The following is a 55493-nucleotide window of genomic DNA, read 5'->3' on the forward strand; positions in this document are numbered from 1 at the left end:
ATGGCTAAGGCAAAGTTTGAACGTAATAAACCGCACGTTAACATCGGCACAATCGGCCACGTTGACCACGGCAAGACGACATTGACAGCGGCGATCACGAAGTATTTCGGTGATTTCCAGGCGTATGACCAGATTGACGGCGCGCCCGAAGAGAAGGCCCGCGGGATCACCATTTCGACAGCGCACGTTGAGTATGAGACTGAAACACGTCACTACGCGCACGTTGATTGCCCCGGCCACGCCGACTACGTCAAGAACATGATCACCGGTGCTGCCCAAATGGACGGCGCGATTCTGGTTGTGAACGCGGCTGACGGCCCGATGCCACAAACTCGCGAGCACATCCTGCTGGGTCGCCAGGTTGGCATCCCTTACATGGTTGTCTACATGAACAAAGTTGATCAGGTTGACGACGATGAGCTGCTCGAGCTGGTTGAAATGGAAATCCGCGAACTGCTGTCTTCTTACGAATACCCTGGCGACGACATTCCTGTGATCCCTGGTTCAGCGCTTGCTGCGATGGAAGGGCGTGACGTGGAAATCGGCGAGAACTCGATCAAGGCGCTGATGGCGGCTGTTGACGAATATATCCCGACACCTGCACGTGCGGTTGACCTGCCGTTCCTGCTGCCGGTCGAGGATGTGTTCTCGATCTCTGGGCGTGGTACAGTTGTGACCGGCCGTATTGAGCGTGGCGTTGTGAACGTTGGCGACGAACTGTCGATCGTTGGTATCCGTGCGACACAAAAAACCACCTGTACCGGTGTTGAAATGTTCCGCAAGCTGCTTGACCGCGGTGAGGCAGGCGACAACGTTGGTGTTCTGCTGCGCGGTATCGACCGTGACGGCGTTGAGCGTGGTCAGGTTCTGTGTAAGCCCGGTTCAGTGAACCCGCACACAAAGTTCGAAGCAGAAGCCTATATTCTGACCAAAGAAGAAGGCGGTCGTCACACACCATTCTTCGCGAACTACCGTCCACAGTTCTACTTCCGGACCACTGACGTGACCGGCACAGTTGTTCTGCCCGAAGGCACCGAAATGGTAATGCCGGGCGACAACCTGAAGTTCAACGTCGAGCTGATCGCACCGATCGCGATGGAAGACGGCCTGCGCTTTGCGATCCGCGAAGGCGGCCGCACAGTCGGCGCCGGCGTGGTTTCTAAAATCGTAGAATAAGCCGTAGGATGGGTGCTCGCACCCATCGCACGACAAATAAAGGCCGCTCCATTCGGGGCGGCCTTTTGCACAGTAATCACTCCATGCGCCCAATTTGATTGCGAAATCTTATGTGTCATTTATCTTGCTTTAGCAGAGAGAGTTTTAGCTGCTGTGTCAGCCTCAACTTTGAACGGTACTTGTCGTGAATATTGATGTCGTTATTCCATGGGTGGACGGGGCTGATGAACGGCATAGACGGGCGCGTCTAAAGCATATTGATGTGGGGGCTAACGGTGGTGGTAATGACTTTTATGTTCAGGAACGATCCGCCGAGATACGCTGGAAACAACATGGAGAAATTCAGTTTTGTTTGCGCACAATTGAGGCATTTGCACCTTGGGTGAACAAGATATTTCTCGTGACCGACAACCAAAGACCGGAACTCACCGGGTTTTCACGTCAATTCCTGAGTAAAATTAACATCATCGACCACACCGAAATTTTTAGCGAGAATTTGGAGGTTCTTCCAACCTTCAACTCGGCGACTATCGGCTCCGCCTTTTGGAAAATTCAGGGCCTTTCGGACTATTTTCTTATTTTCAATGACGATCTCTTTTTTACGCAGCCTGTCTTGCCAACAGATTTTTATGACGACGGCAAACCAATGGTACGTGGAAGGTATTTGCGACTGATTACGAACGTAGATTCTGACGTCGCGTGGAATCATCATCAAATTAACAGCGTAAGGATGGCTGGGGTTACTGGCAGGAAGTACTTTGCATTGGCTCATGTCTGCCAGCCTATGAGACGGGATTTGCTTTCGGACTTTTTTTCAAAAAATCCAGAATTGTATCTCGACAATATCGCGCACCGTTTCCGCCATAAGTCTCAGTTCAACTTGTCATCATTGGGCTCTCAGCTTGCGATTGCGCTTGGCGAAGCCAAATTGGTGCATGCTGGCCCGGAGCAAGACTGGCACACGCTTTCGGCGGTGCATGCGCAAACGAAGCGACCGCTCTTTGTTAAGCGAAGCCTAAAGAAATTCCATTCACCGGAAGTCAAAATGGGCTGTGTGAACGATATTGCTTCCTGCAGCCAGAAGGTACCGGATGCGTGGCGCATACTTGAAGACATACTGGACGATTCGCATTCAAGTTGAAGCGCGTGTTCTGAAGCGGGTGAGAAACGCTTAGTTTGCGATAATATGTGAAGTTTCTGACTACCTCTTTACACATCCTCCGCGACCCCCTATAGAACCCAAGTCCAATCAAGGGTGCGCTTTGCCGCGCCCTTTTTAACTTGGATATAAGACGCGAAGAAGGGTTGCGGTGGTCGCCGCTCTTCCTCTCCGATCTAGGCCCTAAATCTAGGGGTGATGAAAATGGCAGCAAGCCAGAACATCCGTATTCGCCTAAAGGCGTTTGATTTCCGGGTGCTTGATGCAAGCACAGCAGAAATCGTTAGCACAGCAAAGCGCACTGGCGCCTCTGTGCGTGGTCCGATCCCACTTCCAAACAAGATCGAAAAATTCACCGTTCTGCGTGGTCCACACGTTGACAAGAAATCCCGCGATCAGTTCGAGATCCGTACGCACAAGCGTCTTCTCGACATCGTTGACCCAACACCACAGACAGTGGACGCGCTGATGAAGCTCGACCTGGCTGCGGGCGTTGACGTCCAGATTTCCGTGTAAGGAGTAGACAATATGCTCCGTTCCGGAATTATCGCAAAAAAAGTCGGCATGACCCGTCTTTTCATGGAAGACGGCAAGCAGATCCCTGTTACCGTTCTTTCGCTCGAAAACCTGCAAGTTGTTGCGCAGCGCACTGTTGACAGCAACGGTTACACAGCTGTTCAGCTGGGTGCGGGTGCCGCGAAAGCAAAACGCACATCCCAAGCGATGCGCGGCCACTTTGCAGCGGCAAAAGTAGAACCAAAGCGCAAAGTCGCTGAGTTCCGCGTGTCCGAAGACAACCTGATCGCTGTTGGTGAAGAAATCACTGCAGACCACTACCTTGAAGGCCAGTACGTTGACGTATGCGGGACTTCGATCGGTAAGGGTTTTGCCGGTGCGATGAAGCGCCACAACTTTGGCGGTTTGCGCGCGACACACGGTGTTTCCGTGTCTCACCGTTCGCACGGTTCAACCGGTCAGTGTCAAGATCCGGGCAAGGTTTTCAAAGGCAAGAAAATGGCCGGTCACATGGGTTCTGCCCGCGTGACGACACAAAACCTGCAGGTCATCAAGACAGACGCCGACCGTGGTATCATTATGGTCAAAGGCGCTGTTCCCGGCTCCAAAGGTGGTTGGGTGACTGTTAAGGATGCGGTTAAGAAAGCTGCGCCCGAAGGTCTTGCTTACCCTGCGGCCCTGCGGTCTGCTGCGAAAGCTGCTGATCAAACCGATGCTCCAGTTGAGGGAGGCGAAAACAATGAAGGCTGATGCAATCAAATTGGACGGCAAAGCTGCTGGTTCCGTCGAACTGAACGACGAAATCTTTGGTCTCGAGCCGCGCAAGGACATCTTGCACCGCGTTGTGCGCTGGCAGCGCAACAAGGCGATGGCAGGTACGCACGACACGCTTGGTCGTTCGGAAGTGTCCTATTCGACCAAAAAGATCTATCGCCAAAAAGGCACCGGTGGCGCACGTCACGGTTCCCGTGGCGCGCCGATCTTCCGGTCGGGTGGTATCTACAAGGGTCCAACCCCGCGTAGCCACGCACACGAGCTGACAAAGAAGTTCCGCAAGCTGGGTCTGAAGCACGCGCTGTCCGCGAAAGTGGCCGCAGGCGAGCTGGTCATCATCGAAGACATCAACATCAAGGACGCGAAAACCTCTGCATTGGCCAAACAGGTTGGTGCGCTGGGTTGGAAACGTGCGTTGATCATTGATGGTGCCGAAGTCAGCGCCGACTTCGCACGCGCAGCGGCAAACATTTCAACCCTGAACGTTCTCCCTTCACAGGGTGCCAACGTTTACGACATCCTGAAGTCAGACACGCTTGTCCTGACCAAAGCAGGTGTCGCAGCACTGGAGGCACGTTTGTCATGAACGCCAAAGCAGAACACTACGATGTGATCCGCAAGCCGATCATCACTGAAAAAGCGACAATGGCGTCAGAAGCCAATGCCGTGGTTTTCGAAGTGGCGATCGACAGCAACAAACCCCAGATCAAACAGGCCGTTGAAGCCCTGTTCGGTGTAAAGGTCAAAGCGGTCAACACGACGATCACCAAGGGTAAAGTGAAACGCTTCCGCGGTTCACTCGGCACCCGTAAGGACGTCAAAAAAGCATATGTTACCCTCGAAGAAGGTAACACAATTGACGTATCAACCGGCCTGTAAGCTGTTTGAAGTGAATTGAGAGAGGCCCTCGCGATAGCGGGGGCCTTTTTTGTTGTCTTGTCACTTTGGCGCGGGCTTTCTAGGCTGGTGAGATGATCACCGATGCAAATGATTTCTTTGTCAAAGGCTGCGGGCGCTGCGCCCGCTTTGACACGCCCGATTGCGCGGCCATGATCTGGGCAGAGGGGTTGGCGCAGCTGCGCGCGATCTGCCTTGATGCAGGGCTGTCAGAGGTCGTGAAATGGGGCCACCCTTGCTATATGCATGCGGGCCGCAACATCGCGCTGATCGGTGCGTTTCGGGGTGATTTCCGGTTTACCCTTATGAATGCGGGCCTGCTTAAAGATCCCGAAAGGGTGCTGGAAAAGAACGGCCCCAACACCGCCACGGCCAGCGTGATCTACCTGCGGTCGCTGGCTGATGTGACGCGCCTGCGCCCCGTGATCGCCGCCTATATCAGCGAACTGAAATCCTATGCCGAAGCCGGGGTCAAACCACCCAAAGTGACCCGCGAATACGAAATGCCTGAAGAACTGATTGCCGCGCTAGACGATGACCCCGAACTGTCCGAGGCCTTCCACGCGCTCACCCCCGGTCGCCAGAAAAGCTATGTGATCAACCTCAACAGCGCCAAACAATCCGCCACAAGGATAAACAGGATTGCGAAGTTTCGGGATAAGATACTGGAAGGAAAAGGCGCGCTGGAGCGGTGAGGGGCATCTGAAAAATGCAATGAGGCTGCTGATGCCCATGGAGAGGGGAATACAGTCGACATCTCGACTGGCCTGTAAACCCGTCAGATAGAATTGAAGAAGACCTCCGCAGAAATGCGGGGGCCTTGTTGCACGTAAGGATTGCATCAAGGGTGATGCCGTGCCACTTTGGAAGAAGGTTACTTTCGCATTTTTTGGGGGCAAGGTATTGAGTGAACTTACAATTCGTTCTCTTATTGAGCGCGTAGCATCTGGAGATATCCGCATCCCGGCGTTTCAGCGCGATTTTGTGTGGGACGCTGATCAGATTGCCTTCTTGATAGACAGCATTTACAAGAACTTCCCAATAGGGACAATCGTATTTTGGCAAACTGACCAGCGCCTAAACACGGAAAAAAAGCTGGGTGCATTTGAACTGCCAGAGCCCAAAAGGGACTATCCTGTTAACTATGTGCTCGATGGACAGCAGCGCCTAACTAGTATTTTTAGCGTATTTCAAACTGAATTGACACCTTCTGACACCGAATGGGTTGATATATACTTCGACCTCGAGGCAATAAATAATCCGCAAGACACCTCCTTTTTTGCGCTTGAAAGCAGTGAGGTTGATCACGCCCGCCATTTCCCTATTAAGTCATTTTTCGATACTGTTGCTTACAGAAGGGCTACGGCGAGTCTAACAGAAGACAAAGCCGAACTGATTGACGGTGTGCAAGCGAAGTTCAAAGAGTACCGCGTGCAAAATCAAACATTTGAAACGCAGGACCGCAACGAGGTCGCGATCGTCTTTGAGCGCATTAACCGGGCAGGTACAGAGCTTGATTTATTCGAGCTATTGGCTGCGTGGAGTTGGTCGGACGACTTCGACTTAATAGATAAATTCAGAGAATTGCAGGATAAGATAGCTGATCACGGGTTCGAAGATCTGACTGAGGAGCGAGATCTCCAATTAAGGACATGTGCTGCTGTGATCACAGGCGAAACGTCGCCCAATAAGATTCTTGACCTACAAGGTGAGGACATTCGATCCCGCTTTGTTGAAATTGAGGCTGGAATTCTTGGAGCCATAGATTTTTTGAAACGTGAGTTGGGTGTCGTCCACTTCAAGATGTTACCCTTTCCGGGGATTCTTGTGCCGCTTAGCACATTTTTCGCGACTAAACGAAAGGATGGAATTAATTATTCTGATTTGCAGCGACAGATGCTGGTTAAATGGTTCTGGCGATCAGTATTTACGCGGAGGTTTTCCGCTGATGTTAGCGAACGGCAGGCAAGCGATATCCGTGAAATGAAGCGCCTCCTGGACAACGAAAACCACAAGTTTAGATTTCCAAGTTTTGAAGTTAAGTTTGACTTTAGAAAAACCCGTTTCTCCATAGGTACCGCGAACTCAAAGGCACTGGTCTTGATGCTTGCAAACAACAATCCGCATTCATTCTTGAGTGGCGCGAAAGTTGATGCCGCTAAAGTGCTCAAGAAAGGTAGCCGGCATGAATTCCATCACATCTTCCCGCGTAAATATCTAGAAACGCTGGGTATTGAACCAAAGGACATTAATTCGTTGGCGAATATCTGTTTTCTTACTAGAAGTGACAACAATGCTATTAAGGCCAAGTCCCCCGAAGTATACTTTGAAGATATGGCCGAAAGCACTCGGAATGAGTATTTGAAGCAAGCGCTTTGTGATTACGGTGACCGCAATGCTTCGTATGAGGACTTTGCGAACTATCGGTCTGAGCGGTTGCATAGCTTGGCGATACGCTTGGCCGACGCAGAGTAAACATATTTAACTGAGACTAAGAGTAAGCCGGGGCTGAGGGAAAACCATCTGCCCCACTTGCCCTTCCTCCCATCCCCCGCTATATGCCACCCATCGCTCAGCCTCGGATTCGTCCGGGGCTGCGCTTTTATTACTCGGGCACCTACGGGGGCCTATAACATCGGGGTCTGGCAACAGGCCCTCCTAAGCAAACGGAAGAAGCTAACATGGCACTTAAGTCGTATAAGCCGACGACGCCAGGCCAACGTGGGTTGGTGCTGATCGACCGTTCGGAGCTTTGGAAAGGACGCCCAGTTAAGGCCCTCACAGAAGGTCTTACGAAATCGGGTGGCCGGAACAACACCGGACGAATCACAATGCGTCGCATTGGTGGGGGCGCAAAGCGTCTTTACCGTATCGTTGATTTCAAACGTAACAAGCTGGACATGTCCGCTGTTGTTGCACGTATTGAATATGACCCGAACCGGACCGCGTTTATCGCGTTGATCCAGTACGAAGACGGTACACAAAACTACATCCTTGCCCCACAGCGTCTGGCTATTGGTGACAAGGTGATCGCATCTGCCAAGGCCGATATTAAGCCAGGTAACGCGATGCCATTCTCTGGCATGCCGATCGGTACGATCGTCCACAACATCGAAATGAAAGCTGGCAAGGGCGGTCAAATCGCACGTGCTGCTGGTACATACGCACAGTTCGTCGGTCGTGACGGTGGCTATGCGCAGATCCGCCTGTCTTCTGGCGAATTGCGTCTGGTCCGTCAGGAATGCATGGCAACTGTTGGCGCTGTATCCAACGCTGACCATTCGAACCAGAACTTCGGTAAAGCCGGCCGTATGCGCCACAAAGGCATCCGTCCTTCGGTTCGTGGTGTTGCGATGAACCCGATCGACCACCCGCACGGTGGTGGTGAAGGCCGGACATCCGGTGGTCGTACGCCAGTGACACCTTGGGGTAAAGACACCAAGGGCAAGCGTACCCGTAACAAAAACAAAGCGTCGCAGCGGCTTATCGTCCGTTCGCGTCACGCCAAGAAGAAGGGTCGGTAATTATGGCTCGTTCCGTCTGGAAAGGCCCGTTTGTCGACGCCTATGTCTTGAAAAAGGCAGAAGCATCGCGCGAAAGCGGCCGCAACGAAGTGATCAAAATCTGGTCACGCCGTTCAACTATCCTGCCTCAGTTTGTTGGCCTCACTTTTGGTGTGTACAACGGCAAGAAGCACATCCCTGTTAACGTCTCTGAAGACATGATTGGTCAAAAGTTCGGTGAATATTCACCAACACGCACCTATTACGGTCACGCAGCTGACAAAAAAGCGAAGCGGAAATAAGCCATGAGCAAGGATAACAATCCCCGCCGCGTGGCCGACAACGAAGCACGTGCAAAACTGCGCATGCTCCGCACTTCGCCACAAAAACTGAACCTTGTTGCTGCACTGATCCGTGGCAAGAAAGTCGAGCAGGCGCTGACTGACCTGACTTTCTCGAAAAAGCGGATTTCGGATGACGTGAAGAAATGTCTTCAGTCTGCCATCGCGAATGCTGAAAACAACCACAACCTTGATGTTGATGAACTGGTTGTTGCAGAAGCATATTGCGGCAAGAACCTGATCATGAAGCGCGGTCGCCCGCGGGCCCGTGGTCGTTTTGGCAAGATCATCAAGCCATTCTCGGAAATCACAATTGTGGTTCGCCAAGTTGAGGAGCAATCATAATGGGTAACAAAGTAAACCCTATCGGTATGCGTCTTCAGGTCAACCGCACCTGGGATAGCCGCTGGTATGCTGACACCAAAGACTATGGTGATCTGCTGCTGGAAGACCTGAAGATCAAAGCATTCGTCAAGAAAGAATGCGTGCAGTCCGGCATCAGCCGCGTGATCATTGAACGTCCGCACAAAAAGTGCCGCGTCACAATCCACGCAGCCCGCCCGGGTGTGATCATCGGCAAAAAAGGTGCAGACATTGAAGGTCTGCGTCAGAAGCTTGCCAAACTGACCGCGTCCGAACTGCACCTGAACATCGTCGAAGTCCGCAAGCCGGAACTGGACGCTGCGCTTGTGGGTGAATCCATCGGTCAACAGCTGGAACGTCGTGTATCTTTCCGCCGTGCAATGAAACGTTCTGTTCAGAACGCGATGCGCATGGGTGCTTTGGGTATCCGCGTGAACCTTGCTGGCCGTCTTGGCGGTGCTGAAATTGCCCGTACAGAATGGTACCGTGAAGGTCGCGTGCCGCTGCATACGCTGCGCGCCGACATTGACTATGCGCATTACGAGGCGATGACACCCTATGGGATCATCGGCATCAAGGTGTTCATCTATAAAGGTGACATCATGGAGCACGACCCGTCAGCGCACGATCGTAAACACGCCGAGCTGCAAGAGGGCGCTGTCCCTCGCGGCCCACGTCGCTAAGGAGCTAGATAGATGCTACAACCAAAGCGTACAAAACACCGGAAACTGCACAAAGGCCGTATCCGTGGTGAAGCAAAAGGCGGGTCAGACCTGAACTTTGGTACATATGGCCTGAAAGCCATCGAACCAGAGCGGATCACTGCCCGTCAGATCGAAGCCGCACGTCGTGCCATGACGCGTCACATGAAGCGTCAAGGCCGTGTCTGGATCCGTATCTTCCCGGATCTGCCCGTAACATCGAAACCAATCGAAGTTCGGATGGGTAAAGGTAAGGGTTCTATCGATTTTTGGGCATGCAAGGTTAAACCTGGCCGCGTGATGTTCGAAATTGATGGCGTCGACGAAGTTATCGCCCGCGAGGCCCTGCGCCTTGCAGCGATGAAGCTTCCTATCAAAACACGCACAGTCGTGCGCGAAGACTGGTAATTTTCGCTTAGCGAAATTCACTGTCTAGAAATATGAAAGCCCCCGCTGAGTAATCTGCGGGGGCTTTTTGTATTTCGGGATATGAAATTCCCGCTGCTAGAACCGCACAACGCTGGTCGGCGTGATCCGGTAGACTTCGGCGGCCAGATCGTTGTTTTCCATAAACCGCGCGATTGATCCGAATGTCGCGGTGGCGACGTTCGGGCCGTGGTCGGCGGTGGTCAGGGCTTGGGATGCGACAGTCGCAAAGGCGCGTTGCAACCCGTTGACCGCGATCGGTTGCGGCACGAAATATGCGGCAGTGTTGGCTTTGATCTGGTTCAGATCATCGGTGTCATAAAGCGCAGCCATCAGCACATTCAGCGTATGTTCGGTGCAGTTTTGGAACCGGTTGGTATTGGGGTTCGAAAGCGCGGAATAGACCGGATTGTGCAGCGCTGAATAGGTCGGGCTGCCGATCACATCCAGCAGTTTGGTCTGCAGGCGCGGGTCAGGGATAATGATGCCAGCGTCGAACACATGTGCGCCGGCAAAGAAATCTGCGGGGCTGTCTTGGACCAGATCGCTGCGCACGGGGTTATCGGCCTGTTGGTACAGGTTATAGACGCGGTAGCCCTGTCCGGTGCTGCCGTCTGCAAGGGTAATCCGCGAATAGACCCAAATGCCGACATGGGTATAGGTCACATCATCGGGTAGCTGTGCAGGGTCGCGCCCGACACGGGCAACAATAGCGACACGCGCACCACGCGCGGCAAGGTCCTGTTGCACGCGGTTTGCAAAGCTGGCGACTTGATCCGCGGGCAGAATAGCAACGCCATTGGCGCTGCTTCCGGCCTGTGCTTGCATTGGCGCGGTGAGCGTGGTGGCAAGCAGGCATGCTGAAATGAAACGTTTCATGATGATCATCCGCCTATTTCAACACAGGCGGGCCATCGGGCGCCGGTAGTGGGATGATATAGGTGCCATCGGGGCCATAGGCGGCATCAGCCAGCCCTGCGCCGGAAACTGTAAGCACGGTGCCCGCAGCCGTAAGCGGGGCCGCGCTGACCAGTGCCGCGCCGGTTCCAACGGCGGCGACGCTGTGCCCCAGTGCGTTGCCGCTATGATCAACGGCTTGCGCGGAATGCTGTGCGCTGGGTGTGGCGCATGCGGCGGATAGTGCAAAGACGCCAAGGATAATTGACTTGGGTAGAAAGCGTTTCACGAGAGTCTCCAATTCATGATCAATGTTCATGAATTGGATAGAGCGCAAAAACCATCTCGTCAACAAAAAAATGAACGGCGTTCACGAATTTTGGCGATTAGCCCCAGCTATAATTAAAGCTGACAGAAATACGTTCGTCTTCTTCGGCCATGTTCATCGGCACCTCGTGGCGCAGCCAGCTTTCCCACAGCAGCACATCACCCACGGCGGGTTTGATATAGATGAACGGGCGCAATTCTTCGCGCGCGCCTTTGGTGCGGGTGGGGGCGGCCATCATCATAGGCAGGCGCGGGTCCTCGAGCTTGAGCGCGCTGGCACCTTCGGGCATGGCGACATAGGTTGTCCCCGAAATCACCGAATGCGGGTGGATGTGGCTGGTGTGAATGCCACCCGGCGGCAGGATGTTGATCCAGATATCTTCAAGTTTGAGTTCCTTATCCCCAAGATCGAATTCCAGATCCTTGGCAAAGGCGGCAACATGCGCATCCAGCACTTTGACCAGATCGGCAAAAATCGGAAACCGCCATGGCAGATCCGTCAGCGATGCATAGGACGTATAGCCAGGATAGCCGTGTTCGTCGCACCAGCTCTGGCCGGCCTCGTCATCATCGGCGATCACAAGACAGGAATTTTCCAGCTCGACGGGGTCAATAGCCCCATGTGCGGACAGGCTGGCGTGATAAAGGCGGGTCGCAAACAGCGATTTGATATTGGACATGCGCGCAGCATACTTCAGCCGCAAATCAAGCGCGAGCAAAATTGCACCGCCATTCTGACGCGGCGTTAACAAAGATGGATCACAGGAAAACCATATTTAGCGGCTAAACGCGGGGCAGAAGTGGAGATTCTTATGAACAGATTACTACCAGTATTGGTGACAGCGGCGGCCGGTTTGGCTGGCAGCTCTGCCTATGCGCAAAGCATTGCGTGCGGCGAAACATATACCATCCAACGCGGCGACTACCTGTCGACCATCGCGCAGCGCGCCTATGGCGATCTGGGTAGCTTTAACCTGATCTACAGTGCCAACGTTGATGTGATCGGGCCAAATCCGGGCGCAATCAAGGTCGGTGACGAACTGGTGATCCCTTGTCTTGATGGTGATCTGGGTGAATCGCAATCGAATGCGTCCATTATCCGCGATGTTGAAACCACCGAACAGCTGCCTGGTCCGTCGGGTGATCGCCCGATCCGCGTGTTGACCGCGACAGGCTGGGCGCCGTTTATGGACGAAGATCAGGAACAAGGCGGCCTGCTGACCGAGATTATCAACCTTGCGCTGGAAAATGCGGATGGCAAGCCGGCCTATCAGATCGACTTTATCAATGATGATGGGGCGCATTTGCAGCCGCTGATCACCGACCACGCCTATGACATCAGCATCGGCTGGAGCCAGCCAAACTGTGAAATCATGGACAAGCTGGAAGATGAATCCAAATTCCGCTGCAACAACCTGCTGTTCTCTGATGCGATGTACGAAGAAGTGCTTGGTTACTATAGCCCTGCTTCCGACGCGCCGATGACCGACCATCAGGAACTGGTCGGCAAACGCATTTGCCGCGCAGAAGCCTATACACTGGCCCCATTGGAAGAGGTCGAACTGGTCGAGCCGACAATCACCATTGTACGCGCGCCAACTTCGGCGGACTGCATGAACTTCCTGCTGGAAGGTAAAGCCGATGTCGCGCTTGTGGCCATCGACGTAGCAACCGGCCGGATCAGCGAACTGGGCGCGGGCGACCAGATCCAGATCCATGATCCGCTGACCTATGTTGACGTGCTGCACGCTGTTATCGCGCAGACACACCCGCGTGCCGAAGAAATTCTGGCCGAGGTCAACAGTGGTCTGGCCAATATCAAAGCGTCAGGCCTGTGGTTTGAAACCGTGCGCCGTCACATGACAGCCTTCCGCGCGCTTAGCCAATAATCCGCGCGACACCATGCAAGAAGCCCCCGCTTTGACTGGCGGGGGCTTTTTTTGAGACTTACTTCTTCTCGGGATGCAATGACGCGCCCAGAATATGGTCGGAATGCTGGACCGCATGTGACGCGTGCAGAACGATCTTGGGGTCAGGCGCGGTGGCGACAGCGGGGTCTTTGTCCGGATAATCCAGTTGCGCCAAGAAATGCCGCATGCAGTTCAGCCGCGCGCGTTTTTTGTCGTTTGAGCGGATCACAGTCCACGGCGCGTCAGCAGTGTCAGTGTAAAAGAACATCGCTTCTTTGGCTTCGGTGTAATCATCCCAGCGGTCGATGCTGGCGCGGTCAATCGGCGATAGTTTCCACCGTTTAAGCGGATCGGTTTCGCGCGATGCAAACCTGTTGCGCTGTTCTTCTTGGGTGACCGAGAACCAGTATTTGAACAGTGTCACGCCGCTGCGCACCAGCATGCGTTCAAATTCGGGGGTCTGGCGCATGAATTCGAGATATTCGTTTGGCTCGCAAAAACCCATCACCCGTTCGACACCAGCGCGGTTATACCAAGACCGGTCATACAGCACCATTTCACCCGCCGTCGGCAAATGTTTGATGTAGCGTTGGAAAAACCACTGGCCGCGTTCGTTGTCGGTCGGTTTGTTCAACGCAACAACCCGCGCGTCACGCGGGTTCAGATGTTCGGTAAACCGCTTGATCGTACCGCCCTTACCAGCCGCATCGCGCCCTTCGAACAGCATCACCACTTTTTGTCCGGTTTCTTGAATCCAGTGCTGTGCCTTCAGCAGTTCAACCTGCAGTGCGGCTTTTTCGTCTTCATAGCGCTTGCGGGGCAGGCGGCGCGCATAGGGGTAAATCCCGTCCTCGAACCCGATGATCTCGGCGGTGCGGGCTTTTGGTGCGGGGGCGGTTTTTTGCGTCGTGGTTGCTGGCATAGTGTCTCCTTTTGCGTTTACACAAAGTGAAACACGACGTACCAATCCTGTCGTTGATATGGGTCAAGGGGGGGGCAGCGGTTTTGATGTCAGGACCAAATGAAACTCGACACTATATCATGCACGCCAATCATTGACACGCATGCGAGCACGAGGCAGTCGGGGCTATGTTTAACCGAAATCAACTTTTACGTTTGCTTTTTGCTATGCCTTTGGCTGGCTGTTCAATAGGGGGCGCAACAATCGGAGACGCGCCAGTTAGAGCAACTCAACTGCGAAGTTCTAGCATTACAGTTTTGTCTGCCGAGTGGCAGGATGAATTTGATCTTCGATACAATTACGAAATTATTAACAATGGCAATCAGCCTATGTGCTTCATTGCCGTTCACGAGGGTACGGGGGAAATACGACTACCAAACATACTTGAAGTAATTCGCAACGAGATAGGGCAGCCAATCGAATTGGGGCGTGGAGATCCGCTTCCCGAAATGGTGAGCGAGGGATTCGTGCCCGCTCAGAGCGTGCTGGTTGTCGAGCCTGGAGAACGCATTAGGGCCGAAGGCTTACTTCTTGGAGATGTACTACCGGCGGGTAATGAAGGACAGCCAATCTCTTTATCGTTGACAGCGCAGCCAGTACATTGTGTTTCCAGCACATCTGAACAAGCCTCGTTGGAGGCGCTTTCGTCAGGCCCTGCTATAGTGCATCTTACGCAAGCCCATAAACAATATGTGCCGACCGCAGCGGCAAAATAGTCGTACCTGCAAAAAAAAGGCCAGCCCCCTTGCCACTCAGCATTCAACGCGGGACGCTTTGCACCCAATAGGCTGATGGTATTGTTATTTGCATTAAAGTCTTGTTGCCGACTGATGCTGCAAGATCTCTTTTTGCGTCAAGCTCATTATCATATATGCCGCCAACAATGCTCCAACACCAATACTCATCGTCGTGATCGCAAGCCTCGGGATTCGTTCCGGTATAGTAGCCACTCCAAATCTCGATCCAACCGGCCGGGCGCTGAACTATTGCCGCGTGACGAGGAAGGTCGTCACTAGACACATGAAACAATTGTAAAATTGGATGATCGGGATGTCTGGGTAATGTCGGTCCGCGTTCTTCGATGTCTAGCGGCTTTATATCGCTATCAGGTTCATAAGCGCTGGGCCTTTTCCACAAAAGATTTCTTAATAGCTTCATGACGGAACCCAGAGAGAATGAAAGACCGATAGAATGGGTATATTGTGCCACGATGACAACCGGCGGTCATAGAGTTAGGCGCCACTTGTGGGCTCTGCCGGAAAAGTAGCCATTGTGTCTGCTAAACCCCTTGTCACACGGTCGCATCCCCCCTATACGGCCCACTTCTACCCCACTCCATCGGGAATCGGGTCACGCACGTGTGCGGCCTGCCGGTGATGTTGAAAAAGGAAAATGGCATGAACGCCAATGAACTGCGGGATAAAACGCCCGATCAGCTCCGTGAAGAGCTGGTGAACCTGAAAAAAGAATCCTTTAACCTGCGTTTCCAGCAGGCCACAGGCCAACTTGAAAACACCTCTGGTATCCGCGCTGCACGTCGCAACGCTGCCAAAGTCAAAACAATTCTGAACGAAAAAGCAGCTGCCGCTGCTTCGGAGGCTTAATCTATGCCTAAGCGTATCCTAGCTGGGGTTGTCACAAGCAACCAAAACGAACAAACGGTCACAGTATCTGTTGAACGTCGTTACAAGCACCCGCTGCTTCAGAAAACTATTCGTAAGTCCAAAAAATATCGGGCCCACGATGAGAACAACACATTCAACGTCGGCGACCAAGTTCGCATTCAGGAATGTGCTCCCAAGTCGAAAACCAAACGCTGGGAAGTGATCGCGTCGTAAGGCGTCCACCATCAGTTTAATCGAAACCCTGGGGCCCCGGACGGAAATCGGGACTACCCCATAGGTCGGAAGGAAACCAAATGATCCAGATGCAGACCAATCTGGATGTTGCTGACAACAGCGGCGCTCGCCGTGTTCAGTGCATCAAGGTTCTGGGTGGCTCACATCGTCGTTACGCGAGTGTCGGTGACATTATCGTCGTATCGGTGAAAGAAGCCATTCCACGTGGCCGCGTAAAGAAAGGTGACGTCCGTAAGGCCGTTGTCGTGCGCACCGCAAAAGAAGTTCGTCGTGAAGACGGCACATCCATTCGTTTTGACAGCAACGCTGCTGTTATTCTGAACAACAACAACGAGCCAGTGGGTACACGTATCTTTGGGCCGGTTGTTCGCGAATTGCGTGCGAAAAACTTTATGAAAATCATCTCGCTTGCTCCGGAGGTGCTGTAACTATGGCTGCTAAGCTCCGTAAAGGTGACGACGTGATCGTTCTTGCCGGTAAAGACAAAGGTCAAAAGGGCACAATTTCGTCCATCGACCCGAAATCAGGTAAAGCGATCGTCGATGGCGTCAATATGGCCGTCCGTCACGTGAAGCAATCTCAGGCAACACAGGGTGGCCGCACGCCAAAGGCGATGCCGATCCAACTGTCAAACCTGGCAATCGTTGACAAAAATGGCAAAGCAACACGCGTTGGCTTCCGTATGGATGGCGACAACAAAGTGCGCTTCGCCAAGACAACAGGGGATGCGATCTAATGCTTGATACCGCAAACTATACCCCACGTTTGAAGGTTGAATATACTTCCAAGATTCGCGCAGCGTTGAAGGAAGAGTTCGGCTATAAGAACGACATGCAGATCCCGCGTCTGGACAAAATTGTTCTGAACATCGGCTGCGGTGCAGAAGCTGTCCGTGACAGCAAGAAAGCAAAATCCGCACAGGAAGATCTGTCCACAATCGCCGGTCAAAAGGCCATGACAACACGTGCCAAGAAATCAATCGCTGGTTTCCGTGTACGTGAAGACATGCCGCTTGGCGCAAAGGTAACTTTGCGTGGCGAGAAAATGTACGAATTCCTGGATCGTCTGATCACAGTTGCTATGCCTCGTATCCGCGACTTCCGCGGCGTATCCGGCAAATCTTTCGACGGTCGCGGCAACTATGCCACCGGCCTCAAAGAGCATCTGGTGTTCCCCGAGATCAACTTCGATAAAATCGATGAGAACTGGGGCATGGACATCGTCATCTGCACCACAGCGAACACTGACGCTGAAGCAAAAGCATTGTTGAAAGCTTTCAACATGCCTTTCAACAGCTAAGCGTTAGGGAGAGATTAGAAATGGCTAAGAAATCCATGATCGCACGCGAAGTTAAGCGTGAAAAGCTGGTGGCCCAGTATGCTGAAAAGCGTGCAGCGCTGAAGGCGATCATCAACGATAAAGAGAAGCCCGTCGAAGAGCGTTTCAAGGCAACCCTTGAACTGGCAAAACTGCCACGCAACTCTTCTGCGACGCGTCTGCACAACCGTTGTCAGCTCACCGGGCGTCCACACGCCTACTACCGTAAACTCAAGATCAGCCGGATCGCGCTGCGGGACCTTGGTTCCAATGGCGAAATTCCTGGCATGGTCAAGTCAAGCTGGTAAGGAGAGCATAAGATGAACGATCCTATCGGTGATATGCTGACACGCATCCGTAACGGCCAAATGCGCGGCAAGGCAGCGGTGGAAACACCTGCGTCTAAACTGCGTGGTTGGGTTCTGGACGTGCTTTCAGACGAAGGTTACATCCGCGGTTACGCTAAAAAAGATGGCAAAGACGGTCACCCCGCTTTTGCAATCGAACTGAAGTACTACGAGGGTGCTCCTGTTATTCGTGAAGTGAAGCGGGTTTCCAAGCCTGGCCGTCGCGTTTACATGGGCCCGAATGACCTCCCATCCGTCCGTCAGGGCTTGGGTGTGTCGATTGTCTCCACCTCAAAAGGTGTGATGTCGGATGCAAACGCACGGGCGGCCAACATTGGCGGCGAAGTGCTCTGCACTGTATTCTAAGGGGATAACATGTCTCGTATTGGTAAAAAACCGGTTGAGCTACCATCAGGCGTTACCGCCACGGTGTCTGGCCAGACCGTAGAAGTAAAAGGCCCTAAAGGGACCCTTTCTTTTAAAGCTACCGACGATGTTACCATCACTGTTGATGGCAATGTTGTAACTGTAGAACCACGCGGCAAATCCAAGCGCGCGCGCCAGCAGTGGGGCATGAGCCGCACAATGGTTGCGAACCTTGCGACTGGCGTCTCTGAGGGCTTCAAGAAAGAACTTGAGCTGTCAGGTGTTGGTTACCGTGCACAGATGCAGGGCAAAATCCTGAAGCTGTCATTGGGCTACAGCCATGATGTGAATTTCGAAGTGCCCGAAGGTGTGACCGTCACATCCGCAAAGCCCACCGAAATCACTGTGGAAGGTATCGACTCTCAACTTGTTGGTCAGGTCGCGGCAAACATCCGCGAATGGCGCAAACCAGAGCCCTATAAAGGCAAAGGTATCAAGTACAAAGGCGAATACATCTTCCGCAAAGAAGGCAAGAAGAAGTAAGGAACGCACAGATGGCAAACAGCAAAAGAACTCTGTTTCTAAAGCGCCGCATGCGCGTTCGGAACAAAATCAAGGGCGTTACAGCCAACCAAGGGCGTGCGCGCCTGTCGGTTCACCGCTCAAACAAAAACATCAGCGTCCAGCTGATCGACGATGTCAAAGGCGTGACAATCGCTTCTGCTTCATCGCTCGAGGCAGCACTGGGCGTGGTTGGCAAGAACAACATCGAAGCCGCGACAAAAGTGGGTGCTGCAATCGCAGAACGCGCGAAAAAAGCCGGCGTAGAAGTTGCATATTTCGACCGTGGTGGTTTTCTCTTTCACGGCAAAATCAAAGCTTTGGCTGATGCTGCACGTGAAGGCGGCTTGAAAATCTAAATGAACAAGATGGGTGCAAGCACCCATCTTACCCCCACCGTAAGATGGGTGCTCGCACCCATCTTCGATGATCCGGCGCTGATGCGACCGCGATTGGAGAATTGGGTGCAAGCCCAGAATGATATAAAGGACGCCACATATGGCAGAACGTGATAACAACCGGGGCGGCAACCGTCGCAACCGTGAAGAGCAAGCCCCCGAGTTTGCAGACCGTCTGGTCGCAATCAACCGCGTATCAAAAACCGTAAAAGGTGGTAAGCGCTTTGGTTTCGCAGCACTTGTCGTTGTTGGCGACCAAAAAGGCCGCGTCGGTTTCGGTAAAGGCAAAGCAAAAGAAGTGCCCGAAGCGATCCGCAAAGCAACCGAGCAAGCCAAACGCCAGATGATCCGTGTTGCCCTGCGCGACGGCCGGACATTGCACCACGACATGGAAGGCCGTCACGGCGCCGGTAAAGTGGTTATGCGCACAGCCCCAGTTGGTACCGGGATCATCGCCGGTGGTCCAATGCGTGCGGTGTTTGAAATGTTGGGTGTACAGGACGTTGTGTCCAAATCCATCGGGTCACAAAACCCGTACAACATGATCCGCGCCACTATGAATGGCCTCTCAAAAGAGCAATCCCCACGCAACGTCGCACAGCGTCGTGGCAAAAAGGTTGCTGACATCCTGCCAAAGCGTGACGAAGCACCTGCTGCCGCCGCTGAAGCAGCAGACGCGTAAGGAACCTGAACAATGGCAAAAACGATTGTTGTAAAACAGGTGGGTTCGCCCATCCGTCGCCCCGCAAAACAGCGTGCAACGCTGATCGGTCTGGGTCTGAACAAAATGAACCGCACCAAAGAACTTGAAGATACACCTTCGGTTCGCGGCATGGTCAATTCGATCAGCCATATGGTCGAAATCATCGAAGAAAAAGGCTAAGCCTTTCCGGCACGCCGGATCACGATGAGATTGTTAGAGCGCCCTCGGGAAACCGGGGGCGTTTTGCGTTGGGGTGTGGCCAATGCACGCGCATGCCGCGCTGCGGCATGCGCGTGCTGCATGGCGGCAATTCCATTCCAGCGTTTGTTGTTAGCGCTCTCACCGCCTATCTATGGGTCATGGAATTCACCGCCCCGCGACTGACCGCAGCGCAAACGGGGCTTCGTTCGAGAAGGAAGAGACACATGGCATATATGAATGCAAACATCCAAACAGTAGCTGGCAATTCGGTCCTGCGCATGATCGCAAACGCTTTTGCAGCTTTCAAAGCAGCCGCCGCCCAACGCGCTGTATATCGTCAAGTTTTTACAGAGCTTGAAAACATGACCGACCGCGATCTGGCCGACATTGGCATCGCACGCGGCGATATCACCGCTGTTGCAACCAAGGCTGCATTTGGCGACCACTAAGCGACAATTAGAACCTATCCAGGGCGCCGCTGAGCAATCAGCTGGCGCCTTTCGTTTGCCGCGGTGATTATTTCACGTTCGACGATTTTGATCAGCTTGCGGTTATCGTAGCAATCAACGGCCTTTTGGCGGTTTGTTGTTGCCATCGCCCGAACCAGTTGACGATCAACCGCAAGCCGCAAGATTGCCCGTTGATAGCCATCGACATCACCTTCGGGGACAAGATAGCCGTTCACGGCTTCTGTAACTGCCTCTGGAATGCCTGCGTGACGCGTTGACACGATGGCCATTCCGCATGACATCGCCTCTTGGATGGCAGTTGGCAGACCTTCGGTGCTGCCGTTCTTTGCGCGGACCGAGTGCTGCACAAATACTTCGGATTGCGCCAGCATGCTTTTGACGTAGCCGTGCGGTTTGGCGCCGTGGAAAGTGATGCGGTCGCACATATCATATGCGCGCGCGATTTCTTCACAGGTTTCCCGCATGGGTCCATCGCCAACAACATCAAGTGTGATGTCAGGCACCTGCTTTGCGGTCTCACAAAAAGCACGCAGTGTGATGTCCGGTCGCTTTTTTTCGATCAGCCTACCAACTGCCAGAATACTGCCCGGCTTTTTTGTGCCCGGCATGAACAGATCGGTGTTTACACCGCTTGGAACCACATGGCTGTTGGGATGGCTTGCGCCATTGTCGGCAAGTTCATCAAGCAGGAATTGCGAGACCGAAAACACCCCGTCCAGCCGCGGCATCATACGGCGGTAAGCGGCCGCGCGTAACGGCATGCGAAGTTGCGAAGAGGCATCGGCCCCGCGAAAGTAGCAAAAGATCGGCAGGCCAAGTTGGTTTGCCACAGGCGCAATGCGCATTGCAACATTGCCAAACTCGGCAAGGATCACATCGGGGCGGGTCTTGTTCAAAAATGCTATGATGTCGCGCCGTCTCGCGCCATAGGGCACACGCGTTGTGCGGTGCAGCGTAAGGCTTCTGAGCTTAGACGAAAGAATTGCCATCCGGTCGGCGAATGTTCGGTCCCGCTGTCGCGGGGGCGCCCAACAATGATGCGCGAGATCAAAAGGGTCAGCCGATTTGCGGTTTTCGCTTAGTATTTAGTATACAGACATGCCCACCAAAGAGGTTTTCGATATGAAACCTGATTTGCGTTTCATGCGGGTGATAATAGCTGCCTGTTGCGATGCAAATCGTTGTCATAAAAAAGAAAAACCATTTGCTGTGCCGCATGGCTTTCCCTGCAATGAATTCTGGCCGGGAAAGCGTTTATGCCGGACGCGTGTAGCATATCGTGAATTGCGCCTTCAACGCCGAGTTCAACCACAATGGTCAGTTAAGCTGCATCATTACTTGTGACATGTTGTCCGCATTTGTTGTCGCTTCTTGACCCTGTGGGCCGCGCCGGTCTATATCCCGCTGGTCGGTGCTATTGGCCCGACTCAATTGTAACGCCGTGTTTGACCGCTCCCGTCGCTGGGGGTCAGTTCCGGCAAAAGGAGAAGCGACATGAAACTGAACGAACTTCGCGATAACGAAGGCGCAACACAGCGTAAAAAACGCGTTGGCCGTGGTCCTGGTTCCGGCATGGGTAAAACCGCTGGCCGTGGTATCAAAGGTCAAAAGTCACGCTCTGGTGTGGCGATCAAAGGCTTTGAAGGCGGCCAAATGCCGATTTACCAACGTCTGCCAAAGCGTGGCTTTAACAAGCCGAACCGCAAGGCATTCTCTGTTGTTAACCTTGGCCTGATCCAGAAATTCATCGACGAAGGCAAGATCGACATCAAAGCAGACATCACCGAAGATGCGCTGATTGCGTCTGGTCTGGTACGTCGCAAAAAAGACGGTATCCGCGTTCTTGCAAAAGGTGACTTCACCGCAAAAGCAACGATCATCGTCACTGGCGCCTCTGCTGGTGCTGTTGAAGCTGTCGCAAAAGCAGGCGGTTCACTGACCGTCGCAACAGTCGCCGCGGCCGAGTAAGACTTGTGAGCAACGGAAACGTTGCTTACATATCCATTCAAGTTTTCCCAAACGCCGCCAACGGGAACCCGTTTGGCGGCGTTTAGCATGAAAAGAGACACGAAATGGCTTCTGCAGCAGAGCAAATGGCATCCAACATAAGTTGGAGCGCGTTCGGCAAAGCGACCGAACTACGCCAGCGCATTCTATTCACCATTGGGATGCTGATGGTTTACCGTCTTGGCACCTATATTCCCGTCCCTGGCATCGATTCGGGCGCATTGCGCGAGTTTATGGATCAGGCGGCGACCGGCATTGGCGGCATTCTGTCGATGTTCACCGGTGGCGCGCTGTCGCGCATGGCGATCTTTACCCTTGGCATTATGCCTTATATCTCGGCGTCGATTGTGATGCAGTTGCTTGGTTCCATGTGGGAGCCGCTCAAGAACCTCAAGAAAGAGGGCGAGCAGGGCCGCCGCAAGTTGACCCAATACACCCGCTACGGCACGGTGTTCCTTGCCACTGCGCAGGCTTATGGCCTGTCTGTCGGCCTTGAAGCCGGCGGTTTTGCCCATGATCCGGGCCTGTTCTTCCGTGCTTCCTGCATTATCACGATCGTTGGCGGCACCATGCTGCTGATGTGGATTGGTGAACAGATCACCGCACGCGGTATCGGCAACGGTATTTCGCTGATCATCTTTGTCGGCATTATTGCTGAAATCCCCGCCGCCTTGGCGCAGTTCTTGGCCCAAGGCCGGTCTGGCACCATCAGCCCGCTGACCATTATCGGCATTCTCGTCATGGTTGGATTGGTTCTGCTGTTTGTCGTGTTCATGGAACGCTCGCTGCGCAAGATCCACATCCAGTACCCGCGCCAGCAACGCGGCATGAAGGTGTTTGACGGCTCTTCCAGCCACCTGCCGATCAAGGTCAACCCCGCTGGCGTGATCCCCGCGATCTTTGCCTCTGCCTTGTTGCTGTTGCCGACGACGATCAGCACGTTTGGCGGCGCCTCTGGCCCGATTATGTCAACTATTCTGGCATTGTTTGGCCCCGGCCAGCCGCTTTATCTGATTTTCTTTGGCGGTATGATCATCTTTTTCACGTATTTCTATACCCGTGAAGTTGCGTTCAAGACCGATGAAGTTGCGGACAACCTGAAAAACCAAAACGGTTTTGTGCCCGGCATTCGCCCCGGTAAAAAGACTGCTGAGTATCTGGATTATGTTGTCACCCGCATTCTTGTGCTTGGGTCTGGCTATCTGGCGCTTGTGGCGCTGCTGCCTGAAATTATCCGCGCACAGCTTTCGGTGCCATTCTACTTTGGTGGGACATCTGTGCTGATCATCGTATCGGTCGGTATGGATACAATCCAGCAAATCCAATCGCATCTCGTCGCGCACCAATATGAAGGCCTGATCGAGAAGTCACAGCTGCGCGGCAAGCGCAGTGCCAACAAACGTAAGGGACCATCACGCCGATGAACATTATTCTGCTGGGACCGCCCGGAGCGGGCAAAGGGACACAAGCACAGAAACTTGTGGCCGAACGGAACATGGTGCAGCTTAGCACAGGTGACATGCTGCGCGCCGCGCGGACCAGCGGAACTGAAATGGGCAAGAAAGTTGCAGCCGTGATGGATGCAGGCAATCTTGTCACCGATGAGATCGTGATCGGCCTGATCCGCGAACAATTGGAAAACGGTGCCGAAGGCGGTTTCATCTTTGACGGCTTCCCACGTACCTTGACGCAGGCTGATGCGCTGGATGCGCTTTTGTCCGAGATGGGACAGAGCCTTGACGCGGTCATTGAACTGCGCGTCGACGATGAGGTGCTGGTTCACCGGATCGTCAATCGCGCCGAGGAAGCCCGCGCAGCAGGCGAACCCGTCCGCGCCGACGACAACGAAGAAGCACTGCGCGTCCGTCTTGTGGCCTACTACAAACAGACCAGCCCGCTGATCGGCTACTACTACGCCAAAGGCGACCTGAAATCTGTGGATGGTCTTGCCAGCATGGATGATGTTGCCGCAAGCATTGCGAAGGCGCTCGCGTAGATTTCGCGAAAATCAATCGGCGCAGTTCAGGTGGGTTGACCCTATGTGTTTTCCCCCCTAAACAGCGCCATCCCGCAAGGGAATCAACGGATGGTTAACGGGTCGCCCCCGAAACGCCATCAACCACCTCGATATGACTTAAGCCCGGGCAATCGCTGCGGGCTTGCGTTGTGAAAAAAGGGTCTGGAATGACGGACCCGCAACCAAAAGGAATTGCACACGTGGCACGTATTGCCGGCGTAAACATCCCGACTGCAAAGCGGGTTCCAATCGCCCTGACCTATATCACCGGAATTGGCCCAGCCAAATCTGAAGAAATCTGTGAAGCTGTCAAAATTGACCGCGCCCGTCGCGTCAACGAATTGTCAGACGCCGAAGTGCTCGCGATCCGCGAATACATCGACGCGAACCTGACCGTTGAAGGTGACCTGCGTCGCGAGACACAGATGAACATCAAGCGTCTGATGGACCTTGGTTGCTACCGTGGCCTGCGTCACCGTCGTAACCTGCCTGTTCGCGGGCAGCGTACATCAACAAACGCACGTACACGCAAAGGCCCTGCAAAGGCCATTGCTGGTAAGAAGAAATAAGGGGATCTGACAGATGGCACGCGATACCAAACGCACCAAAAAGAAGGTCTCCAAGAACATCGCCGCAGGCGTTGCTCACGTGAACTCTTCTTTCAACAACACAAAAATCCTCATCTCCGATGTGCAGGGCAACGCGATCTCTTGGTCGTCTGCTGGCACAATGGGCTTTAAAGGGTCACGTAAGTCGACACCTTATGCTGCCCAAATGGCGGCTGAGGATGCGGGCAAAAAAGCACAAGATCACGGCGTGAAAACGCTTGAAGTCGAAGTGCAGGGTCCTGGTTCTGGCCGTGAAAGCGCATTGCGCGCTTTGGCTGCTGCTGGTTTCAACATCACATCGATCCGTGACGTGACACCAATGGCCCACAACGGCTGCCGCCCACCAAAGCGCCGCCGCGTCTAATTTTCACCCAAACGCTTTGGGGTCGTGCATGTTTTTGCGCGGCCCCAATTCGTCATTTTGAATCCTCGGGCGTTTGCCTTTCGGACATGAAGGCAAACAGGAATGGAGGGACACATGATCCACAAGAACTGGGCTGAGTTGATCAAGCCAACTCAATTGGAAGTGAAGCCGGGCAACGACCCAATGCGTCAGGCAACTGTGATTGCTGAACCGCTTGAGCGTGGCTTTGGTCTGACTTTGGGCAACGCATTGCGCCGTATCCTGATGTCATCGCTGCAAGGTGCCGCGATCACTGCCGTTCAGATCGACAACGTTCTGCACGAATTTTCATCTGTGTCAGGTGTCCGCGAAGACGTCACCGACATCGTATTGAACCTCAAGGGCGTCGCCATCCGTATGGAAGTCGAAGGCCCCAAGCGTTTGTCCGTTCAAGCCAAAGGGCCTGGCGTTGTGACTGCGGCTGACATCTCGGAAACTGCCGGGATCGAAGTGCTGAACAAAGACCACGTGATTTGTCACCTTGATGACGGCGCTGATCTTTTCATGGAACTGACCGTGAATACCGGTAAGGGCTATGTTGCTGCCGACAAGAACAAGCCGGAAGACGCGCCAATCGGTATGATTGCGATCGATGCGATCTATAGCCCCGTGAAAAAAGTCAGCTACGACGTGCAACCGACCCGCGAAGGTCAGGTTCTGGACTATGACAAGCTGACAATGAAAGTCGAAACAGACGGTTCTATCACGCCTGATGACGCGGTTGCTTATGCGGCGCGCATCCTGCAAGACCAATTGTCGATCTTCGTCAACTTCGACGAGCCTGAATCAGCATCTGCTGGCCAAGACGATGACGGTCTCGAGTTCAACCCGCTTCTGCTTAAGAAAGTGGACGAGCTGGAACTGTCTGTCCGCTCTGCAAACTGCCTGAAAAACGACAACATCGTTTATATCGGCGATCTGATCCAGAAAACCGAAGCAGAAATGCTGCGTACACCTAACTTTGGCCGCAAATCTTTGAACGAAATCAAAGAAGTGCTGTCAGGCATGGGTCTGCACCTTGGCATGGACGTAGAGGACTGGCCACCAGACAACATCGAAGATCTGGCGAAAAAGTTCGAAGATCAGTTCTAAGAATTTGGGTGGGCCTTCGGGCCCATCCGCAAATGCCCGCAAAGGCGGGGAACATCTGGGCAATTCTGCCCCAATAATACGGCTGGCACGCATCAGACCGTTGGACAAAGTATAAATCTAGGAGACCATCAAATGCGTCACGCACGTGGATACCGCCGCCTGAACCGCACACATGAACACCGCAAAGCGCTGTTCGCGAACATGGCTGGCTCGCTCATTGAACATGAGCAAATCAAAACAACATTGCCAAAAGCAAAAGAACTGCGCCGGATCACTGAAAAGCTGATCACGCTTGCAAAACGCGGCGACCTGCACGCCCGTCGTCAAGCAAATGCGCGTCTCAAGCAAGAAGCACACACAGCGAAACTGTTCGAAATCTTGGGCCCACGGTACCAAGACCGTCAGGGTGGCTACATCCGCATCATGAAAGCCGGCTTCCGCTACGGCGACATGGCGCCAATGGCGATCATCGAATTCGTCGACCGTGATGTCGACGCCAAAGGTTCTGCTGATAAAGCACGCCTTGCTGAATACGAGAACGCAGAGGATTAAGTTCCCCCGCGTTTCGTCGGAGTAAAGAGAGGCCTCGCAGAAATGCGGGGCTTTCGCTTTTGTGGGATCACGCTACATTCAAGTCATGACTGCAACCGCTGGATATTCGGGCACGCCGCTGCCCATAAAACTGGGATTTAAGCCCGGAACGACCGTGCTTGTACTCGATGCGCCTGATAATTACCGCGCTTTGTTGGCCGGGGCCGAAGCGGTGCAATTTCAAAGCGGCATCTGCGCACCTGACCAGCCCCCTGTCGCGGCTGCGCATGTATTTATCCGCGATGAGGATATGATTGCGCCACAGGCGCGGCTTTGCATTTCGCATCTGCAGCCGGGTGGCATGCTCTGGTTCAGTTGGGCAAAGAAATCATCCAAGCTGCATAGCGGCGTCACCGAAGACGATTTGCGCACCCATGTGCTACCGCTGGGCTGGGTTGATGTTAAGGTCTGCGCGATTGATCCAGATTGGTCTGGTTTGAAATTTATGAAACGCAAAGTGAAACCAACCTGACAATGGCTGACCTATTCGCAACAATGCCTGACAAAGACAATGGTCGGCGTCCTTTGGCGGATCGTTTGCGCCCCAAACGTTTGTCCGATGTCATTGGGCAAGAACAGGTGCTTGGGCCGGATGCGCCTTTGGGGACGATGCTTGCGTCGGGGTCGTTGTCGTCGCTTATTTTTTGGGGTCCTCCCGGCGTTGGTAAAACCACGATTGCGCGGCTGCTGGCCGATGAGACGGACCTGCATTTCGTGCAGATATCCGCGATTTTTACGGGCGTACCGGACCTGCGTAAGGTGTTTGAAGCCGCCAAAATGCGCCGTCAAAACGGCAAGGGCACGTTGCTGTTTGTGGACGAAATCCACCGTTTCAACAAAGCCCAGCAAGACGGGTTTTTGCCCTATATGGAAGATGGCACCATTCTTTTGGTGGGGGCCACGACTGAAAACCCCAGCTTTGAATTAAACGCCGCGGTACTCAGCCGCTCGCAGGTTCTGATCCTCACGCGGCTTGATCTGGCTGATCTGGAACGCCTTGCGCAGCGGGCCGAGAAAGATTTGAACCGCGCTTTGCCACTTGATGGGCATGCCCGCGAAGCATTGCTTGAAATGGCCGATGGCGACGGGCGCGCGCTTTTGAACCTGATTGAACAGGTGGTGGCGTGGAAGGTGGATAGCAAGCTAACCACCGATGATCTGACCAAACGTCTGATGAAACGTGCTGCGAAATACGACAAATCGGGCGAGGAACATTACAACCTGATCAGCGCGCTGCATAAATCCGTGCGCGGGTCTGATCCTGATGCAGCGCTTTATTGGTTTGCGCGTATGCTGGCTGGGGGCGAGGACCCGCGATATTTGGCGCGCCGGATCACCCGCATGGCCGTCGAGGAAGTCGGGCTTGCCGACCCGCAAGCGCAGGCCGTGTGTTTGCAATCGTGGGACACTTATGAACGGATCGGCAGCCCCGAAGGTGAACTGGCGCTGGCACAGGCGCTTGTCTATGTCGCCTTGGCCCCGAAATCGAACGCAGCCTATGTTGCCTATAAGGCCGCCGTGGTGGCCGCGAAACAAACCGGATCAACGCCACCCCCGAGCCATATCATCAATGCGCCGACAAAGATGATGAAAGATCAGGGTTTTGGCGCGGGCTATGCCTATGACCACGACGCCGAAGACGCGTTTTCCGGCCAAAACTATTTCCCCGACGGGATGAAGCGCGGTGTCTATTACCAACCGGTTGACCGCGGGTTTGAGCGCGAGTTGAAAAAGCGCGTCGATTACTTTGCGGGGCTGCGCGCGAAAAGGAACAGGTCATGATTTTGGGAATGGTGGCGCTTGGTGGTGCGATTGGTGCGGTGGCGCGCTATCTGGTGGGGCTGTCTGTTGCCTTTCCGATGGGGACATTCACCGTCAATGTTATCGGTTCACTTTTGATCGGGCTGATCTATGCCCTGACCCAGTCCAAGGGGCTGACAGCATGGCAACCGTTCCTGATCACCGGAATTCTGGGTGGCTTTACCACTTTTTCGGCGTTTTCACTGGATACCATGCGTCTGCTAGAGGCCGGAAGGCTGGCGGCGGCCGGTGGATATGTTATGGGCACGGTTCTATTATCGCTGGCGGCTTGCGCTGTCGGCCTTTGGATTGCGAAAGGTGCCCTATGAGCGGCGTACAAACACGGACAATCGGCCCCGATGACGGTGACCAGCGGCTTGACCGCTACATGCGCCGCCTGTTTCCGCATGTGACCCAAGGGCGCATCGAAAAGATGTGCCGCAAAGGCGAATTGCGCGTCGACGGTGGTCGCGTGAAATCAAACACGCGTCTTGAGGTTGGTCAAAAGATTCGCATCCCGCCGCTGCCCACCGAGGACGAGGCAAATGCGCTGCGGTCATTGGCCCGCCAAGGTGTGACCAAAGCCGATGCCAAGATGATTCAGGCCTGTGTGATCTATAAGGACGACCACATTATTGCGATCAACAAACCGCACGGACTGGCCACGCAGGGCGGCACAAATACGACCCGCCATGTCGATGGGTTGGCCGAGGCATTGACCTTTGGCTATGACGAAAAACCGCGCCTTGTGCACCGTTTGGACAAAGATACATCGGGCGTTTTGCTGCTTGCGCGGACCCGCATGATGGCCAAGCAATTGACCGAAAACCTCAAGCACCGCGAGACCCGCAAGATTTATTGGGCGGCTGTTGCAGGTGTTCCGCATCCGCGCGCGGCGACGATCAAGTATGGGCTGGTGAAATCGGGCGGGGGTCGTGGCGGTGACAATGAAAAGATGCGCTGCGTGCATCCGCGTGAGGTCGAAACAACCGAAGGCGCCAAGCGCGCGACATCCGATTACGCCGTGATGGACACGCTGGCATCGCGCGCGTCTTGGTGTGCGTTGGTGCCAATCACAGGCCGCACCCACCAGCTGCGCGCGCATATGGCCGAGATCGGGCATCCGATTATCGGTGACGGGAAATATGGCGGCTCTGGCCAGGAAAACCTTGGCGATGGTTGGGGCGCTGGCATGGGGTCGGAAATTGGCCGCAAGATGCATTTGCACGCGCGGTCCCTGACGATCGAACACCCTGCCACGGGTGCCACATTGCATATCACCGCACCTTTGCCCGAGCATATGCAGAATACTTGGGACTATGTCGGTTGGGTTGTCGGCCATGCGCCGATTGATCCGTTCAATATGCCTGATGCCTGATCTGCGCCTTGTCATATTCGACGTAGACGGCACGCTGGTCGATAGTCAGGCGGAAATTCTGGCCGCGATGACCCATGCGTTTGACGCTGAAAAACGGGCTATGCCGTCGCGCGAAGCAGTACTTGCGATTGTGGGACTGTCGCTTGACGTGGCGTTTGCACGGCTTTGCCCTGACGCCGACACAGGGACCCAAGCCCGACTGGTTGCTGGTTATAAGGACGCATTCAGCACCCAGCGGGCGCAAAATGCGGATCACGGCCCGCTTTATCCTGGCGCGCGCGCCGTGCTGGATATGCTTGCGGGCCAAGACAACACGTTGTTGGCAGTCGCGACGGGCAAATCGCGGCGCGGGCTCGACAAGCTGTTGGAACGCCACGCGCTGCAGGGATTTTTCCATAGCGAGCAGGTCGCCGATCACCACCCGTCCAAGCCGAACCCTTCGATGATCCTGACGGCGATGGGTGAATTGGGCGTTGATAGGGCGCGCGCCGTCATGGTGGGTGATACGACTTTTGACATGGATATGGCCCGCGCCGCGGGCATCGCAAATATCGGGGTTTCATGGGGCTATCACGCAGCCGATCAGTTGCAGCCCGATATCCTGATCACCGAATTTGGCGCCTTGCCCGGTGCCGTAGACAGACTTGTAGGACAATAAGATGAGCGATTGGAAACCAAAGCGGTTCTGGAAAACAGCGACGGCAACAACCTGTGAAGGCGGGTTCACCGTTGAACTGGACAGCCGCAGCGTGAAAACCCCCGCCAAAGCCACGTTGATCGTGCCGACAATGCCAATGGCCGAAGCCATTGCCGCCGAATGGGACGCGCAGGGCGAAACGCTTGATCCGGCGACGATGCCCATCACCCGCGGTGCAAATGCCGCCATTGACAAGGTGCGCACACAGCACGCCGAGGTCGCCGAGATGCTGGCGGAATATGGCGATAGTGATTTGCTGTGCTACCGCGCCGCCGGACCGGATATGTTAATCGCGCGGCAGGCCGCCGCTTGGGATCCGATGCTGGAATGGGCCGCCGCGACATTGGGTGCGCGGCTTGCTGTCGGGCAAGGCGTGATGCATGTCGCCCAAGACCCTGACGCGCTGGCGGTGCTGCGCGCCGAAGTATGCGCCTTTGATGAATTTGCACTGGCCGCTGCCCATGACCTTATCAGTATTTCAGGGTCGCTGATTCTCGGGCTTGCGGTCGTTCGCGGTAAGGTTGAGCCCGATACCGCCTGGCTTGTCTCGCGCGTTGATGAACATTGGCAAATCGAACAATGGGGCGCGGATGAAGAAGCTGCCGACAACGAGGCGATCAAACGCACCGCATTTTTGGATGCGGCACGGTTTTACAAGCTTTCGCGCAGCTAGGGAATTGTCCTGCAGATACGCAAATATTTGAGAAAACCGCCCTTTTGCCCGTATCAATAGAGAGTTTTCCGTATGTTAGTCTTGACGTTAATAACCGATTCCGCACAATCTACCCAGATTGAGAAGGTGCAAGCCTTCTTATTCATCACACCGTCCGTCAGGGCGGGATAAAAAGACCGCCCTCAATGTTGGGGCGGAAACTCAGGAAGAGGTAAAAATGAAAAAAACCGTATTCTTCGGCGCGCTGACTGTAGCTGGCTTGGTTGCTGGCGCGGCTTCTGCGGCGACACTTGACGACGTGAAAGCACGTGGCTCGCTGAACTGCGGCGTGACAACTGGTCTTGTCGGCTTTGCCGCACCGGACGCTGATGGTAACTGGCAGGGCTTTGACGTTGGCGTTTGCCGCGCTGTTGCAGCTGCCGTTCTTGGCGACCCGGACGCAGTTGAGTTCGTGCCAACAACTGGCCAAACACGTTTCACTGCGCTTGCATCTGGCGAAATCGACCTTCTTGCTCGGAACACAACATGGACAATGAGCCGTGACGTTGACCTGAAGTTCGAATTTGTTGGCGTAAACTACTATGACGGCCAAGGCTTCCTTGTCCCCAAAGCGCTTGGCGTGACATCAGCGACAGAACTGGACGGCGCGACTGTTTGTATCCAAACCGGTACAACAACAGAGCTGAACCTTGCTGATTACTTCCGCACAAACGGCATCAGCTACGAGCCAGTGCCGATTGAAACAAACGCTGAAGGCCAACAGCAGTACCTTGCCGGTGCTTGTGACGTTTACACAACTGACGCATCAGGTCTTGCTGCGACACGTGCGACGTTTGAAAACCCAGGCGACCACGTTCTGCTGCCAGAAATCATCTCAAAAGAGCCACTCGGCCCGCTTGTTCGCCACGGCGACAACGAATGGGGTGATATCGCACGCTGGACATTGAACGCGCTGATCACAGCTGAAGAGCTGGGCGTGACTGCTGCAAACGCTGCGGAACTGTCAATGGAGCCAGGCAACAACCCAGAAATCAACCGTCTGCTTGGCACCGAAGGTGAACTGGGCGCGATGCTGGGTCTGGAAGCTGACTGGGCGAAAAAAGCCATCATGGCTGGCGGCAACTACGGTGAGCTGTTTGAAAACAACATCGGTGAAAACACTGCAATCGCTCTGGCCCGTGGCCTGAACGCACAGTGGACTGATGGTGGTCTGATCTACTCTCCACCTTTCCGCTAGGATCTGAAAACGGTGAGGGGCTCGGGTAAAACCGGGCCCTTTCCCAAAATGGCGATCACGCTCAATAAAAATTGCGCACCCTGCACGCGAAGACAGTCGGATCAACCGGCGCGCGCGTGACTGATATCGGGGCGCACCGGGAGATAAATTCATGTCGACGTTGACCGACCCGCCGAAGCCGGGGTTTCGGCTAAGCCAGCTTATTTACGATACACGCTATCGCTCAATCACCATTCAGGTCATCGCGCTTGTGCTGATTGTTGGCGCGCTGTGGTGGCTGGTAAATAACACCGTGAACAACCTGAACGCATTGGGTAAGGACTTTAATTTCGGGTTCCTTAGCAGTGCCGCAGGCTATGACATTAACCAGACGCTGATCGAATATAACAACCAGATGTCGCACGGGCGTGCAGCAATGGTCGGTATTCTGAACACGCTGCTTGTGGCCTTCATGGGCTGCGTTTCCGCACTGGTGATCGGGGTTTTCGTTGGCGTGCTGCGCCTGTCCAAAAACTGGGTCGTCAGCCGCCTGATGGCGGTCTACGTCGAAGGTTTCCGCAACGTGCCGCTGCTGATCTGGATCTTGCTGATCGGCGCGGTGATGTCCGAAAGCATGCCGCAGCCGCGCGATTTCCGCGGAGAAGATGCGACCACGAGCATGATCCTTGGCGATAGCGTTGCTGTCACAAACCGCGGGATCTGGATTCCGCGTATCGGCTTTACAAATTCCATCAGCGGCGAAGAAGCTGTTGCCCCGATCGAAGGCGCAACGCCTGTGGCATCGGGCGGTGCCGATTGGTTGCTGGTCTTGGGGACGTTTGCGCTTAGCCTGATTGCGATGCGGTTTGTGCGCATGCGTGCTGACAAAATTCAGCACGCAACGGGCGAACGCCCCAAAACATGGTATCAGCTGATGGGCTTGTTCTTTGTCCCCGTCGGCATCGTTCTTTTTGCTTTGGGTGCACAAATTGTGACGCCCTACCTGAAAGGCTTCAACTTTACCGAAGGCACGCATCTGCGGAATTCCTTGATCGCGCTTTGGGTGGCTTTGTCGCTGTATACGGGTGCATTTATCGCGGAAATCGTGCGCGCCGGTATTCTGGCCGTATCCAAAGGCCAGTCAGAGGCGGCCGCAGCACTGGGCTTGCGTCCGAACCGCACGATGAACCTTGTGATTCTGCCGCAGGCGTTGCGGGTGATCATTCCACCGCTGATTTCGCAGTTCCTGAACCTGACCAAAAACTCGTCTCTTGCGATTGCCGTGGGTTACATGGATGTGCGCGCCACGCTTGGCGGTATCACCATCAACCAAACGGGCCGCGAGCTTGAAGGGATGCTATTGATGGGTGCTTTCTATCTTGCCCTGTCACTGCTGATTTCTGGCGGCATGAACTACTACAACCGTTCAACTCAACTCGCGGAGCGCTAAGATGTCAGATACTCCTGTTACTTACGTTCGCAAGGAAATGCTGGGCCAAAAGGCCCCGCCAACATCCGAAGTCGGGCCGGTGCGCTGGGTACGCGAGAACCTGTTCTCGTCTCCCATGAATGCTTTCCTGACGATCCTGTCGCTTTATGCGATCTACGTCGTGGTTAGCCATGTTGGACCGTGGCTGCTGAACGGGATTTGGGATGCGGAATCGCTGACCGAATGTCGCGAAATCATTGCGGCAACCGGCGATGGTCATCATTCGGCGGCCTGTTTTGGCGTGATTTCTGCGCGCTGGCACCAGCTGGTGTTCGGCTACTACCCGTCCGAGCTATACTGGCGGCCGATCTTGGCCTTGGTAGTTTTCCTTGTCGGGATTTCGCCGGTGATGTTCCCGTCGCTGCCGCGCAAGCTTTATATCGTGACTTTGGCTGCACCTTTGCTTTGCTTCTGGCTGCTATGGGGCGGGTCCATCTGGTTCCCTGTCAGCATCGCGCTCGGGTTTGGTGTTGGCGTCGTTGCGCATAAATTGCTTGACGAAAATGTCAGCGCGCTTGCGGCGATTATCGGCGCGATTGTCCTGCCTTTGTTGTTCTGGCTTTATCTTGCCGGTCCAATTGCATCTGGGCTGGATAGTGTCATTCCGCTGGGCATCGAATTTGTGCCGTCGCGGTCATTTGGTGGCTTTATGCTATCCATTGTGATCGGGCTTTCGGCGATTGTGATTTCGCTGCCTTTGGGGATTTTGCTGGCGCTGGCGCGCCGGTCCGACCTGTTCATCATCAAAACCTGCGCGGTTGTCTTTATCGAAGTCATCCGTGGCATCCCGTTGATCGTGTGGCTGTTCACAGCGCAATTGCTGCTGAACTACTTCTTGCCACCAGGCAGCAGCTTTGACCTGACCCTGCGCGTGATCATCATGGTGACCCTGTTTGCATCGGCTTACATCGCCGAGGTGATCCGTGGCGGTCTGGCCGCATTGCCAAAAGGACAGTACGAAGGCGCAGACAGCCTTGGTCTGAACTACTGGCAGTCCATGCAGCTGATTATCTTGCCGCAGGCGCTGAAAATCTCGATCCCGGGAATCGTGAACACCTTTATCGGGCTGTTCAAAGATACAACGCTGGTTGTGTTCATTGGTCTGTTCGATCCGCTTGGCATTGCCAGCGCGATCCGTGCCACGACCGAATGGAACGGCATCTACTGGGAACTCTTCCTCTTTATTGGCATCATGTTCTTCATCTCTTGCTTCAGCATGGGCCGTTACTCACTTTACCTGGAGAAAAAACTCCAGCGTGAACACCGCTAAGGAGACCTGACAATGGTTGAACTCACACAAGAACGCACCGTTGATCGTAGCCACATGCAGGTCTCGGATGAGGTCGCGATCGAAATCCGCAACATGAACAAATGGTACGGCACCTTCCACGTGCTCCGTGACATTGACCTGACCGTGCAACGCGGTGAGCGGATTGTTATCTGTGGCCCGTCAGGGTCCGGCAAATCGACCCTGATCCGTTGCATCAACCGGCTTGAAGAACACCAAGCCGGTGACATCATCGTGGACGGGACCGAACTATCATCCGATCTGAAAAACATCGACAAGATCCGGTCAGAGGTTGGCATGTGCTTTCAGCACTTCAACCTGTTCCCGCATCTGACGATTTTGGAAAACTGCACGCTGGCACCTATCTGGGTCCGTAACACGCCCAAGAAAGAAGCCGAAGAAATCGCGATGCACTTCCTTGAAAAGGTGAAGATCCCCGAGCAGGCCAACAAATACCCTGGCATGTTGTCAGGTGGTCAGCAGCAGCGTGTGGCGATTGCGCGTTCATTGTGCATGAAGCCACGCATCATGCTGTTCGATGAGCCGACATCAGCGCTTGATCCCGAAATGATCAAAGAGGTGCTGGATACAATGATCGAGCTGGCCGAAGAAGGCATGACCATGCTTTGCGTGACCCACGAAATGGGCTTTGCCCAAGCGGTGGCGAACCGGGTCATCTTTATGGACCAAGGTCAGATCGTTGAACAAAACGAACCGACCGAGTTCTTTAACAACCCGCAATCGGAACGGACGCAACTGTTCCTCAGCCAGATCATCGGCCACTAAAAACAAAGCCCCGAGGGAAACCTCGGGGCTTTTTGCTTTTGGGGTGGTGGCAGGTTTCTAGGCCGCCCCGCCCGTCGTCCCAATCAGATCGCGTGGCACGATGAAATCGACGCAGGTGCCACTGTGGCGTTGCATGGCCGCCCAGTCGGGGATGTTGAAATCAATCACCGTGGTGGCGCAGGTCGGGTAGCCCGTGAACCTTGCGTGGTCGGGTGCTGTGTCGACCAACATATTCGCCAACATCCCGATCCCCGGATTATGCCCGATTAGGGCGACTGTCGTCACGCTCTCGCGGTGGATGGTGTCCATCAGCGTGTCAGGGGCCGCGTGGTAGAGCGCGTGCATCAGGCGCAGCTTCGGCGGCGCAGGCAGGGCCGCGATAATCAGATCGGCTGTCTGTGCGGTCCTGCGCGCGTCTGAGCAAAGGATCTCGTCGGGTTGATAGCCCTTGTCGGCCATCCATGCGCCAATCGCTGTGGCCGAGGCCAGCCCGCGCGCGTTCAACACCCGCGCATGATCATCCGAAAAAGGATCATCCCAGTTGGATTTCGCGTGGCGGATCAGGATCAAACGCAATGTCATAGGGGGCGTTCCAAAATATGTGTTAGCGGCGATGCCACAGGCGCGGCATTTGGTTCGGGTTCACCTCACCGCCAGCTGTTGCTTCGAACCGCAGAGTGTCCGCCGTGCATTCAAACCAGCCAATCCCGCCGCCACCCATTCCGGTGGCTGAATCGAACGGGATTTCCATTGTTTGCCCCAAGACATCCGCCGATCCGACAAGCGTATAGTCATCCACAGCGGCGATAAAGGCGTTGTCAGCCGCATCAATCCGTCCCGCGCTATAGCCCACGACCTTGACGCTCATCACCGGGATATCCGGAATCGCGATGCTTAGGGTCATGTCGTCAGCAAGCAGCGTAAACATCCCGTCGGGCAGGATTTCCATTGATACCTCGCCATTGGTGGGCGTTGCGGTGCCTTGCATCTGAACCGACATCATATCGGCAATATCACGCAGATCGGCGATCCATGTGCCGACCATGCAGTCGTCGACAGCGGCATGTGCTGGCGCTGAAAACAGTGTCGCGGCAAGGCAGACAGTCATTGAAAAACGTGTCATGGCGGCTCCAGAATTATACTATTTCAAGACAATGATACCACGCCGCCAACACGACCCAAAGTCAGGTTTTCATGGCTTTTCGTAGCGGATGATCGATCCGGCCCCATGTTCGGTAAACAGCTCAAGCAGGCTTGCATTCGGCAGGCGCCCGTCAAGGATCACCACCGCGCGCACACCTTTTTCCAATGCATCAAGCGCAGTTTCCGTTTTGGGGATCATGCCGCCGGCGATGGTGCCCTGGGCAATCATATCGCGCACCTGGTCGGGGGAAAGCTGTGTGACAACGTTGCCATCGGCGTCTTTCACGCCGGATACATCTGTCAGCAGCAACAGGCGGTCGGCCTTGAGAGCGCCCGCAATCGCACCGGCTGCGGTGTCACCGTTGACGTTAAATGTTTCCAGAAAATCCATGCCTGTCGCAACAGGGGCGACGACCGGAATAATGCCTGCGGTAAACAGATCGCGCAGCACCTGCACGTTCATTTCAACAGGGCGGCCCACAAAGCCCAGTTCCGGATCGTCGGCCTCGGCAACCATCAGGTCGTCGTCTTTGCCAGACAGACCAACCGCGCGCCCGCCTTCATCCATGATTGCTTGCACGATGCGTTTGTTCACAAGACCCGTCAGAACCATTTCAACCACCTCGACGGTCGCCTGATCGGTCACACGCTTGCCACGGATGAATTCGGATTTGATGCCCAGCTTGTCCAGCATTTCATTGATCATCGGGCCACCGCCGTGCACGACCACAGGGTTCATGCCGACCTGTTTCATCAGCACGATATCGCGTGCGAATTGCGCCATTGCATCCGCATCGCCCATCGCGTTGCCGCCAAATTTGACCACCACAATCGCGCCGGAATAGCGCTGCAAATAGGGCAGGGCCTCGGACAGGGTGCGGGCGGTTGCGATCCAGTCACGGTTCATGTCTTGGGTCCTTGCTTTCATGATATACCTGCAATGATTGCGCGTAGGGTCGGGATGCCGTCGCCCTTTTCCGAAGATGTCAGGATCAGTTCGGGGAATGCGGCGGGGTGTTTGGCCAACGCCGCACGGGTTTTCGCAAGCGAAGCTTCGAGCGCGTCGCCGCGCAACTTGTCGACTTTGGTCATGATCACCTGAAACGTCACCGCGGATCGGTCCAGCAGCGACATGATTTCTTCGTCGACGGCCTTGGCCCCGTGGCGCGCATCAATCAATACAAAGACGCGGCGCAGAGTTGGCCGGCCCGAAAGATAGTTTTTCAGCAGACGCTGCCACTTTTCGACAACCGCAACAGGGGCATTCGCAAACCCGTATCCGGGCAGATCGACGACATAGATGTCGCCTGCGGTGAAATAGTTGATTTCTTGTGTGCGGCCTGGCGTGTTGGATGCACGCGCCAGCCCTTTGCGACCGGTCAGCGCGTTGATCAATGATGACTTGCCCACGTTCGAACGTCCGGCAAAGCAAATCTCCATCCGGTCCGCTGGTGGCAGCCCGTCCATCGCAACCACGCCTTTGACAAACGTGGTCTCGCCCGCAAAAAGCAGCCGCCCCGTTTCCAGTTCTGCGGGTTCCGGGGCCTTGACCTCGGGAAAGCGCATTTCCATCTCAACTACCTCGATCTTGTCGGTTGGATACACCTATACCGCCGTAGCGCACGGCGGCATAGATGCCAAACATCCGTAATGGATAAACGCTGGGCGCCGTTGCGCATTGGCCCCAGCTATTTGCGCGGTGCTGCGTCTGCTTTTTTCTTGCGGCGCAAGCTGGATTTGATGTTGCCAAACACATCCGGTTTTGCGCCGTGGCTGCGCATAATCGCGTATTGCTGGATGAACGTGATCACGTTGTTGGCGATCCAGTACAGCACGAGCCCGCTGGCGAAATTGCCCAGCATGAACATGAACACCCAAGGCATCCATGCAAAGATCATCTGCTGTGTGGGGTCGGACGGGGCCGGATTCAGTTTTTGTTGCAGCCACATTGATACGCCAAGGAATATCGGCAGGATGCCCAGCGACAGCAGTTGCAGCGGGCCCAGATCAGGTGCCGCAAATGGCAGCAGGCCAAAGAGGTTAAAGATAGATGACGGGTCTGGCGCGCTGAGGTCCGTGATCCAGCCGATCCATGCGGTGTGGCGCAATTCGATCGTGACAAAAATCACCTTATAAAGCGAAAAGAAGATAGGGATCTGCAACAGCATCGGCAAACAGCCGGATGCAGGGCTGACCTTGTTATCCTTGTAAAGCTTCATCATGCCTTGCTGCATGGCTTGCTTGTCGTCACCGGTTTGCTCTTTGAGCTTTTCCATTTCTGGCTGCAATTCTTTCATACGTGCCATCGACACATAGGATTTATAGGCCAGCGGCAGCACCAGCGCCTTGAGCGTGATGGTCAGCGCGATAATCGCCCAGCCCATGTTGCCGATCAGCCCATGCAATGTGTGCAACAACCAGAAAATCGGCTTGGTCAGGAAAAAGAACATGCCCCAGTCGATGCTGTCGATAAAGCCGCTGACACCTTCTTCGTCTTCGTAGTGCTTGATGACTTCCCATTCTTTTGCGCCGGCAAAGAAACGGGTCGTGTTGGAATAGGTTTCACCGGCGGCAATGGTTGCAACCGGCATCACGGCCTCGGCCTGAAACAGGTCGCGACGTTCATAGTATTTAGATGTCGACCGGAACGGCGCGGATTGCGCGGGGATCAGTGTTGTCATCCAGTAGTGATCGGTAAAGCCGATCCAGCCGGAGTCTGTGGCTTCAAGCCGTTCGGCGGGCACACCTTCGCTGGCGTGAATTTCGAAATCCTGAATGTCGTCATAGTCGGTTTCTTTAAGCTCGCCATCGGTCATGCTGACCAGACCTTCGTGGAGAATAAAGAATTTTTTCAGATCTTCGGGGATACCGTGGCGGCGGATTAGCCCATAGGGGCGCGCGGCGACCGCTTCGGTGCCATTGTTGGTGACCGACTGCGTGAACGAGAACATGAATTCGTCATCGACCGCGATTTCGGTGCGGAACACCTGACCAACGCCATTGTCCCACAGCAGTGTGACAGGGGTGTCAGCGGTCAGTGTGTCACCGGTTTCCAGTGTCCAGATTGTTTCCGGCGACGGCACGTTTTCTGTGGCGATGCCATTCGCAGCGGCCCAGCCGAACGCGGCGTAATAGGCGCCTGCTTCGCCTTCAGGGCGCAACAGCTGGACGATGGGGGAATCTTCGGTGTTTTCGACGCGGTATTGCGTCAGTGACAGCGTATCAATCCGCCCGCCACGCAGCGAAAGCGAACCTTCGAGCGTGTCAGTCTTGATCGCAACGCGTGGGGCAGGGGTTTCTGGCGCGGCTGCCTCGGGGGCGGTTGTTGTGGTCGCGGCTTCTTGGGTCGCGGGCAGTGCAGGATCGCTCGCGGCGATGGCCGCCTCATCCGTAAGGCTGACGGGTGGATCTTCGGGCGGGGACAGGTATGTCCAGCCTAGGATCACCAAAAAGCTAAGCAGCGTTGCCAAGATGAGGTTTTTGTTCTGGTCGTCCATGCGAAACCACCCATATTCCCATAAAAATCTGAAGGCCGTTCAACCCGTCAGGGTCGCAAAGGTCAAGAGCTATTCAGGAAATAGGGGCGGAATGCGACAGTTGTGATCGATATCGCAGCCGCAAACCGGCGTGTTTCTAGTTCTTGGCAAGATTCTGGTAGTAAACGCGTGTACTTTGAAAGACGGCGATCAGGCGGGGATCATTGACAGCGAGCCGTTCAACCTGCTTTGCAAAAGCATCTTCGTCCTGGCCATAGAATGATTTTGCCGCTGCCTCGTGGGGGGCGACACGTTTGCTGGATTGGTTCATAACTACTTACTTTCTGACTGACTACGCCACAACATTACCCGTTCAAGGCGGTAAAAATGAGGCGGCAATAAGGAGTATGGATTCAAATTTAATCATTAAACTCAAACGAGTTTAGGCTTCTTGCCTGTCTTAGCAAGTCTTATGAAACATGTCGGTCCGCGATTGCAACCACAAGTGCGCGTGCGGCAACTTTGGCGCGGAAATCAGCGCGACACACAATCATTTGATGCAGTTGAGCGCGTCAAATTGTGATAAATAAATATTGCCTGTCAGCGATTTTAAAAAGTGTTGATCACGCAGCCGGTCCATTACGGGGCCTTTTACCTCGGACAGATGCAGCTTTACGCCCATTTCATCCAGCCGTGTATTGATCGTTTCAAGCGATTCGAGCGCGCTGAAGTCAATGTCGTTCACGGCTGAACATTGCAAAATCACATGGCGCAACGCCTTGTCACTGGCGACACGGTTTTGCACGCAATCTTCCAGAAAACGGGCGTTCGCGAAATACAGGCTTTCGTCCACGCGCAAGGTTACAACACGCGGGTCGGTTTGCACCTGATGGCGTTTGATGTTGCGGAAATGCTGGGTGCCGGCAATCAGACCGACCTCGGCGATATGGGGGCGCGACGACTTGTACAGATGCAAGAGGATCGACAGGCCGACCCCAGCCGACACACCAATTTCCACGCCCAAGCCCAGCGTCAAAATAATTGTGGCCAGCACGGCGGCAAAATCGGCGAAGGAATAATGCCATGCGCGCTTGAGAATGCTGAAATCGACAAGGCTTAGCACAGCGACAATGATCGTGGCCGCTAGGGTTGCCTTTGGCAGAAAGAAAATCAACGGAGTCAGTGCAAGCGCGGCGATCGCCAGCCCGATGGCGGTGAATGCCCCTGCCGCGGGGGTTTCTGCACCCGCATCAAAGTTCACAACAGACCGCGAAAACCCGCCCGTGACCGGAAAGCCACCTGTAAAGGCCGCGCCGATATTGGCGGCACCCAATCCGATCAATTCTTGGTCGGGGTCGATGCGTTGCCGTTTTTTGGCGGCCAATGTTTGCGCGACTGAAATAGATTCCACAAAGCCGATGATCGAGATCAGAAAGGCAGGTAGCAGCAGTTGCCCCAGCAATGTCGGCGAAAATGATGGCATTGTCAGGGGCGGCAGGCTTTGCGGGACGTCACCGACGATTTTGACCCCCCGAGCGTCCAGACCGAACAGCCAGACTGCAACAGTGGTTGCGATGACCACAACAACCGGCCCTGTTTTCACCGCAATACCTGTGAGCCCCGCGCCCAGCCCCAGTTTTTGCAACGCAGGTCTTAACCCTTTGCGGACCCAAAATAAAAATGCGGTGGCCGTGATCCCGATCAGGGCGGTGGTCCCGTTGGTTTCGGGTAAATGTTCGAAAAGTGACAGCCCGAGGTCTAAGAGGTTGTGCCCATGCGCATCAATGCCAAGAATGTGCTTGATCTGGCTGGCCGCGATGATGATCCCCGAGGCCGTGATGAACCCCGAAATGACCGGATGCGACAGGAAATTCGCGATGAACCCCATGCGGAAAATGCCCATCGCCAGCAGCATCGCGCCGGACAGTGCCGCCAGCGACAATGCGGCAACCGCGTAACCCATCGTGCCTTGTTCAACGATATTGCTGAGCGCCGCCGCCGTCATCAGCGACACCACGGCCACCGGCCCCACGGCAAGCATACGGCTGGTCCCGAACACGGCATAAAGCATGATCGGCGCGATCGATGCATAAAGCCCCGCCTCGGGCGGCAGCCCCGCCAAAAGCGCATAGGCAAGAGATTGCGGGATCAACATGATCGTCACGATCACCGCGGCAATCAGGTCGTTCGCAAGCGTCGCACGGGTATAGGTTTTGCCCCACGTGAGGATAGGCAGAAAACGGGCAATGGGCATATTGGGGCTCGGTTTGATCAGGTGTGTTATTTGACGGAGATTTTTTCGGGTTTGGCAAGCCATTCACGGCCTTTCAGCATCCCCTTCCAATAGATCGGCGGTAGCATCTTTTCTTTCAGGAACCACGCGGCGCGCGTGGCTTTGGTGCCGTCTACAAGGAATTTCGGAAAGCTGGGTAGCAGGGTGCCGCCATAGCCAAATTCGGCCAAAACGATTTTGCCCCGCTCAACGGTCAACGGGCAAGACCCATAGCCATTGTATTGCGCGACAGGTGCGCCGCCGCGCATATCCGCGACCATATTGTCGGCTACCACGGGGGCCTGCATCCGCGCGGCGGCGGCGGTTTTTGCATTGGGCGCGTTCATCACATCCCCAAGCGACCAGATGTTGTCATAGGTTTTGTGACGCAGCGAATATTGATCTACGTCGACCCAGCCAGCCGCGTCCGCAAGCGGCGAGACGCGGATAAAATCCGGCGCCGTTTGCGGTGGGCAGACATGCATCATGTCAAAGTCTATCGCAATCCGCTCAACGGGCGTGTCCGGTTTGGCCACATCGAACCAAGCCTTCTTGGCAGGGCCGTCAACCGCGACAAGGTTGTGAAAGAAGTTCAGGTTAGCATCGTATTTTTTGACATACTCCATCAGCGCGGGCACATAGTCTTTGACGCCAAACAGCACGCCGCCTGCATTGTTGAACTGAATGTCGATGTCTTTCAGAACGCCGCGCCGGAACCACGCATCGCCGGACAGGTACATCGCCTTTTGCGGCGCACCGGCGCATTTGATCGGCATCGGTGGTTGCGTAAATATCGCGCGACCGGATGCCATGCTGGACACGAGATCCCATGTATAAGGCGCCAGATCATAGCGGTAGTTCGAGGTGACACCGTTCTGGCCCAATGTTTCGACAAGCCCGTCGATCTTGTTCCAATCGAGCTTTATCCCAGGAGTCACAACCAAACGGTCGTATTTCACCACGCGGCACCCATCCAGAATGACGGCGTTATTGTCAGGTTCAAACGCGGCAACTGCGGCCTTGATCCAATGCACGCCGCGCGGGATCAGCGACCCCATGGTGCGGGCGGTGGTTTGGGCGTCAAAAATCCCGCCGCCAACCATTGTCCAGCCGGGCTGGTAATAATGCACATCAGCGGGGTCGATGATAGCGATGTCCAGATCAGGCTTGCGTGCTTTCAGGCTGGCGGCAACTGCGATACCGCCTGCGCCCGCACCAACGATCACAACCGCATAGCTGGCATCGCCTGTGTCGGTGGGTGTTTTGCCGCCATTGGCAATGCGGCGCACAACGCCGCCCATATCGTAGCCCGCGTTTTTGGTCGCGGCGAGAATATCAGCGACACTCAGGTTCCCCGCTTGTGACAGCGACCACAATGTCGCCGACCGCGTGCCTGTCCGGCAATAGGCAAGCACAGGGCCGGGGAGGTCTTGCAATGATGCGCCAAAGGCAGTGGCATCCGCGTCACTGACTTTGCCCGCGACAATGGGTTGATAGACAGCTTCGATCCCCAATTTTTTCGCGGCTTTGGCGACTTCCTGAAACGTGGGTTGATCGCCGCCTTCGCCGTCGGGTCTGTTGCAGATGATCGCCCGAAACCCTGCGTCTTTGATCGCTTGCAGGTCATCAGGCATAACTTGGGGGCTGGCCGAAAGGCCAGCAGTAAGCGTGTTCAATTCCATTGTCGTTTTCCTAGATCAAAGCGTGTTGACAGGCACTTTCAGCATCGGATTGCCGTCTTTATCCTTTGGGACATCGCCTGCGCGCATATTGACCTGCAAAGACGGGATGATCAGCTTGGGCATGTCCAGCGTTGCATCACGCTCGGTGCGGAATTTGATAAAATCCTCGCGGGTTTTATCGCCGCCGACGTGAATGTTATGCGTCTTTTCATCGCCAACGGTGGTTTCCCATGCAATTTCGCGTCCGTTCGGGCCATAGTCGTGGCACATGAACAGCCGCATGTCGTCGGGCAAGGACAGCACCTTTTGGATGCTGTCATAAAGCGTACCAGCGTCCCCACCAGGGAAATCAGCACGGGCCGACCCGCCATCGGGCATGAACAGCGTGTCACCGACAAAGGCCGCGTTGCCTGCCACATGCACCATGCACGCTGGCGTGTGCCCGGGGGTATAGATCGCCACGACCTGCATATTGCCGATCATATAGGTGTCACCATCCGTAAACAGCGCATCAAATTGCGATCCGTCGCGCTGGAATTCGGTGCCTTCGTTAAAGACCTTGCCGAATGTTTCCTGCACGACCAGAATCTTGTCGCCAACGCCGATTTTCCCGCCCAGCTTTTGCTGGATATAAGGTGCGGCGGACAGGTGGTCGGCGTGGACGTGGGTTTCGATGATCCAGTCGAGCATCAGCCCGCGATCCTGAACTTCCTTGATCAGCGCGTCAGCGTGGTCATAGGTGATCCGTCCGGCGGCGTAATCAATATCCATCACGCTATCAATGATCGCGCAGTGACTGCTGGTCGGGTCTTTTACGATATAACTGATTGTATTTGTCGCCGCATCGAAATGGGCGGACACGTCGGGGGTGATGTTCATATCAATGGGATAGGTCATAAGTTTTCTCCAGCTAGGTCCGGCAGGTGCGCAGGCCGAAAATGCGGTAGATCGGACAGAACCGCAGCGCGGCTGTGCCGATCATGATGATACCGGCGATCACACTGATCACTGTCGCGGCAATGCTATCAAAGATTGCAAATTCGCTGATCACGGGCAACGCAATCAGTATAACACCAAGTACGATGCGAAATAGGCGGTCGATTGTTCCAACGTTTGCGGTCATTTTTCCGGCTCCATGTTATGTTGAGACCAACCATAGGCCACGCGCGCAGAAGATTCGGTGACATTGTCACCAAACGATGAAATTGTGCCTAATGCTGTTGTCCCGCCAATCCGGCAAGAGCAGTCCTATTGATCAGATTGACGCAGCCCCGCCCCTGTTCGATCCAGCCCCGACGTTGGAATTCTTGCAACTGGCGTGAAATCACCTCGCGGGCGGTGCCCAATTCAACAGACAATTTCTGGTGCGTCGTGGCGATGCTGTCTTGACCGCCTGACAGGGCGATCAGCTTGTCGGCCAGCCGCACGTCCATTTTTTGAAATGCCACTTCGTCGATCATCAAGAACAGATCGGTGATCCGCTTGGAAAAGGCGGCAAAGACAAAATCGCGGAATTCTTTGGACTGCGCGACCAGTTCGTCAAAAACAGCGCGCGGGATGGCGGCGGCTTGGATATCGGTTTCGCAAATGCCTTCGGCGGAATAGTCCTCGTAGGCCAATAGACAGGCGGTGGTCAGCACGCAGCTTTGGCCCGCATGTATCCGGTAAAGAACAATTTCATGCCCCGTTTCCGAGGTTTGCTGCACCCGAACGCTGCCATCAAGCAAGAAAAGCATGTTTTCGGGCGAATTACCGGGACCAAAGATTGTCGTTCCCGCAGGTACGTCGATGACGGCGCTTTTCTCTAGCAATATCTGCTGGGTTTGCGGTGCCAGCCGCGCGAGCCCTGCAAAACGCGCCGTCCACTGTTGACCTGTCATTTCTTCTTCTCCCGCCGCATTCATTCCATATTGGGAATGTGTATAGGGTGAATACCACACAAGCCAAGACATTCGCGCAGGTGCACGCTATGCTCCGCACCAAAGAACGACCACCAGCCACGGGAGGGGGGAATGGTCATTTCGGAAAAGAAGCTGCATATCGACCGGATATTGGGGGCCGTGCATTCGGGCTCGGCGGCGGCGCGGTCGTCATTGGCGGCATCATGGCGGCGGTCGGTTGAACGCCACGGGCTTGACCCTGCCGCAGACATCAGCGTGAGCCGCATTGATCCGGCAGAGCTGCATGGCAGGCGCGAAAAACACGACCGTTTTATGATGGTCGCCGCCCCAAAACTAGATCACCTTTACCGGCTTGTCGGCAATTCCGGTTGCGGGGTTTTGCTAACCGACGACGCGGGAATCGTTTTGGATCAACGCTGTACCGATGCCGATAGCGACACATTTGCCGATTGGGGGCTTTGTGTCGGCGCCGATTGGAGCGAGGCCGCCGAAGGCACCAACGGTATCGGCACCTGCCTGACCGAACAGCGGCAGGTTACCATTCACCGCAACGAACATTTCTTTGCGCGCAACATCGGGATGAGCTGCATGGATGCCCCGATTTTTGGCACTGACGGGCGGTTGCTGGCCGCGCTGGATGTATCGTCCGCGCGCGCGGATCAAACGGAAAGCTATAACCAGTTGATCGGCGCGATGGTGGGGCAAACCGCTAAATCCATCGAATCCGACTATTTCCGCGCCTCGTTCCCCAAGGCGCGAATCATTGTGGCCGACAGCGGTGATGCGGATATCGCAACGCTGCTGGCCGTCGATTCCGACGATATCATTGTGGGTGCCACCCGTAACGCGCGCAAAGTATTCGGGCTGGAACCCACCGGCGCGCTGCGCCCGCGCCCTGCGTCTGACATCTTTGGCCGCGACGATGGGCCGACAGGGTTTGAAAAGGCCGAACGGGCCGCGGTGGTGCGTGCGCTTGCGCGCGCGGATGGCAATGTTTCACAAGCCGCACGGGCGCTGGGCGTCGGGCGCGCCACGCTTTACCGGCGGATGAAACGGCTGGGGTTGGGGGAATAGCATTTCCCGCCGCGCCAAGTGTCCCAGTTCTGAGACAGATCACCCCGCCCTTCGCCTAGCGGGAGATTTACGCGCAGTTCAGCACAAAGTTAGCCTCTTGCAACCCGGGTGGAGGACCTAGGGTATGGAGGAGAATATTATGAATGAGATGACACAGACAGAGCAGCAGTTCCGCTCTCCGTTTAAGAACCGCTATGACAACTATATCGGCGGGCAATTTGTGCCACCTGTTGGCGGGCGCTATTTTGAAAACATCACCCCGATCACAGGTGCCGTGGTTTGCGAAATTGCACGATCCGACGCGGCAGATGTTGAACTGGCGCTTGATGCGGCACATGCAGCCAAGGGCGCGTGGGGCAAAACATCAGCGACCGAACGCTCCAACATCCTATTGAAAATCGCGGATGTGATCGAGGCAAATCTTGAACTTATCGCAACTGCCGAAACATGGGATAACGGCAAGCCGATCCGCGAAACAATGGCGGCTGATATTCCGCTTTCTGCTGACCATTTCCGCTATTTTGCGGGCGTGCTGCGGGGCCAAGAAGGGTCAATGTCGGAAATCGACAATGACACGATTGCCTATCACTACCACGAACCGCTAGGCGTTGTTGGGCAGATTATTCCCTGGAACTTCTCGGTTCTGATGGCCGCTTGGAAATTGGCGCCAGCATTGGCTGCGGGTAACTGCGTTGTGCTCAAACCCGCTGAACAGACCCCCGCCGCGATTATGGTGTTCGCAGAGCTGATTTCCGATCTGCTGCCGGATGGCGTGTTGAACATCGTCAACGGCTATGGTGGCGAAGTGGGTGCCGCATTGGCCACATCGTCACGCATCGCCAAAATTGCGTTCACCGGATCCACCGCCACCGGTCGCAAGATCATGCAGGCCGCGACTGAAAACCTGATCCCTGTCACGTTGGAACTGGGCGGCAAATCACCAAACATCTTCTTTTCCGATGTGATGGCCAAGGATGATGCGTTTCTTGACAAGGCGATCGAAGGCTTTGTGCTGTTTGCCTTTAACCAAGGCGAGGTCTGCACCTGCCCAAGCCGCGCGCTGATCCAAGAAGACATCTATGAAGAATTCATCGCGCGCGCCATTGCGCGGGTGAAGGCGATCAAACAGGGTGATCCACGTCTGCCTGACACGATGGTCGGCGCGCAGGCCAGCCGCGAGCAGCAAGACAAGATCCTGTCCTATCTGCAAATCGGTGTCGAAGAAGGCGCGCAAGTTCTTGCAGGCGGGGCCGAGGCCAAGATGGACGGCGATATAGCAAACGGGTTCTACATCCAGCCAACAATCCTGAAAGGCCACAATAAAATGCGGGTCTTCCAAGAGGAAATCTTTGGCCCCGTTGTATCGGTCACGACCTTTAAGGACGAAGCCGAAGCAATGGAAATCGCCAATGACACGATGTACGGGCTTGGCGCCGGTGTCTGGTCACGCGATATGAACACCTGCTACCGCTTTGGCCGCGGGATCGAAGCCGGTCGTGTTTGGGTCAACAACTATCACGCCTATCCGGCGCATGCGGCATTCGGCGGATACAAGCAATCCGGCGTTGGACGTGAAAACCACAAGATGATGCTGGACCACTACCAGCAGACCAAAAACATGCTGGTCAGCTATAACCCCAACAAATTGGGCTTCTTCTAGAGGCGCTTGCAGGCAGCGGCGGACAATCTGTCGCTGCCTGTATTTGCATCGTATGCAGCGGTATACTGTGGACGATTGCGGCAACATCCGTTATGGACCTAGGCAACTTATCTCAAGAGGTTTCCTATGTCAGATATCATCTACACCAAAGTCGACGAAGCACCTGAATTGGCGTCTGCGTCGTTCTTGCCCATCATCCAAAAATTCGCGGCCGCCGCTGGCGTATCTGTCGGCACCAAGGATATCAGCCTTGCGGGCCGTATTCTGGCGACCTTCCCTGATTATCTGGCCGCAGATCAGCGCCAGTCCGACGATCTGGCCGAATTGGGCGAGCTGGTGAAAACACCAGACGCCAATGTGATCAAACTACCAAACATTTCGGCCTCTGTGCCGCAACTGGTTGCTGCGGTGAAAGAATTGCAAGCGCAGGGCTACGCATTGCCGAATTATCCCGAAACCCCCGAAACCGATGAAGAAAAAGCCGTGCGCGCGAAATATGACGGGCTTAAAGGTTCTGCTGTGAACCCTGTGCTGCGCGAAGGCAACTCTGACCGCCGTGCGGCGAAAGCTGTCAAAAGCTTTGCGCAGAATAACCCGCACCGGATGGGTGAATGGGTGGCTGACAGCAAAACACGTGTGGCGTCCATGTCTGGCGATGATTTCTTTTCCAACGAAGTGTCCGCAACGCTGGCCAATGCGGCCACTGCCAAAATCGTTCTGGAAACCGCAGAAGGCGAAACCGTTCTGAAAGACGGGATCAGCTATCCTGCGGGCACCGTGGTTGACGCGACATTCATGAGCGCTGCTGCGCTTGATGCGTTTTTGGCGGATGAAATTGCCAAGACCAAAGAAGAAGGCACGCTGTTTTCGTTGCACATGAAAGCGACGATGATGAAAGTGTCCGACCCGATCATCTTTGGTCATGCGGTCAAGGCGTGGCTTGCGCCGGTGTTCGACAAATTCGGCGATAAGCTGGCCGCGCTGGGCGTGAACCCGAACCAAGGTCTGGGTGCACTTTTGGCAGCCGTCAAAGACGAGGCCGATATTATGGCCGCTATAGAAGACGTCACCGCCGCACGTCCGCCAATGTATATGGTCGACAGCGACAAGGGCATCACCAACCTGCACGTGCCGTCCGATGTGATTATTGACGCGTCTATGCCCGCGCTGATCCGCGCAGGCGGCAAAGGCTGGGGTCCGGATGGCAAGGAATCCGACACCAACTGCGTGATCCCTGACAATTCCTATGCGCCGGTTTATGACGAGACCGTCAAATTCTTCAAAGAAAACGGCAAGCTGAACCCAGCAACTGCCGGCACGGTGCAAAACATCGGCCTGATGGCGCAAAAAGCCGAAGAATACGGATCACACCCGACCACGTTCGAAATCGCGGCGGCTGGCACGGTCAAGATGATCCTTGACGATGGCAGCGTATTGCACAGCCACGCGGTTCAGGCCGGTGATATCTGGCGGTCCGCATCCGCGCGCAAGGCGCCGATTGAGGATTGGGTGAACCTTGCGATTGCGCGCCAAAAGGCAGAAGGTACGCGTGCGATTTTCTGGCTGGACGCAAACCGCGCCCATGACGCCGAACTGATCGCCTATGTGAAACCAATCCTCGAGGCCCAAGGTGTGGCTGACAAGTTTGAAATCATGGCCCCGCGCGAAGCGACACGCGCGTCGCTTGAGACCATCACCAAAGGCGAAAACACCATCGCGATCACAGGTAACGTGCTGCGCGACTATCTGACCGATCTGTTCCCGATCCTTGAACTGGCGACATCTGCAAAGATGCTGTCGATTGTGAAATTGATGAACGGTGGCGGCTTGTTTGAAACCGGTGCCGGTGGCTCTGCGCCGAAACACGTGCAGCAATTGCAGTCTGAAAACCACCTGCGTTGGGACAGTCTTGGCGAATTCTGCGCGCTGGGCGAAAGCCTGACATTCCTTGCGGATGCCAAAGGCAACGAAAAAGCCCGCGTATTGGGTGAAGCCGTGGACGCCGCGACCCAAGGGATTTTGGACAATGGCCATTCGCCATCACGCAAAGTCGGCGAGCCTGACAACCGCGACAGCCACTATTGGTTCGCACGCTACTGGGCCGAAGCCTTGGCCGCGCAAACCAAAGATGCCGATCTTGCCGCGCAATTTGCACCGATTGCAGAAGCACTGGTCGCAGGCGAAGCGGCGATCATTGCAGAACTGGCAGCGGCACAAGGTGTTGCGGCTGATCTGGGCGGCTATTACCACGGTGACGCTGCCAAGACCGCAGCGGTCATGCGCCCCTCTGCCACGCTGAACGCGATCATCGGGTAATACCCTTTGGCTGGAAAATTCGGGGCCGCGCTGTCAATCGGATAGCGCGGCCTTTTTTTTGTGGGCAGACAAAAAAAGAGCGACTGCAAGCAGCCGCTCTTTCCTTTCCGTTCCGGGAGAAGAGCTTAGAACGGTGAGTCGGGGAAGTAGAAGGATGCGGCGTTTTCTTGTGTGATCAATGTCGCGCCAAGAATATAGCGACCCGCAACCGGACCGTTAGATTTAAACGCAGCCACGGTCACATCCATCGCCGTTGCGATCATCGCTGGCGGATAAAGCACGTCAACGGGGACCAGCTCATTGCCGTCCATGATGCCACGGATGGTTTCTTTCATGCCTGCACCGCCCACAACGAACATGCCGTCGCCTGTACGGCCAGCCTGTTCAAGAGCGGCAACAACACCGATTGCGATGTCATCATCTTGGGCCCAAACGGCATCGATATCGGGAAAGCGGCTCAGGAAATCCTGCATCACGTCAAAACCGTCGTCGCGGTTCCAGTTTGCGTGCTTGTGATCCAGAACGTTGATCCCTGATCCTTCGATTTCGGCCATGAACGCATCAAAACGCTCATTGTCGATGGTTGTCGGGATGCCGCGCAGGATGACGATGTTATCGCCAGATTCCAGACGGCTCATCATATATTCTGCGGATTTACGCCCCAGTTCGGGGTTGTTACCTGCAACATAGATATCCTCGATGCCTGGCTGGCTCAGGCCGCGGTCAACAACGGTGATCAGCGCGCCGCTGTTTTTGACGTTTAGAACCGGATCGGTCAGCGGCTCTGATTCAAATGGCAGCACAACAAGCGCGTCGATGCCGTGGATCGATACCAGATCTTCCAGCGCGCTGGCTTGCGATGCCGGATCAGGCGAGTTGATGAGGATCAGATCAACATCAGGGTAAAGCGCCTCGAGACGTGCTTCGGCCTGTTCTGCGTGCCAGTTCATGCCGGCCGCCCACGCATGTGTTGGCGTCGGGTATGATACCCCGATCTTGATTGTGTCCTGCGCCGCAGCGGCGCCTGCAAATGCCATCGCGCCAATCAGGCCCGCAGCGATTGTTTTTCCGAATTGCATTTTATCCCTCCCATAGGATTTGCTAGTGAATGCCCCTTTGTTAGGGGCGATTTTTTGCGCGCGCTGCCTCCTCCGCAGCGCGTGCGGTCGTTGGTTAATCTTTTGGCTTGCCCCAATCAGCGCGTTGCAGCCAAACAGCGATGATGATGATCAGACCCTGCATGGTCCCGTTCAGGTAGTTGGAAACAACATCAGTGAAATTCAGGATATTGCCGATTGTGGTCAGGATCAGCGCGCCAAAGATCGTGCCGCCGATCCGGCCATAGCCGCCCTTGAGCACCGTGCCGCCGATGATCACGGCTGCGATCGCCTCGAGTTCCCACAATACGCCGGTTGATGACGATGCCGACCCCAGACGCGGCACATAGATGACCGTGGCCAATGCAACGCATAGCCCTTGGATCACATAGGTCCATGTCTTGATCTTGTTGACGTTGATCGCGGAATATTGGGCGACATGTTCGTTCGATCCGATCGCGGTGCAATAGCGGCCGAATGTCGTGCGGTTCATCAAAAGCCAGCCCGCAACCGCGACAACCGCAAAAACCCAGACCGGATAGGGCACGCCCAGCAGGCTGTCATAATAGACGGGGCGATAGGTGCCGCGGATATCGAAATTCAGCGAAAGCGTGCCGCCGTCAGCGAAATAGGTGACCAGCGACCGGAAAATCCCCATCGTGCCAAGCGTGACGATAAAGGCCTCAATCTTGCCTTTGGTGGTCAGCAGCCCGTTGGCCAGACCCGCAAGCGCGCCCAACAATACCGCGCAGCCCGCACCAACGACCACGGTTAACACGCCCGTGCCCAGAATATCGACTAGCGCATTCATCAAAATAATCATGATACCCGCAATCGCGGCGGCCATGGACCCGACCGACAGGTCGATCCCGCCGGATGTGATGACAAATGTCGCGCCAACAGCGATGATCCCGATAAAGGCGGAGCGGGTTAGAAGGTTGGTGATGTTGCCTTCGCTCAGAAAGGCGGAATTCAGCGAAAACCCGATTATGCATAAGATCACCAGCGCAATTGCGGGGCCATACATTTTCAAGTCAAGTTTCGGTTTGCGGGCGGTGGTTTCCGTCTGGGCCAATTCAGGCATGGGTCTTCTCCTCGTTCAGCCCTGCGGCATAGCGTACAATTTGGGTTTCATTGATGTCGCGGCCCGAAACGGTGCCTGCGATCCGGCCTTCGCGCATGATGATCACGCGGTGACTGATGCCGATGACTTCGGGCATTTCGGATGAAATCACGACGATCGACACGCCTTCGGCTGCGAGGGCCGCAATGAAATGGTAGATTTGTTGTTTTGTGCCAACGTCGATGCCGCGTGTGGGTTCATCAATGATGACGATCTTTGGATTGGCTTCCATGACCTTGGCCAGTAGCAATTTCTGCTGGTTGCCGCCTGACATATCCTTGGCCAGCACATTGGGATCGCGGGCGCGGATGTCAAACCTGCGGATCGCGCGGGTCAGTGCGGCTTCTTCCTTTTTGCGGTCCAATATCAGGTGGCGTGCAAATTGGGGCAGGGCCAGAAGCGTCAGATTGGTCTGCATCCCTTCTTCAAGCAGCAGCCCCTTACCTTTGCGGTCCTTTGTCAGATAGACGATGCCCGCGTCGCGTGCCTGTGCCACAGAATTGAATCGCGCCTCATTGCCGAAGGTGGTGATCGACCCGGCATGCATCGGGACCAAACCGCAAATGGCTTCGAACACTTCGGTGCGGCCCGAACCAACCAGCCCCGAGAACCCCAAAATTTCGCCTTTGCGCAGATCGAACGACAGGTTGCGCAGGTTCTTTGTTTGCAGCCCCGTGACGCTTAGCGCGATTTGCGCATCGACATCGGGTTCGTTCACAGGCGGATAAAGGTCGGATAATTCGCGGCCCACCATCATGCGCGCCATGTCATCAAGGTCCAGATCCGCCGTGGGGCTGGTGCCGATCCACTGGCCGTCTCGTAACACGGTGACGCGGTCGGAAATCTCTTTGACCTCGTGCAGCTTGTGGCTGACGAACATGATCGCAACACCTTGATCGCGCAGGCGGTTCACCTGTTTGAAAAGGATGCGGGTTTCGGCCTCGGTCAGAACGGCGGTGGGTTCGTCCATGATCAGCACACGGGCGTTGCGGCTCATGGCTTTGGCGATTTCGACCATCTGTTTTTGCGCGATGGACAGTTCGGAAATCCGCGTGTCTGGTGAAATATCAAGCCCGACATCTGCCAGCATCCGCACCACGCGGCTGTTCATTTCCTGCCGGTCAAGGATGCCGCGTTTTGAAATTTCGCGCCCGAGAAAGATATTCTCAGCCACGGTCATCTGTTCGGCGAGGTTCAGTTCTTGGTGGATCAACACAATGCCAAGCGCCTCTGCGCCGCCGTTCGGGGGCAGGGTGACGGATTCGCCGTCATAGATAATGCGGCCGGATGTGGGGCTGTGGAAACCCGACATGATTTTCATCAAGGTCGATTTGCCCGCACCGTTTTCGCCGATCAGCGCGTGCACTTCTCCGGCCTTTAGCGAAAAGCTGACGCTGAATAAGACCGGAACGGTTCCAAAGGATTTGCTGAGCGAGTCTGCGCAAAGCAACCCGTCCGATGCCATCGGATTCTTGACCACCATAGACCCTCCCCGGTCAGTTGTTGCCTCCCGCAACGAATCCTATGTAAA

67 protein-coding genes are annotated in these 55493 nt (G+C 55.1%); 47 read left to right on the plus strand and 20 right to left on the minus strand.

Features of this window, described 5'->3' with window-relative positions:
* From tuf to rplP, 13 genes are all read left to right on the plus strand, one after another.
* On the plus strand, positions 1-1176 hold a 1176-nt coding region (gene tuf, locus BM320_RS00005), incomplete at its 5' end, for an elongation factor Tu (RefSeq protein ID WP_090194797.1).
* Between the two features lie 184 nt (positions 1177-1360).
* Entirely contained in the window at positions 1361-2317 is a 957-nt protein-coding gene (locus tag BM320_RS00010) for a stealth family protein (protein WP_090194800.1), read from the plus strand.
* A gap of 222 nt (positions 2318-2539) precedes the next feature.
* Positions 2540-2851 (plus strand): 30S ribosomal protein S10, encoded by a 312-nt coding sequence (gene rpsJ / locus BM320_RS00015; RefSeq protein ID WP_090194803.1) that lies wholly within the window; start codon positions 2540-2542, stop codon positions 2849-2851.
* A gap of 12 nt (positions 2852-2863) precedes the next feature.
* Positions 2864-3601, plus strand: coding sequence for a 50S ribosomal protein L3 (gene rplC, locus BM320_RS00020; protein ID WP_090194806.1), 738 nt, complete (start codon positions 2864-2866; stop codon positions 3599-3601).
* Positions 3591-4211: a 50S ribosomal protein L4 gene (rplD, locus tag BM320_RS00025; protein WP_090194808.1), complete on the plus strand. Its 621-nt coding sequence runs from the start codon at positions 3591-3593 to the stop codon at positions 4209-4211. The genes rplC and rplD overlap by 11 nt, the downstream gene beginning before the upstream one ends.
* Positions 4208-4504: a 50S ribosomal protein L23 gene (locus tag BM320_RS00030; RefSeq protein WP_090194811.1), complete on the plus strand. Its 297-nt coding sequence runs from the start codon at positions 4208-4210 to the stop codon at positions 4502-4504. Before rplD ends, BM320_RS00030 begins: the two co-directional genes overlap by 4 nt.
* A 92-nt stretch (positions 4505-4596) precedes the next feature.
* On the plus strand, positions 4597-5217 hold the full coding sequence (locus tag BM320_RS00035; protein ID WP_090194813.1) for a YdeI/OmpD-associated family protein: 621 nt from the start codon (positions 4597-4599) through the stop codon (positions 5215-5217).
* 160 nt (positions 5218-5377) lie between these two features.
* The gene (locus tag BM320_RS00040) at positions 5378-6997 is read left to right on the plus strand and encodes a DUF262 domain-containing protein (protein ID WP_165614959.1); all 1620 of its coding nucleotides are present in this window, start codon (positions 5378-5380) and stop codon (positions 6995-6997) included.
* 206 nt (positions 6998-7203) lie between these two features.
* Complete coding sequence (rplB, locus tag BM320_RS00045; RefSeq protein ID WP_090194818.1) at positions 7204-8046, plus strand: 50S ribosomal protein L2; 843 nt, start codon at positions 7204-7206, stop codon at positions 8044-8046.
* A gap of 2 nt (positions 8047-8048) precedes the next feature.
* Positions 8049-8327, plus strand: a complete 279-nt coding sequence (gene rpsS, locus BM320_RS00050) for a 30S ribosomal protein S19 (protein ID WP_008236480.1) — start codon at positions 8049-8051, stop codon at positions 8325-8327.
* Between the two features lie 3 nt (positions 8328-8330).
* Positions 8331-8711, plus strand: coding sequence for a 50S ribosomal protein L22 (rplV, locus tag BM320_RS00055; protein WP_090194821.1), 381 nt, complete (start codon positions 8331-8333; stop codon positions 8709-8711).
* Positions 8711-9412: a 30S ribosomal protein S3 gene (rpsC, locus tag BM320_RS00060; protein WP_090194824.1), complete on the plus strand. Its 702-nt coding sequence runs from the start codon at positions 8711-8713 to the stop codon at positions 9410-9412. Before rplV ends, rpsC begins: the two co-directional genes overlap by 1 nt.
* Before the next feature lie 12 nt (positions 9413-9424).
* Complete coding sequence (rplP, locus tag BM320_RS00065; RefSeq protein ID WP_090194826.1) at positions 9425-9838, plus strand: 50S ribosomal protein L16; 414 nt, start codon at positions 9425-9427, stop codon at positions 9836-9838.
* A 96-nt stretch (positions 9839-9934) separates the two neighbouring features.
* Here rplP and BM320_RS00070 read toward each other — a convergent pair whose 3' ends face one another.
* The 3 genes from BM320_RS00070 to BM320_RS00080 all read right to left on the minus strand — a co-directional run bounded on the left by BM320_RS00070 (position 9935) and on the right by BM320_RS00080 (position 11760).
* Positions 9935-10735: a DUF2145 domain-containing protein gene (locus BM320_RS00070; RefSeq protein WP_090200173.1), complete on the minus strand. Its 801-nt coding sequence runs from the start codon at positions 10733-10735 to the stop codon at positions 9935-9937.
* Between the two features lie 13 nt (positions 10736-10748).
* Positions 10749-11042 (minus strand): hypothetical protein, encoded by a 294-nt coding sequence (locus BM320_RS00075; RefSeq protein ID WP_131802210.1) that lies wholly within the window; start codon positions 11040-11042, stop codon positions 10749-10751.
* A gap of 97 nt (positions 11043-11139) precedes the next feature.
* Complete coding sequence (locus BM320_RS00080; protein WP_090200175.1) at positions 11140-11760, minus strand: TIGR02466 family protein; 621 nt, start codon at positions 11758-11760, stop codon at positions 11140-11142.
* A 132-nt stretch (positions 11761-11892) separates the two neighbouring features.
* Between BM320_RS00080 and BM320_RS00085 the strand changes: the two genes are divergently transcribed.
* Positions 11893-12969: a LysM peptidoglycan-binding domain-containing protein gene (locus BM320_RS00085; RefSeq protein WP_090200177.1), complete on the plus strand. Its 1077-nt coding sequence runs from the start codon at positions 11893-11895 to the stop codon at positions 12967-12969.
* Between the two features lie 58 nt (positions 12970-13027).
* On the opposite strand, the gene ppk2 is transcribed toward BM320_RS00085, so the two are convergent.
* On the minus strand, positions 13028-13912 hold the full coding sequence (gene ppk2 / locus BM320_RS00090) for a polyphosphate kinase 2 (RefSeq protein ID WP_090194830.1): 885 nt from the start codon (positions 13910-13912) through the stop codon (positions 13028-13030).
* A gap of 167 nt (positions 13913-14079) precedes the next feature.
* Here ppk2 and BM320_RS16235 point away from each other — a divergent pair, with 167 nt between their 5' ends.
* Positions 14080-14667 (plus strand): hypothetical protein, encoded by a 588-nt coding sequence (locus tag BM320_RS16235; protein ID WP_131802213.1) that lies wholly within the window; start codon positions 14080-14082, stop codon positions 14665-14667.
* A 43-nt stretch (positions 14668-14710) separates the two neighbouring features.
* On the opposite strand, the gene BM320_RS16240 is transcribed toward BM320_RS16235, so the two are convergent.
* Entirely contained in the window at positions 14711-15160 is a 450-nt protein-coding gene (locus BM320_RS16240; protein ID WP_131802215.1) for a hypothetical protein, read from the minus strand.
* A 188-nt stretch (positions 15161-15348) separates the two neighbouring features.
* Here BM320_RS16240 and rpmC point away from each other — a divergent pair, with 188 nt between their 5' ends.
* The 12 genes from rpmC to BM320_RS00150 all read left to right on the plus strand — a co-directional run bounded on the left by rpmC (position 15349) and on the right by BM320_RS00150 (position 20152).
* Positions 15349-15555, plus strand: a complete 207-nt coding sequence (rpmC, locus tag BM320_RS00095) for a 50S ribosomal protein L29 (protein WP_090200179.1) — start codon at positions 15349-15351, stop codon at positions 15553-15555.
* A 3-nt stretch (positions 15556-15558) separates the two neighbouring features.
* Positions 15559-15789 carry a 30S ribosomal protein S17 gene (rpsQ, locus tag BM320_RS00100; RefSeq protein WP_090194834.1) on the plus strand — a complete coding sequence of 77 codons (231 nt, stop codon included), beginning with the start codon at positions 15559-15561 and terminating at the stop codon, positions 15787-15789.
* Positions 15790-15869: 80 nt separating this feature from the next.
* Entirely contained in the window at positions 15870-16238 is a 369-nt protein-coding gene (gene rplN, locus BM320_RS00105) for a 50S ribosomal protein L14 (protein ID WP_090194837.1), read from the plus strand.
* A gap of 2 nt (positions 16239-16240) precedes the next feature.
* Complete coding sequence (gene rplX / locus BM320_RS00110) at positions 16241-16546, plus strand: 50S ribosomal protein L24 (RefSeq protein WP_090194839.1); 306 nt, start codon at positions 16241-16243, stop codon at positions 16544-16546.
* A complete protein-coding gene (rplE, locus tag BM320_RS00115) occupies positions 16546-17109 on the plus strand; it encodes a 50S ribosomal protein L5 (protein ID WP_090194842.1) in 564 nt (187 codons plus the stop codon). The genes rplX and rplE overlap by 1 nt, the downstream gene beginning before the upstream one ends.
* Positions 17110-17129: 20 nt before the next feature.
* A complete protein-coding gene (rpsN, locus tag BM320_RS00120; RefSeq protein WP_045997898.1) occupies positions 17130-17435 on the plus strand; it encodes a 30S ribosomal protein S14 in 306 nt (101 codons plus the stop codon).
* 12 nt (positions 17436-17447) lie between these two features.
* The gene (rpsH, locus tag BM320_RS00125) at positions 17448-17840 is read left to right on the plus strand and encodes a 30S ribosomal protein S8 (RefSeq protein WP_090194845.1); all 393 of its coding nucleotides are present in this window, start codon (positions 17448-17450) and stop codon (positions 17838-17840) included.
* Positions 17841-17849: 9 nt separating this feature from the next.
* Positions 17850-18383, plus strand: coding sequence for a 50S ribosomal protein L6 (gene rplF / locus BM320_RS00130; RefSeq protein WP_090194847.1), 534 nt, complete (start codon positions 17850-17852; stop codon positions 18381-18383).
* A gap of 11 nt (positions 18384-18394) precedes the next feature.
* The gene (gene rplR / locus BM320_RS00135; RefSeq protein ID WP_090194850.1) at positions 18395-18760 is read left to right on the plus strand and encodes a 50S ribosomal protein L18; all 366 of its coding nucleotides are present in this window, start codon (positions 18395-18397) and stop codon (positions 18758-18760) included.
* Positions 18761-18899: 139 nt separating this feature from the next.
* Positions 18900-19481, plus strand: coding sequence for a 30S ribosomal protein S5 (gene rpsE, locus BM320_RS00140; protein WP_090194853.1), 582 nt, complete (start codon positions 18900-18902; stop codon positions 19479-19481).
* 12 nt (positions 19482-19493) lie between these two features.
* Positions 19494-19682 (plus strand): 50S ribosomal protein L30, encoded by a 189-nt coding sequence (gene rpmD / locus BM320_RS00145; protein ID WP_090194856.1) that lies wholly within the window; start codon positions 19494-19496, stop codon positions 19680-19682.
* Positions 19683-19927: 245 nt separating this feature from the next.
* Entirely contained in the window at positions 19928-20152 is a 225-nt protein-coding gene (locus tag BM320_RS00150) for a DUF1127 domain-containing protein (protein WP_242650916.1), read from the plus strand.
* Between the two features lie 14 nt (positions 20153-20166).
* On the opposite strand, the gene BM320_RS00155 is transcribed toward BM320_RS00150, so the two are convergent.
* Positions 20167-21162, minus strand: coding sequence for a glycosyltransferase (locus BM320_RS00155; RefSeq protein ID WP_090194859.1), 996 nt, complete (start codon positions 21160-21162; stop codon positions 20167-20169).
* Between the two features lie 505 nt (positions 21163-21667).
* On the opposite strand from BM320_RS00155, the gene rplO reads away from it, so the two are divergent.
* From rplO to BM320_RS00240, 17 genes are all read left to right on the plus strand, one after another.
* Complete coding sequence (gene rplO, locus BM320_RS00160; protein ID WP_090194862.1) at positions 21668-22141, plus strand: 50S ribosomal protein L15; 474 nt, start codon at positions 21668-21670, stop codon at positions 22139-22141.
* A gap of 125 nt (positions 22142-22266) precedes the next feature.
* Positions 22267-23604 carry a preprotein translocase subunit SecY gene (gene secY, locus BM320_RS00165; protein WP_090194865.1) on the plus strand — a complete coding sequence of 446 codons (1338 nt, stop codon included), beginning with the start codon at positions 22267-22269 and terminating at the stop codon, positions 23602-23604.
* Positions 23601-24176 carry an adenylate kinase gene (locus BM320_RS00170; RefSeq protein ID WP_090194867.1) on the plus strand — a complete coding sequence of 192 codons (576 nt, stop codon included), beginning with the start codon at positions 23601-23603 and terminating at the stop codon, positions 24174-24176. The genes secY and BM320_RS00170 overlap by 4 nt, the downstream gene beginning before the upstream one ends.
* A 221-nt stretch (positions 24177-24397) precedes the next feature.
* Positions 24398-24766 (plus strand): 30S ribosomal protein S13, encoded by a 369-nt coding sequence (rpsM, locus tag BM320_RS00175; protein WP_090200183.1) that lies wholly within the window; start codon positions 24398-24400, stop codon positions 24764-24766.
* Positions 24767-24779: 13 nt separating this feature from the next.
* Positions 24780-25169: a 30S ribosomal protein S11 gene (rpsK, locus tag BM320_RS00180; protein WP_090194871.1), complete on the plus strand. Its 390-nt coding sequence runs from the start codon at positions 24780-24782 to the stop codon at positions 25167-25169.
* A 114-nt stretch (positions 25170-25283) separates the two neighbouring features.
* On the plus strand, positions 25284-26300 hold the full coding sequence (locus tag BM320_RS00185; RefSeq protein ID WP_165614960.1) for a DNA-directed RNA polymerase subunit alpha: 1017 nt from the start codon (positions 25284-25286) through the stop codon (positions 26298-26300).
* Between the two features lie 132 nt (positions 26301-26432).
* Complete coding sequence (gene rplQ / locus BM320_RS00190) at positions 26433-26852, plus strand: 50S ribosomal protein L17 (RefSeq protein WP_090194876.1); 420 nt, start codon at positions 26433-26435, stop codon at positions 26850-26852.
* A 154-nt stretch (positions 26853-27006) separates the two neighbouring features.
* The gene (locus tag BM320_RS00195) at positions 27007-27363 is read left to right on the plus strand and encodes a hypothetical protein (RefSeq protein ID WP_131802219.1); all 357 of its coding nucleotides are present in this window, start codon (positions 27007-27009) and stop codon (positions 27361-27363) included.
* A gap of 2 nt (positions 27364-27365) precedes the next feature.
* Positions 27366-28673, plus strand: coding sequence for a replication-associated recombination protein A (locus tag BM320_RS00200; RefSeq protein WP_090194881.1), 1308 nt, complete (start codon positions 27366-27368; stop codon positions 28671-28673).
* Entirely contained in the window at positions 28670-29020 is a 351-nt protein-coding gene (crcB, locus tag BM320_RS00205; RefSeq protein ID WP_090194884.1) for a fluoride efflux transporter CrcB, read from the plus strand. The genes BM320_RS00200 and crcB overlap by 4 nt, the downstream gene beginning before the upstream one ends.
* Positions 29017-30069: an RluA family pseudouridine synthase gene (locus BM320_RS00210; protein ID WP_090194886.1), complete on the plus strand. Its 1053-nt coding sequence runs from the start codon at positions 29017-29019 to the stop codon at positions 30067-30069. The genes crcB and BM320_RS00210 overlap by 4 nt, the downstream gene beginning before the upstream one ends.
* A complete protein-coding gene (locus tag BM320_RS00215; protein ID WP_090194889.1) occupies positions 30062-30727 on the plus strand; it encodes an HAD-IA family hydrolase in 666 nt (221 codons plus the stop codon). The genes BM320_RS00210 and BM320_RS00215 overlap by 8 nt, the downstream gene beginning before the upstream one ends.
* Before the next feature lies 1 nt (position 30728).
* The gene (locus BM320_RS00220) at positions 30729-31439 is read left to right on the plus strand and encodes an ATP12 family chaperone protein (RefSeq protein ID WP_090194892.1); all 711 of its coding nucleotides are present in this window, start codon (positions 30729-30731) and stop codon (positions 31437-31439) included.
* A gap of 217 nt (positions 31440-31656) precedes the next feature.
* Positions 31657-32676 (plus strand): amino acid ABC transporter substrate-binding protein, encoded by a 1020-nt coding sequence (locus BM320_RS00225; protein WP_090194893.1) that lies wholly within the window; start codon positions 31657-31659, stop codon positions 32674-32676.
* 151 nt (positions 32677-32827) lie between these two features.
* On the plus strand, positions 32828-34105 hold the full coding sequence (locus BM320_RS00230) for an amino acid ABC transporter permease (RefSeq protein ID WP_090194897.1): 1278 nt from the start codon (positions 32828-32830) through the stop codon (positions 34103-34105).
* A 1-nt stretch (position 34106) separates the two neighbouring features.
* Complete coding sequence (locus BM320_RS00235) at positions 34107-35414, plus strand: amino acid ABC transporter permease (protein ID WP_090194900.1); 1308 nt, start codon at positions 34107-34109, stop codon at positions 35412-35414.
* Between the two features lie 12 nt (positions 35415-35426).
* Positions 35427-36218 (plus strand): amino acid ABC transporter ATP-binding protein, encoded by a 792-nt coding sequence (locus BM320_RS00240; protein ID WP_090194903.1) that lies wholly within the window; start codon positions 35427-35429, stop codon positions 36216-36218.
* Between the two features lie 57 nt (positions 36219-36275).
* Here the strand turns inward: BM320_RS00240 and BM320_RS00245 are convergent, their stop codons facing one another.
* The 11 genes from BM320_RS00245 to BM320_RS00290 form a co-directional block, all read right to left on the minus strand.
* Complete coding sequence (locus BM320_RS00245) at positions 36276-36800, minus strand: SixA phosphatase family protein (RefSeq protein WP_090194906.1); 525 nt, start codon at positions 36798-36800, stop codon at positions 36276-36278.
* A 22-nt stretch (positions 36801-36822) separates the two neighbouring features.
* Entirely contained in the window at positions 36823-37341 is a 519-nt protein-coding gene (locus BM320_RS00250; protein ID WP_090194909.1) for a hypothetical protein, read from the minus strand.
* Between the two features lie 69 nt (positions 37342-37410).
* Positions 37411-38268 carry an acetylglutamate kinase gene (gene argB / locus BM320_RS00255; protein ID WP_207496825.1) on the minus strand — a complete coding sequence of 286 codons (858 nt, stop codon included), beginning with the start codon at positions 38266-38268 and terminating at the stop codon, positions 37411-37413.
* 17 nt (positions 38269-38285) lie between these two features.
* Positions 38286-38933 carry a ribosome biogenesis GTP-binding protein YihA/YsxC gene (gene yihA / locus BM320_RS00260; RefSeq protein WP_090194914.1) on the minus strand — a complete coding sequence of 216 codons (648 nt, stop codon included), beginning with the start codon at positions 38931-38933 and terminating at the stop codon, positions 38286-38288.
* A 116-nt stretch (positions 38934-39049) separates the two neighbouring features.
* Entirely contained in the window at positions 39050-40858 is a 1809-nt protein-coding gene (gene yidC, locus BM320_RS00265; RefSeq protein ID WP_090194917.1) for a membrane protein insertase YidC, read from the minus strand.
* A gap of 136 nt (positions 40859-40994) precedes the next feature.
* Entirely contained in the window at positions 40995-41168 is a 174-nt protein-coding gene (locus BM320_RS16320) for a hypothetical protein (protein ID WP_165614961.1), read from the minus strand.
* 219 nt (positions 41169-41387) lie between these two features.
* A complete protein-coding gene (locus BM320_RS00270; RefSeq protein WP_090194919.1) occupies positions 41388-43091 on the minus strand; it encodes a SulP family inorganic anion transporter in 1704 nt (567 codons plus the stop codon).
* A gap of 26 nt (positions 43092-43117) precedes the next feature.
* Entirely contained in the window at positions 43118-44791 is a 1674-nt protein-coding gene (locus BM320_RS00275) for a bifunctional protein tyrosine phosphatase family protein/NAD(P)/FAD-dependent oxidoreductase (RefSeq protein ID WP_090194921.1), read from the minus strand.
* Between the two features lie 15 nt (positions 44792-44806).
* Entirely contained in the window at positions 44807-45688 is an 882-nt protein-coding gene (locus BM320_RS00280; RefSeq protein WP_090194924.1) for an MBL fold metallo-hydrolase, read from the minus strand.
* A gap of 13 nt (positions 45689-45701) precedes the next feature.
* Positions 45702-45914, minus strand: a complete 213-nt coding sequence (locus tag BM320_RS00285; protein WP_090194927.1) for a YgaP family membrane protein — start codon at positions 45912-45914, stop codon at positions 45702-45704.
* Between the two features lie 88 nt (positions 45915-46002).
* Complete coding sequence (locus BM320_RS00290) at positions 46003-46671, minus strand: Crp/Fnr family transcriptional regulator (protein WP_090200185.1); 669 nt, start codon at positions 46669-46671, stop codon at positions 46003-46005.
* Between the two features lie 132 nt (positions 46672-46803).
* Between BM320_RS00290 and BM320_RS00295 the strand changes: the two genes are divergently transcribed.
* From BM320_RS00295 to BM320_RS00305, 3 genes are all read left to right on the plus strand, one after another.
* Positions 46804-47766: a helix-turn-helix domain-containing protein gene (locus BM320_RS00295; protein ID WP_090194929.1), complete on the plus strand. Its 963-nt coding sequence runs from the start codon at positions 46804-46806 to the stop codon at positions 47764-47766.
* A gap of 139 nt (positions 47767-47905) precedes the next feature.
* Positions 47906-49426 carry an aldehyde dehydrogenase gene (adh, locus tag BM320_RS00300; RefSeq protein WP_090200187.1) on the plus strand — a complete coding sequence of 507 codons (1521 nt, stop codon included), beginning with the start codon at positions 47906-47908 and terminating at the stop codon, positions 49424-49426.
* 126 nt (positions 49427-49552) lie between these two features.
* A complete protein-coding gene (locus tag BM320_RS00305; RefSeq protein WP_090194931.1) occupies positions 49553-51742 on the plus strand; it encodes an NADP-dependent isocitrate dehydrogenase in 2190 nt (729 codons plus the stop codon).
* Positions 51743-51867: 125 nt separating this feature from the next.
* Here the strand turns inward: BM320_RS00305 and BM320_RS00310 are convergent, their stop codons facing one another.
* The 3 genes from BM320_RS00310 to BM320_RS00320 form a co-directional block, all read right to left on the minus strand.
* Positions 51868-52821, minus strand: coding sequence for a substrate-binding domain-containing protein (locus tag BM320_RS00310; protein WP_090194933.1), 954 nt, complete (start codon positions 52819-52821; stop codon positions 51868-51870).
* A 94-nt stretch (positions 52822-52915) separates the two neighbouring features.
* On the minus strand, positions 52916-53923 hold the full coding sequence (locus tag BM320_RS00315) for an ABC transporter permease (protein ID WP_090194938.1): 1008 nt from the start codon (positions 53921-53923) through the stop codon (positions 52916-52918).
* Positions 53916-55445 (minus strand): sugar ABC transporter ATP-binding protein, encoded by a 1530-nt coding sequence (locus BM320_RS00320; protein ID WP_090194940.1) that lies wholly within the window; start codon positions 55443-55445, stop codon positions 53916-53918. The genes BM320_RS00315 and BM320_RS00320 overlap by 8 nt, the downstream gene beginning before the upstream one ends.
* Positions 55446-55493 lie beyond the last annotated feature (48 nt).

Source organism: Yoonia tamlensis (assembly GCF_900115105.1).
Classification (GTDB): domain Bacteria; phylum Pseudomonadota; class Alphaproteobacteria; order Rhodobacterales; family Rhodobacteraceae; genus Yoonia; species Yoonia tamlensis.

Bases quoted from the DNA above. Each gene is read 5' to 3' on its own strand.
- rpsJ (WP_090194803.1), top strand. From the start codon at position 2,540: ATGGCAGCAAGCCAGAACATCCGTATTCGCCTAAAGGCGTTTGATTTC.
- rplC (WP_090194806.1), top strand. From the start codon at position 2,864: ATGCTCCGTTCCGGAATTATCGCAAAAAAAGTCGGCATGACCCGTCTT.
- rplD (WP_090194808.1), top strand. From the start codon at position 3,591: ATGAAGGCTGATGCAATCAAATTGGACGGCAAAGCTGCTGGTTCCGTC.
- BM320_RS00030 (WP_090194811.1), top strand. From the start codon at position 4,208: ATGAACGCCAAAGCAGAACACTACGATGTGATCCGCAAGCCGATCATC.
- BM320_RS00035 (WP_090194813.1), top strand. From the start codon at position 4,597: ATGATCACCGATGCAAATGATTTCTTTGTCAAAGGCTGCGGGCGCTGC.
- rplB (WP_090194818.1), top strand. From the start codon at position 7,204: ATGGCACTTAAGTCGTATAAGCCGACGACGCCAGGCCAACGTGGGTTG.
- rpsS (WP_008236480.1), top strand. From the start codon at position 8,049: ATGGCTCGTTCCGTCTGGAAAGGCCCGTTTGTCGACGCCTATGTCTTG.
- rplV (WP_090194821.1), top strand. From the start codon at position 8,331: ATGAGCAAGGATAACAATCCCCGCCGCGTGGCCGACAACGAAGCACGT.
- rpsC (WP_090194824.1), top strand. From the start codon at position 8,711: ATGGGTAACAAAGTAAACCCTATCGGTATGCGTCTTCAGGTCAACCGC.
- rplP (WP_090194826.1), top strand. From the start codon at position 9,425: ATGCTACAACCAAAGCGTACAAAACACCGGAAACTGCACAAAGGCCGT.
- BM320_RS00070 (WP_090200173.1), bottom strand. From the start codon at position 10,735: ATGAAACGTTTCATTTCAGCATGCCTGCTTGCCACCACGCTCACCGCG.
- BM320_RS00080 (WP_090200175.1), bottom strand. From the start codon at position 11,760: ATGTCCAATATCAAATCGCTGTTTGCGACCCGCCTTTATCACGCCAGC.
- BM320_RS00085 (WP_090200177.1), top strand. From the start codon at position 11,893: ATGAACAGATTACTACCAGTATTGGTGACAGCGGCGGCCGGTTTGGCT.
- ppk2 (WP_090194830.1), bottom strand. From the start codon at position 13,912: ATGCCAGCAACCACGACGCAAAAAACCGCCCCCGCACCAAAAGCCCGC.
- BM320_RS16235 (WP_131802213.1), top strand. From the start codon at position 14,080: ATGTTTAACCGAAATCAACTTTTACGTTTGCTTTTTGCTATGCCTTTG.
- rpmC (WP_090200179.1), top strand. From the start codon at position 15,349: ATGAACGCCAATGAACTGCGGGATAAAACGCCCGATCAGCTCCGTGAA.
- rpsQ (WP_090194834.1), top strand. From the start codon at position 15,559: ATGCCTAAGCGTATCCTAGCTGGGGTTGTCACAAGCAACCAAAACGAA.
- rplN (WP_090194837.1), top strand. From the start codon at position 15,870: ATGATCCAGATGCAGACCAATCTGGATGTTGCTGACAACAGCGGCGCT.
- rplX (WP_090194839.1), top strand. From the start codon at position 16,241: ATGGCTGCTAAGCTCCGTAAAGGTGACGACGTGATCGTTCTTGCCGGT.
- rplE (WP_090194842.1), top strand. From the start codon at position 16,546: ATGCTTGATACCGCAAACTATACCCCACGTTTGAAGGTTGAATATACT.
- rpsN (WP_045997898.1), top strand. From the start codon at position 17,130: ATGGCTAAGAAATCCATGATCGCACGCGAAGTTAAGCGTGAAAAGCTG.
- rpsH (WP_090194845.1), top strand. From the start codon at position 17,448: ATGAACGATCCTATCGGTGATATGCTGACACGCATCCGTAACGGCCAA.
- rplF (WP_090194847.1), top strand. From the start codon at position 17,850: ATGTCTCGTATTGGTAAAAAACCGGTTGAGCTACCATCAGGCGTTACC.
- rplR (WP_090194850.1), top strand. From the start codon at position 18,395: ATGGCAAACAGCAAAAGAACTCTGTTTCTAAAGCGCCGCATGCGCGTT.
- rpsE (WP_090194853.1), top strand. From the start codon at position 18,900: ATGGCAGAACGTGATAACAACCGGGGCGGCAACCGTCGCAACCGTGAA.
- rpmD (WP_090194856.1), top strand. From the start codon at position 19,494: ATGGCAAAAACGATTGTTGTAAAACAGGTGGGTTCGCCCATCCGTCGC.
- BM320_RS00150 (WP_242650916.1), top strand. From the start codon at position 19,928: ATGGCATATATGAATGCAAACATCCAAACAGTAGCTGGCAATTCGGTC.
- BM320_RS00155 (WP_090194859.1), bottom strand. From the start codon at position 21,162: ATGGCAATTCTTTCGTCTAAGCTCAGAAGCCTTACGCTGCACCGCACA.
- rplO (WP_090194862.1), top strand. From the start codon at position 21,668: ATGAAACTGAACGAACTTCGCGATAACGAAGGCGCAACACAGCGTAAA.
- secY (WP_090194865.1), top strand. From the start codon at position 22,267: ATGGCATCCAACATAAGTTGGAGCGCGTTCGGCAAAGCGACCGAACTA.
- BM320_RS00170 (WP_090194867.1), top strand. From the start codon at position 23,601: ATGAACATTATTCTGCTGGGACCGCCCGGAGCGGGCAAAGGGACACAA.
- rpsK (WP_090194871.1), top strand. From the start codon at position 24,780: ATGGCACGCGATACCAAACGCACCAAAAAGAAGGTCTCCAAGAACATC.
- BM320_RS00185 (WP_165614960.1), top strand. From the start codon at position 25,284: ATGATCCACAAGAACTGGGCTGAGTTGATCAAGCCAACTCAATTGGAA.
- rplQ (WP_090194876.1), top strand. From the start codon at position 26,433: ATGCGTCACGCACGTGGATACCGCCGCCTGAACCGCACACATGAACAC.
- BM320_RS00200 (WP_090194881.1), top strand. From the start codon at position 27,366: ATGGCTGACCTATTCGCAACAATGCCTGACAAAGACAATGGTCGGCGT.
- crcB (WP_090194884.1), top strand. From the start codon at position 28,670: ATGATTTTGGGAATGGTGGCGCTTGGTGGTGCGATTGGTGCGGTGGCG.
- BM320_RS00210 (WP_090194886.1), top strand. From the start codon at position 29,017: ATGAGCGGCGTACAAACACGGACAATCGGCCCCGATGACGGTGACCAG.
- BM320_RS00215 (WP_090194889.1), top strand. From the start codon at position 30,062: ATGCCTGATCTGCGCCTTGTCATATTCGACGTAGACGGCACGCTGGTC.
- BM320_RS00220 (WP_090194892.1), top strand. From the start codon at position 30,729: ATGAGCGATTGGAAACCAAAGCGGTTCTGGAAAACAGCGACGGCAACA.
- BM320_RS00225 (WP_090194893.1), top strand. From the start codon at position 31,657: ATGAAAAAAACCGTATTCTTCGGCGCGCTGACTGTAGCTGGCTTGGTT.
- BM320_RS00230 (WP_090194897.1), top strand. From the start codon at position 32,828: ATGTCGACGTTGACCGACCCGCCGAAGCCGGGGTTTCGGCTAAGCCAG.
- BM320_RS00235 (WP_090194900.1), top strand. From the start codon at position 34,107: ATGTCAGATACTCCTGTTACTTACGTTCGCAAGGAAATGCTGGGCCAA.
- BM320_RS00240 (WP_090194903.1), top strand. From the start codon at position 35,427: ATGGTTGAACTCACACAAGAACGCACCGTTGATCGTAGCCACATGCAG.
- BM320_RS00245 (WP_090194906.1), bottom strand. From the start codon at position 36,800: ATGACATTGCGTTTGATCCTGATCCGCCACGCGAAATCCAACTGGGAT.
- BM320_RS00250 (WP_090194909.1), bottom strand. From the start codon at position 37,341: ATGACACGTTTTTCAATGACTGTCTGCCTTGCCGCGACACTGTTTTCA.
- argB (WP_207496825.1), bottom strand. From the start codon at position 38,268: ATGAACCGTGACTGGATCGCAACCGCCCGCACCCTGTCCGAGGCCCTG.
- yihA (WP_090194914.1), bottom strand. From the start codon at position 38,933: ATGGAAATGCGCTTTCCCGAGGTCAAGGCCCCGGAACCCGCAGAACTG.
- yidC (WP_090194917.1), bottom strand. From the start codon at position 40,858: ATGGACGACCAGAACAAAAACCTCATCTTGGCAACGCTGCTTAGCTTT.
- BM320_RS16320 (WP_165614961.1), bottom strand. From the start codon at position 41,168: ATGAACCAATCCAGCAAACGTGTCGCCCCCCACGAGGCAGCGGCAAAA.
- BM320_RS00270 (WP_090194919.1), bottom strand. From the start codon at position 43,091: ATGCCCATTGCCCGTTTTCTGCCTATCCTCACGTGGGGCAAAACCTAT.
- BM320_RS00275 (WP_090194921.1), bottom strand. From the start codon at position 44,791: ATGGAATTGAACACGCTTACTGCTGGCCTTTCGGCCAGCCCCCAAGTT.
- BM320_RS00280 (WP_090194924.1), bottom strand. From the start codon at position 45,688: ATGACCTATCCCATTGATATGAACATCACCCCCGACGTGTCCGCCCAT.
- BM320_RS00285 (WP_090194927.1), bottom strand. From the start codon at position 45,914: ATGACCGCAAACGTTGGAACAATCGACCGCCTATTTCGCATCGTACTT.
- BM320_RS00290 (WP_090200185.1), bottom strand. From the start codon at position 46,671: ATGACAGGTCAACAGTGGACGGCGCGTTTTGCAGGGCTCGCGCGGCTG.
- BM320_RS00295 (WP_090194929.1), top strand. From the start codon at position 46,804: ATGGTCATTTCGGAAAAGAAGCTGCATATCGACCGGATATTGGGGGCC.
- adh (WP_090200187.1), top strand. From the start codon at position 47,906: ATGAATGAGATGACACAGACAGAGCAGCAGTTCCGCTCTCCGTTTAAG.
- BM320_RS00305 (WP_090194931.1), top strand. From the start codon at position 49,553: ATGTCAGATATCATCTACACCAAAGTCGACGAAGCACCTGAATTGGCG.
- BM320_RS00310 (WP_090194933.1), bottom strand. From the start codon at position 52,821: ATGCAATTCGGAAAAACAATCGCTGCGGGCCTGATTGGCGCGATGGCA.
- BM320_RS00315 (WP_090194938.1), bottom strand. From the start codon at position 53,923: ATGCCTGAATTGGCCCAGACGGAAACCACCGCCCGCAAACCGAAACTT.
- BM320_RS00320 (WP_090194940.1), bottom strand. From the start codon at position 55,445: ATGGTGGTCAAGAATCCGATGGCATCGGACGGGTTGCTTTGCGCAGAC.